We start from the raw sequence: 57465 nt of genomic DNA on the forward strand, positions 1-57465 counted from the left end.
CAGAGCGGATCGCGCAGCACGAACAGACCTGCGCCGGCCGCCATCAGCGCCAGCAGTTTCACCCACGCTGGCAGCCGATGCAGCGGCGTGTTGCCCGCAACGTACAGGGGCTCCATCATCCGCAGTGTTCCCGGTACCAGCGCAACGCCGCGGCGGGCGTGTCGTCGGCCGCGATCGCGCCGTCGCGCACGACCAGCACGCGGTCGAAGTCTTCGAGCAATTCCAGGTCATGGCTGACGACGATGGCGTCGTGGGGCAGCCCATCGATGGCGGCGCGCACCCGGTTGCGGTTGCGCAGGTCGAGCTGGGTGGTGGGTTCGTCAAAGACGATGAGGGCTGGCTCCATGACCAGCACGGCGGCCAGCGCCACCAGCTGGCGCTCACCGCCGGACAGCGTGTGGCTGCTGCGGTCGGCCAGGTGGCCCACGCCCAGGCGGGCCAGTTGGCTGTCGATGCACGCCTCGCGCTGCTGGCGGTCGGGCGCCAGGCGCTTCAGGCCAAACGCCAAGTCTTCGCGCACGATGGGAAAGACGATCTGGTTTTCGGGGTTCTGAAACACGAAGCCGACGCGCGCACGCACGGCTTTCAGATCCTGGCGAGTATCCAGCCCGCCCACGCGGACGCTGCCGGAAGTCGGCATCACCAGGCCGTTGACCAGGCGCGCCAGCGTGCTCTTGCCGGCGCCGTTGGGGCCCACGATACCGATGCGGCGTTCGGCCAGGGTGACGCTCACCCCGCGCAACACTTCCGCCTGGGGCGTCGACACTACCGCCTGGTCAAACTCGATTAACATGGGGCGGGATTATGCCCGAACCATTTCGGGCATCGCGACTCCAAGAGCTCATATGGAAAAAGTACGCAAAACCGACGCCGAATGGCGCGCCCAGCTTTCCCCCGAAGAATACGTGGTCACCCGTGAAAAAGGTACCGAACGCGCATTCACCGGGCGCTACTGGGATACGTTCACCCCTGGCATCTACCGTTGCGTCGGCTGTGGCACGGCGCTGTTCGCATCCGACACCAAATTCGACGCCGGCTGCGGCTGGCCCAGCTACTTCCAGGCGCTGGACCCCGAACTCGTCCGCGAAGAACGCGACACCACGCACGGCATGGTGCGCACCGAAGTCCTGTGCAACGTCTGCGACGCGCACCTGGGCCACGTCTTTCCCGACGGCCCCGAGCCTACCGGCCTGCGCTACTGCATCAATTCCCTGTCGATGACGTTTGAGCCCCTAGAAGACTGATGAAGAAGTTCCTGTTCGACCTCTTTCCGCTGCTCCTGTTCTTCATCGCCTACAGGTACACGGACATCTTCACGGCCACTGGCGTCGCCATGGCGGCTGCCGTGGCGCAGATCGTCTGGCTCAAGGCCACCGGCCGCCCCACCGAAGCCATGCACTGGATCAACCTGACGGTCATCCTGGTGTTCGGCGGCGCGACCATCTGGCTGCACAGCGACGTCTTCATCAAATGGAAGCCCACGGTGCTGTACTGGATGTTCGGCGGCGCGCTGGTCTTTGCCCGCCTGTTGTTCAAGCGCAACCTGATCCGCCGCCTGATGGAAAAGCAGATCCAGCTGCCGGATGCGGCGTGGGACAAACTCAACCTGATCTGGGCCGCCTTCTTCCTGATCGCCGGCGCGCTCAATCTGTATGTCGCGTTCTCGGGCCACTTCACCGAGTCGCAGTGGGTCAGTTTCAAGGCCTTCGGCCTGATGGGACTGATGATCGTCTTCGTCATTGGCCAGTCGCTGTGGCTGGGCAAGCACATCCAGACCGAAGAAAACACGCCGGCCAATCCGGGCGCCACGCCGCCCGGCAAACCCTGAACTCATGTCAGAAAACACCGACCGCATCACCCTGATCCGGGAACGTCTTGCCGCCCTGGAACCCGTCAGTCTGGACATCCTGGACGACTCCCATTTGCATGCCGGCCACGAAGGCAGTAAAAACGGCGCCGGCCACTATCGCGTAATCATCGTAGCGCCTTGCTTTGCGGGGCTCTCCGCCGTTGCGCGACACCGGCTGGTGTATCATCATTTGCAAGATTTGATCCCCTATCCGATTCATGCGCTTGCGCTTGACGCCCAGGCTCCCAAATAGAAAGTCAAAGGATATTCATGAAACGCATCGTCATGCTGGCTGCGGCCTGCGTCATCGCCGTGCCTGCTTTTGCGCAGAACGTGGCTACCGTCAACGGTAAAGCCATCCCGCAAAAGAGCCTGGATCAATTCGTCAAGCTCCTGGTCGGCCAGGGCGCCACCGATTCGCCGCAACTGCGCGAACAGGTCAAGCAGGAAATGATCAACCGTCAGATCTTCGTGCAGGCCGCCGAATCCAGCGGCATCGCCAAGCAGGCTGACGTCCAGACCGAAATCGAGCTGGCCCGCCAAGGCATCCTGGTTCGCGCGCTGATGGCCGACTACCTGGCCAAGCACCCGGTCACCGACGCCCAGGTCACCGCCGAATACGAAAAGATCAAGAAGGAACAGGCCGGCAAGATGGAATACAAGGTCCGCCACATCCTCGTCGAAGACGAGAAGAAGGCGAACGACCTGCTGGCACAGTTGCAGAAAAACAAGGGCAAGTTCGACGAACTGGCCAAGAAGAACTCCAAGGACCCCGGCAGCGCCGAAAAGGGTGGCGATCTGGGTTGGGCTCCCCCGACCAACTACGTGCAGCCGTTCGCGCAAGCCGTGACGCAACTGAAGAAGGGCCAACTGGTCGACAAGCCGGTCCAGACCCAATTCGGCTGGCACATCATCATGGTCGACGACACCCGTCCGGTCGAATTCCCGCCGATGGATCAAGTGCGTCCGCAACTGGAAGAAATGCTGCGCCAGCAAACCCTGGCCGACTACCAGAAGCAACTGCGCGAAAAGGCCAAGATTCAATAAGGCCCGCTCTGCTCAGAAAACTGCCCGCCGATCGCGGGCAGATTTTTTTGCGGGCTCGGCAAGGTGCTCAGGTGTCTGACACCCCATAAGATGCCATCTCAAGCTGGCGACAATCTCCTCGGGGTGTCAAACCACCATCCCACGCGCGATCCAGGTGTCAGACACCCTATGAGACGCCGCCGCATGTTGACGACCATCTTCCGCGGGTGTCTGACACCGCCCCAAGCAAGCAACAAAAAAGGGCTGCGCGCCGATGGCGTGCAGCCCTTCATTCAACCGCGGCAGCGTCCAGGCTAGGACACGCCCAACAGCGCCTTCAGCCCGTCTTCATCCAGTACCGGCACGCCCAGTTCCTGCGCCTTGGTCAGCTTGCTGCCCGAATCCTCGCCCGCCACCAGATAGGCGGTCTTCTTGGACACCGAGCCGCTGACCTTGCCGCCGGCCGCCTGGATGTGCATCGAGGCCTCTTCGCGCGTCCAGTTCGGCAGCGTGCCCGTCAGCACGAACGTCTTGCCGGCCAGCGTGTCGGCTTGCGGCGCGGCTTCGGCCACCGGGTTCACGCCCTGCGCCTTGAGCTGCCCGATTACGTCGCGGTTGTGCTGTTCGGCAAAGAAATGGCGGATCGACGCGGCCACGACAGGTCCCACGTCGGGCACCGACGACAAGGCGTCTTCATCCGCATCCATGATGGCGTCGATGCTGCCGAAGTGCCGTGCAACGTCGCGGGCGGTGGTCTCGCCCACGTGCCGGATCCCTAGCGCGAACAGCAGGCGGGACAGATTCGGCGAGCGCGCCTTTTCAATGGCGGCCACCAGATTGTCGGCGGACTTCTGGCCCATGCGGTCCAGGCCCACGAGTTCCAGCGGACGCAGGCTGTACAGGTCGGCCAGCGTCTTGACGCGGCCGCTGTCCACCAGCTGGTCCACGAGCTTTTCGCCCAGGCCTTCGATATCCAGCGCCTTGCGGCTGGCGGCATGCCACAGCGTCTGCTTGCGCTGGGCGCCGCAGAAAAGGCCCCCGGTGCAGCGCGCGATGGTTTCGCCTTCCAGGCGTTCAATGGCCGATCCGCAGACCGGGCATTCCGTCGGCATGACGAATTCGCGTGCGTCCTCGGGCCGCTTTTCCGGGACCGGGCCCAGCACCTCGGGAATCACGTCGCCCGCACGCCGCACGATGACCGTGTCGCCGATGCGCACGTCCTTGCGGCGGATCTCGTCTTCGTTGTGCAACGTGGCGTTGGTGACGGTGACGCCGCCCACGAACACCGGCTTGAGCCGCGCGACCGGGGTGATGGCGCCCGTGCGGCCCACCTGCACTTCGATGTCCACCAGCGTCGTGGTGGCCTCTTCGGCGGCAAACTTGTGCGCCAATGCAAAGCGCGGCGCGCGCGCCACGAAACCCAGCACCTTCTGCGCCGGCAGCGAGTCCACCTTGTAGACCACGCCGTCTATGTCGTAGGGCAGGTTCGCGCGCAAGGCGCCGACCTTGGCGTAGAACGCCATCAGGCCTTCGGCGCCGCTTGCCCGGTGGTTGTGCACGACATTGACCGGCAGCCCTAACGAGGCCAGCCATTCCAGCATGGCGCCGTGGGATTTTTCGGGCAGTTGCGAGGCCTGGTCCGCGCCAGCCGAGGCTTCGTCGAACAGCCCGCTTTGCGAACCGGGCAGGCCCTGGACCTCGCCCCAACCGTAGGCAAAGAAACGCAGCGGCCGCTTGGCGGTAATGCGCGGATCGAGCTGGCGCAGGCTGCCCGCCGCCGCATTGCGGGGGTTCACGAAAATCTTCTCGTCGCGCTTGGCCTGCGCCGCGTTCAGTTTTTCGAAGTCGGCGCGATTCATCAGCACCTCGCCGCGCACCTCCAGCACCTTCGGGGCCGCGCCCTTCAGTTGCAGCGGAATCGCCTTGATCGTGCGGATGTTGGACGTGACGTCCTCGCCCGTCTGGCCGTCGCCCCGCGTGGCGGCCTGCACCAGGCGGCCGTCCTCGTAGCGAAGGCTGATCGCCAGGCCGTCGAGCTTGAGTTCACAGAAGTAGTCCGGCTGCTGCGCCGGACCCAGCAGGCCGGCACCGCGCAGCGTATCGGTGACACGGCGGTCGAAGGCGGCAACCTCTTCTTCGGAAAACGCGTTGTTCAGCGACAGCATCGGCACCACGTGGCGCACGCTGCCAAACGCGGACACCGGCGCCGCGCCCACGCGTTGCGTGGGGGACTCGGGTGTCACCAGTTCCGGGTGCTCGGCCTCCAGGGCCTGCAAATCCCGCATCAGCCCGTCGTACTCGGCATCCGAGACGGAGGGCTCGTCGTAGACGTAATAGCGGACGTTGTGCTGCTCGATCTCGGCGCGCAGCCGCGCGGCGGCTTGCGCCGGATTCTCGCCGGACCCGCTGGCCATCAGGCAAACACGCGCTGGGCGCGCTCGCTGCCGGCGGGCAGGCCCGCTTGTTCAAGCTGGCCGAACAGGACCTGCAGGCGCTCGTCGATGACGGTCTCGGAGCCGTCGGCCAAGGGCTTGCCCTGGTCGTCGACGAGTTCAGCGCGCAGGCGCGAGGCCAGGTCGCGGCCCACGTCGACCATGCGGCCAAACGCGCGGGTGTCGGCCGGGCTGCAAGGCACGTCCAGCAGCAGGTACAGGCGCTCGATGCCGCCCATGCCCGCATCGAAAGCAGCCCCGTCCGCACGGGCCAGCGTGAAGCGGGCCACGCCGTTCTCGTTAGGCCAAGCCAGTCGGTTGCCGTCGGCGACGAATCCCACGTCGCGCGCCACGGCCATGACTTCGGCCGCCGGCTGGGCCGAGCCCAGCAGCAGGGTCAGGCCGACCTGGGTGTCCAGTGCAGCGCAGGTGTCGTCCAGGCGGGCGCCCTGCTCCAGCACGGCCTGCTGGTCGGGACCTTCAATGGTGGCGTCGAAGCGTTCGGCCATGTCCTGGGCGCGGGCCCAGGCCTGCGACCATTCGATCGCGGTCAGCGGACCGCTGCGATTGGCCAGCAGCACGGCAAGCTGCATGGACGCATAGGACTCGCCGGCATGGACGCGCGCGCGGTGGCGGCGCTGGTCGGTTTCGGCGAACACACGCATGGGCTTGCGGCCCACGTTGCGCAGGCTTTGCATGTACGGCAACAGATCCGCGCCGCGCACGGGCTCGGCGAAGTTGACTTCGATGACCACTTCGCAGGCGGGATCGGGTTCTTCGGCGTCGTCGGCATCGCTGCCGGGATCCACCGGCGCGGGCTGGCCGGGCTGGACGCGCGCAGAATCGCCGCCCATGCCGGGTTCGCGCCGGGAAGCACCGGCGGTGGCGGCGCTGGCGCCCGCCACACCCGCGCCCAGCAGCGGATCCTGTTCGGAGGTGGGGAAGTGGCTCTGCATCTTGCGACGGACGCGACGGTCCTGCCACCAGTTGAATCCCAACACCAGCAGTATCAGCAAGACGCCCAGGGCAATCAGCCCGATCTGCAAATCACTCATGTGTAAATCCCGCGCCTGGAAGGCGGCGCCTTTCTCAATATTGGGTTTATGCCGCTTCGGAGGCCATCATCTGGACGGCCGAATCTATGTCTACCGCAACGATACGCGAAACCCCTTGCTCTTGCATGGTTACGCCGATCAATTGCTTTGCCATCTGCATCGCGATCTTGTTGTGCGAGATGAAGAGGAACTGCGTCTGCTCGCTCATGTTGGCGACCAGGTTCGCGTAACGTTCGGTGTTGGCGTCGTCCAGCGGCGCGTCCACCTCGTCCAGCAGGCAGAACGGCGCAGGGTTCAGCTTGAACAGCGCGAACACCAGCGCAGTCGCGGTCAGCGCCTTTTCGCCGCCCGACAGCAGATGGATAGTGCTGTTGCGCTTGCCCGGCGGCTGCGCCATCACCTGCACGCCGGCATCGAGGATTTCCTCGCCCGTCATGCTGAGCTTGGCTTCGCCCCCGCCAAAAAGCTTGGGGAAGAGCTCGCCGAAGTGGCCGTTGACGATGTTGAACGTCTCTTGCAGCAGTTCGCGCGTCTCGCGGTCGATCTTGCGGATGGCGTCTTCGAGGGTCTCGATGGCGGTCATCAGGTCCGCGTGCTGCGAATCGAGGAAGCCCTTGCGTTCGCGCGAGGTGTTCAGTTCGTCGAGCGCGGCCAGGTTGACCGAACCCAGCGCTTCGATCTGGCGCGAGATGCGGCCGACTTCCTGTTGCAGCCAGCTTGCGCGGCGCCATTCGTCGGGCTGGTTGGCCAGGAACTGGGCGAGCTCCTCGCGGTCGACTTCGCGTGCATTGAGCTGTTCGGTGAACTGCTCTTCGGCCAGGCGCGCGGCCTGCTCCTGCAGTTGCAGTTCCATGATGCGCGCGCGGCGCGGCTCCAGGGTCTGCTCCTGTTGCTGGCGGTCTTCGTCGGCGCCGCGCAGCAGCGCGGCCAGGTTTTCGAGTTCCTGGCGGGCGCGCGACAGCGCTTCCTCGCGTTCGGCGCGCGCTTCCAGGGCATCCTGCAGGCCGGCCTGCGACGCGGATGCGTCCAGCTCGGTCAGGTCGCCCATCAGTTGTTCAAGTTCCACCGCGCCGCGCTGGCTCTGGTCGGCGGCCAGTTGCTGGTTGCGTTGCAGGTCGGTGATGCGCACCTGGATGCCGCGTTCGGCGAATTCGGCTTCCTGGGCAGCGCGTTCGAGTTCGCGCAGGCGGGTGCGGGCCGCCTCGGCTTGCGCCGCCAGCGTCTCGCCATCCATTTCAGCGTCGGCAAACTTGGATTGATGCTCGGCCAGCTCTTCGTCCAACGCCTCGAAGCGGGCCTCGGCCTCTTCGCGGGTGGCTCGCAGGTCTTCCTCGTGCGCCTTGATTTCTTCCAGGTCCTGGCGCAGGCGCGAGGCGCGCTCGCCGGACTGTTCGGCCTGTTGCTGCAGCCGCGAGTGTTCCAGCTGGATGTCGTGCACGCGGCGCGTGACCTCGGCCACGCGGGTGCGCGCCGGGGAGATGGCCTGCGACACCTGCTGCCACGCCGCTTCCGCGCGGGCGACTGCGGCGCGGGCCTGGTCGGCGATCAGTTGCTGAGCCTTGATTTCGCGTTGCAGGTTTTCGATTTCCTGCTGGCGGGCCAGCAGGCCGGCCTGTTCGGAATCGGGCGCGTAGAAACGCACACTGTGCGCGTCTATCAGGTGACCGGCCTTGACCACGCAGGCGGCGCCGGCGGGCAGGGTCGCGCGCAAGGCCAGGGCCTGGGTCAGGTCATTGGCCGTATAGACGCCGGCCAGCCATTCGTTGAGCAGCGTGCGCAGGTCGGGGTCGGTGATGCGCAGCAGGCTGGCCAGCGGCGTGAACCCGGCAGGCGCCGTCGGCGCGGGCGCCGCGACGGGCAATTGGTAGAACGCCAGGCGCGCGGGCGGTGCGTCGTCGGCAAAGGCGCGCGCCCAGTCCAGGTTGCGCACCTCCATCGACGCCATGCGTTCGCGCAGCGCCGATTCCAGGGCGGTTTCCCAGCCCGGCTCGACGTGCAGCTTTTGCCACAGGCGCGACAGCCCGGCCAGTTCGTGCTTGGCCAGCCACGGTTCCAGCGCGCCCTGCTTCTGCACGTCCTCCTGCAGCTTCACGAGCGCGGACAGGCGGGCTTCCAGGCGGGCCAGGTTCTGGGCTTCGGTCTGGGCGGCGCCCTGGGCGCGGCTGCGCTCGGCGTCGGCCTCGGGCACACGGCCTTCCAGGGTGGCCAGTTCTTCCTGGGCGGCTTCAAGCTGGTCTTCGCCCGCGGCGCGGTCGCCGGCCAACTGTTCCAGGCGCTCGGGATCGGGGCTGTGCAGTTCGCGCAGTTCCTGCTGGAGGCGCTCGCGGCGCTGGTCCAGGGTCTGCATCTGCCGGTCGGCGTCGCGTTGCGTCTGCGCGACCAGCGCCAGGTTCTGCTCGACGCGGGCGAGCGCCGCGCGCATCTCGTCGCGGCCGGCGGCGGCTTCGCGCACGCGCTGCTCGACCGACGGCAGGCCGGCCTGCGCGTCCTCAGCAGTGGCGCGCGCCTCTTCGGTGCGAGCGGCGGCGGCGGCCAGGTCGTCTTCGGCCTGGGCGATCTGTTCAGTGCAGTGTTCGCGCTGGCTGGTCCATTCCGCAATCTGCTGCTGGAGCTGGTCGCGGCGCGCCTGCAGGCGGTTGCGGGAATCGACCACGTGCCGGATCTCGGCTTCGAGGCGGCTGACCTGGGCATTGGCCTCGTACAGCGCGCCCTGGGCGGTGTGGACGGCGTCGCTGGCGGCGTAGTGGGCCTGGCGCCGGGATTCCAGCGCGGCCTCGCCTGCGCGCAGTCCGGCAATGGCGGCTTCCAGTTCGTTCTGGGCCTGCGCCATTTCCTGCGTCTTCTTGGCGCGTTCTTCGCGCGCCCCGGTTTCCTTCAGGAACCACAGCGAATGCTGCTTCTTTTCACCGTCGGCCTGAAGCTCGCGGTAGCGCGTGGCCACCTCGGCCTGGGCTTCCAGCTTTTCGAGCTGGCTGTTCAGTTCGCGCAGGATGTCTTCGACGCGGGTCAGGTTCTCGCGCGTGTCGGACAGGCGGTTCTCGGTCTCGCGGCGGCGTTCCTTGTAGCGCGACACGCCGGCCGCCTCTTCCAGGAAGACGCGCAGTTCTTCGGGGCGGGCTTCGATCAGGCGGTTGATCATGCCCTGCCCGATGATGGCGTAGCCACGGGCGCCCAGGCCGGTGCCCAGGAAGATGTCGTGGATGTCGCGGCGGCGGACCTGCTGGTTGTTGACGAAATAGCTGCTGGTGCCGTCCCGGGTCAGGACCCGGCGCACCGCGATTTCGGCGTAGGTGCTCCACTGGCCGGCGGCGCGCCCCTCGCTGTTGTCGAACACCATTTCGACCGACGCCCGGGCGGCAGGCTTGCGGTTGCCCGACCCGTTGAAAATGACGTCCTGCATGGACTCGCCGCGCAGTTCCGACGCCTTGGCCTCGCCCAGCACCCAGCGCACGGCGTCGATGATGTTCGACTTGCCGCAGCCATTGGGCCCCACCACGCCGACCAACTGGCTGGGCACGGGGATGACGGTGGGATCGACGAAGGACTTGAAGCCGGCGAGTTTGAGCTGAGTAAGGCGCACAGTACGATGACGACGGGGTGGGTTGAACGAAAGGCGTTAACGGACCTGCCGCACAGATTGCAAACCGGCCCAAGAAGGGCCGGCTCTCATATGGGTCGTATGATACCGCAGGCGGTCTTTACCCAGACGTTGGGGCCGGACAACCCGCGGGCAAACGCGCAATGGCTGGCCGCAACGCTCCGGCTATACTCCCTGACACTTTTTGGCACGACACATAATTTTCACGCGGACTGGCCAGGCTCTGGCCGAAGAACGGGGACATTCTTGAAACGTGGTTTCTATCTGGTCATGGCGGCGCAGGCCTTCTCGTCATTGGCGGACAACGCGTTGTTCATCGCAGCGATCGCCTTGATTCAGGAGTTGCACGGCCCTGACTGGCTGGCCCCCATGATGAAGTGGTCGTTCGCGTTGGCCTATGTCGTGCTGGCCGCATTCGTCGGCGCCATCGCGGACTCCTACCCCAAGGGCCGCGTGATGTTTTCCACCAATGCCCTGAAGGTGGCGGGCTGTCTGCTGATGTTCTCGTACGCCAGCATTGGCGTCGCCCCCGAATACCAGACCTGGCTGGTCTGCGCCGCCTACGGCGTGGTGGGCATCGGCGCCGCCGCCTACTCCCCCGCCAAGTACGGCATCGTGACGGAAATGCTGCCGCCGACCATGCTGGTCAAGGGCAATAGCTGGATCGAGGGCCTGACCGTCTTCTCCATCATCCTGGGCACGGTCCTGGGCGGCCTCCTGATTTCCTCGTCGGTGTCCACCGCTCTGCTCAGCCACTCCTTCATCGGCAGCCTGGTCCACACGCCGGCCGAAGCAGCCATCCTGGTCATCGCCTTTGTCTACCTGCTGGCCGCGCTGTGCAACCTGATGATTCCGCGCACGCACGTGCGCTATCCGCCGCAGCAGAAGAACCCCGTTCGCCTGATCCGCACGTTCTGGGGCTACGTCTGCGTGCTGTGGAAGGACAAGCTGGGCCAGATTTCCCTCGCTGTCACCACGCTCTTCTGGGGCGCCGGCGCCACGCTGCAGCTGATCGTCATCGAATGGGGCCGCAGCCATCTGGGTTACCAGCTCGACAAGGCGTCGATGCTGATGGGCGTGGCCGCGCTGGGCACGGTGGTGGGATCGATCCTGGCCGGGCGCATTCCGCTGCGCCGCGCGCTCGCCGTGCTGCCGGTCGGCGCCATGATGGGTCTCGTCGTGCTGCTGATGCCGCTGGTCTACCAGCCCTGGAGCGTCTATCTTCTCCTGCTGCTGACGGGCGGCCTGGCCGGTTTCTTCGTGGTGCCCATGAACGCCCTGCTCCAGCACCGCGGTCACGTGTTGCTGTCGGCCGGCCATTCGATCGCCGTGCAGAACTTCAACGAACAGCTCAACATCCTGCTCATGGTGGCGATGTACACGCTGCTGCTGTGGCTGGAACTGCCGATCAACGTGATCATCGTCATCTTCGGCACCGTGGTGGCCGTGCTGATGGTGGTGTTCATGCGCTGGAGCAAGCGCAACATGCAGGCCAACCCCGACTTGCATGACCAGATCGGCCAGGAAGGCCACGGCCGCGCGTTGGATTCGACGCACTAGGACAATCGCGCCAAGTGCTTGATGCAGCAACAAAAAACCGGGCAATTGCCCGGTTTTTCTTTGACCCCTGCGCCCTATAGCTCGCGGGCGGCCAGCTTCAGGTCCTGCCAGGCCCGCGCCTTCTCGGACGGGCTGCGCAGCAGGTAGGCGGGGTGGTAGCTCACGATGACCGGGATCTGCACGCCTTCGTCCGTCTTCAGATGATGGACGCGGCCACGCAGGTTGCCGATGGTGGCGTCGGTGCCCAGCAGCGTCTGCGCCGCGAACCGGCCCAGCACCAGGATGCGCTCGGGTTTCAGCAACGCAATCTGCCGCATCAGGTACGGGCTGCAGGCCGCGATTTCCTCGGGCTTGGGATTGCGGTTGCCCGGGGGACGGCACTTGATGACGTTGGTGATGAAAACGTCGCGCTCGCGGCTCATGCCGACCGCCGCCAACATCGCGTCCAGCAACTGCCCGGACCGTCCCACGAAAGGCTGGCCCTGGCGGTCTTCCTGTTCGCCCGGCGCTTCGCCCACGACGAGCCAGCGGGTGGGCTGGGCGCCCTGCCCGACCACCGCGTGACGGCGTCCCTTGCACAGGCCGCACGCGGCGCACGCCACGACCTGCGCCGCCAACTGCTCCAGATTGGCATCCTTGACGGCCTCGGCCACCGGAATGGGCGGCGGCGCCTCTTCCTGGACCTCGACCTTCGGCGCGGGACGCGGCGGGGGGCCGGTGCGGTTCAGGATCGAAGCCGGAATAGCCGATGCGCGGCCAGAAGCCGGCTCTGCCGGGGCAGTGCGCGCAACGGCGGGCGCGGCGACCGGCGCGGCGTCGGCCACCGGAGCAGCTGTCGGGGCATCGAGCCGCGCTTCGACGGGAGTCGGCGCAACAATGGGGGAATGTGGTGCGGTACTCGGACCGCCAGGAGACGCGGCAGCCGGCGTCTGGCCGGGAGTGGCTCCAGACGCCACGGAACCCGCCTTGGCCACCGGCACGGCAGGCGGCGTGCGCAGCCATAGCCGCTCCATGCCAAGCTCGCGCAACCAGATGCGCTGCAACGGGTTGATGCGGGGCGGCGCCGGGCGCGGCGCGGCGTCCATCGGGCTCATGCCGGTGCTCCGTCGGGTTCGCCGAAGCGTTTCTGCATGACGATGGCGTCCTCGCGACCGCCCTTCTCGGCTGGGTAGTAGGCCCGGCGCATGCCGATCTGCAGATAGCCGTGGCCCTTATAGAAACTGATGGCGGACGTGTTGGACGGCCGCACTTCCAGGAGCAGGCCTTCGAGGCCGCGTTCGCGCGCCTGCTGCTCGCACCAGTCGAGCATCACGCCGCCCAGTCCCTGCCGATGCAGGTCTTGGGCCACCGCGATCACCAGCAGATGCGCCACGTCCGGCGCAAACATCAGAATGCAGAATCCCGCCAGCTTGCCCTCCCGCCGCAACGTCCAGGCGCCATAGCCCGACGCCAGCGCGTCCGCGAAGTTTCCGCGGGTCCAGGGAAAGGCCTGCACTTGCGCCTCCAGCGCCACGACCTCGTCCAGATCGGCATCCGTCATGGGCTGCGGGACCGGCGCGGCAAGCGACGGCTGCGCCTTGGGATTGCCGCCCTCGCCGCGCAGGCGCTCGGCGGTGGTGAAGGCCACCTTGTCGCGCACATAGAGCGGCGCCGCCAGCTCGGGCGCCAGCGTTTCGCCGCGCAGCCAGCCCTGGCGGGCAAGCCGCGCCACGCTGGCGGCCTGGGGCCGCTGGGCTTCGGTGGCACGGCGCCATTCGGCGGGCGCGGCCATGTCGGCGGCATAGGCTTCCCAGGCATCGCCAGCCAGTAGCGGCGTCAGCGGCTGCCCGGCGCGGGCCGACCAGTTGGGCAGATGGTGCGCCGTCCAGGGCACGACCTCGGCGGCGGCAATCAGCATCGGAGCTTGAAGCGTTTCCCAGACAGATTCCTCGCCCGCGGCGTCGCCGCGGCGGTAGACTGCCAGATAGACCTCGTTCATGCGGGCGTCCAGGGCCACGACGACAGCGTCGGCGGGGGTGCCATCGACGTCGGCCGCCACGGCCTGGTGCGAAACAATAGGCAACACCGGGATGCCCAGCCCCAGGGCCATGCCCTGGGCGACGCCGCATGCCACGCGCAGCCCGGTGAAGCCGCCGGGCCCCTGCCCGAACGCCACGGCATGCAACCCGGACGGGGTGATGCCGGCCTCGGCGAGCAGCGCATCGGCCATAGGCAGTAGGCGCTCGGCGTGTTCCTGGGATCCTTCGTGTTCGCGGACGCTGATCTCCAGACGGCCGTCGACCGCCCGTAAAAGGGCCACGCCACAACGTGACGACGAAGTTTCCAGTGCCAGCAGGTTTAGTTCCATAGATGCAGATTGTACGAAATAAGCCGCTGTTACCCCCGTGTGTAAGGGGGATTTCAACCAGGGATCGCAATGTGTAATATCTTGTGAACGCCCTCTAGCCCCCGGTTCTTGTCACTGTTACATTTCCGGCCATGAATACGCAAAACACCACCCCCACCCGAAAAATCCTCGTCGTTGACGACGATCCGCGCTTGCGCGATCTGCTTCGCCGGTACTTGTCCGAACAGGGTTTCAACGTTTTCGTTGCCGAAGACGCGAAAGAGATGGGCAAACTCTGGCAACGAGAGCATTTTGACCTGCTCGTGCTGGACCTGATGCTGCCCGGCGAAGATGGCCTGTCCATCTGCCGCCGGCTGCGCGGTGGCCACGACAATACCCCCATCATCATGCTCACGGCCAAGGCGGAAGAGATCGACCGCATCGTCGGCCTTGAGATGGGCGCGGACGATTACCTGTCCAAGCCGTTCAATCCTCGCGAACTGCTGGCGCGCATCAATGCGATTCTGCGCCGCCGCGGCACCGAGGAACACCCCGGCGCGCCCAGCCAGGAAAACGAGTCCATCGCCTTCGGCCCCTACGTGCTGAATCTGTCCACCCGCACGCTCACGCGCAACGGCGAACAGGTGCCCATCACCACGGGTGAATTCTCGGTGCTCAAGGTCTTTGCGCGCCATCCGAAGATTCCCCTGTCGCGCGACAAGCTCATGGAACTGGCCCGCGGCCGCGAATACGAAGCCTTCGATCGCAGCCTCGACGTCCAGATCTCGCGTCTGCGCAAGCTGATCGAGCCGAACCCGTCCAAGCCCGTATTCATCCAGACCGTCTGGGGTCTGGGGTACGTGTTCGTTCCGGACGGTGGTAGCTGATCGGCTGGCCCGCCCGGTGCAGGAGCGCAGCGTCGTGCCGCGCTTGCGCAGAACATTCAGGAACCTGACATCCCGTTTGCGGCTCGGCTTGTTCGGCCGCACGTTCCTTTTGCTCGCCGCGCTGATGCTGGTCAGCCTGGGCGCGTGGCTTCAAGTATTTTTCAGCATGGAGCTGGGACCGCGCGCCAATCAAATGGCGCAGCGGGTGATCACGGCCGTCAATATCACGCGCACCGCGCTGATCTATTCGCATAACGGCGAACGCAGCAAGCTCCTCCTCGACCTGGCCACCAACGAAGGCATCCAGGTCTATCCGCGCGAGGTCACCGACTTCGCCGAAGCCCTCCCCGACGACGACTACTGGCAGCGTGTGGCGCAGCATATCCGCACGCGTTTTGGCCCGGAAACGCAGATTGCCTGGGGCGTGAACCAGGTACCTGGCTTCTGGGTCAGTTTCCAGATAGAAAAAGATCTGTATTGGCTGGTGTTCGAGCGTGAGCAGATCGGTCTTACAGGCGGAATCGAGTGGCTGGGCTGGGGCGCGACGGCGCTGCTGCTGTCATTGGTCGGCGCGGCGGTCAGCGTGGGCTTCGTCAACCGGCCGCTATCCAGGTTGGCGCGGGCCGCACAGGTGCTGTCGCGCGGCGAAACGCCCGCGGCCCTGCCCGAACAAGGCCCGCTCGAGATCCGCGACCTGAACGCGTCGTTCAACCGCATGGCCAAGGACTTGCGCCAGGCGGAGGCCGACCGCGAGCTCATGCTGGCGGGCATCTCACATGACCTGCGCACGCCACTTGCCCGGATGCGTCTGGAAATCGAGCTGAGCGGCGTATCGGAAGACGCGCGGCAGGCCATCGACGAAGACCTCGGCCAGATCGACCACAGCATCGGGCAGCTCATGGAGTACGCCCGTCCCGCCGGCACCCTGCCGCAGCTCGCCACCGACATTTCCGCCGTGCTGGCCGAACTGTACGAACGCGAACGCAGCCACACCGCCTCGCTGGGCGGCGAGCTGGACGCGGCGCTGGAACCTGGCCTGCGCGCCCGCATCACCGCGCTGGATCTGAAGCGTATCGTCAGCAACCTGATCGAGAACGCGCGCCGCTACGGCCGCTCGCCCGATGACGGCATGGCGCACCTGAACATGACACTGCAGGCCGAAGGCAGCATGATCGTCATCGAGGTCTCCGATCGCGGCCCCGGCATCGCGCCCGAAGACGTGGATCGCCTGCTTCGCCCGTTCTCCCGCGGCGAGGCGGCGCGCACCGGCGTCAGCGGCGCGGGACTGGGTCTGGCCATCGTCGAACGCCTGCTCAAACACGTTGGCGGGTCGCTCCGAATGCTGCCCCGAGAGGGCGGCGGATTGACCGCGAGGATAGAGCTGCCCAAAGCCAAGTTTAGGAATTATCAATTAGACAACGATAATCCATAGCGTAGAATTTATGGTTTTGAGGCCTAGCCTCATCTCCACCCAACAACTACGGGAGTAAACATGAAAACTGTTGGCGACAAACTCGAACCCTTCAAGGTCACCGGCGTCAAGCCCGGCTTCAATCAGCACGAAGAAAACGGCGTGTCGGCGTTCGAAGACATCACCGAAAGCTCGTTCCCCGGCAAGTGGAAGGTGATCTACTTCTACCCGAAAGACTTCACGTTTGTGTGCCCGACCGAAATCGTCGGCTTCAACAAGCTGGCCAAGGATTTCGAAGACCGCGACGCCGTCCTGCTGGGCGGTTCGACCGACAACGAATTCGTCAAGCTGGCCTGGCGCCGTGAGCACCCGGACCTGAACAAGCTGGGTCACTACCAATTCGGCGACACCACCGGCGCCCTGATCGACCAACTGGGCGTGCGTGAAAAGGGTGCTGGCGTTGCGCTGCGCGCCACCTTCATCGTTGACCCGGACAACACGATCCAGCACGTTTCGGTGAACAACCTGAACGTCGGCCGTAACCCGGAAGAAGTTCTGCGTCTGCTCGACGGTCTGCAAACCGACGAACTGTGCCCGTGCAACCGTACGGTTGGCGGCGCCACGCTGTAATTTCCAGCCCGGTCCGGACCCTGCCCTGCAGGGGCCCGCGCCGGGCTTTAACTGCGCTAGATTATAGGTAAAAACTATGGAATTTCTTACGACCATTAAGGAACAGCTGCCGGATTGGGCCAAGGACATCCGCCTGAATCTGGACGCCGTGATCGCCCGCTCGACGCTGGCTCCCGAAGACGCCGTGGGCGCCGCCCTGTCCGCCGCCTATGCCGCGCGCAGCCCGGTGCTGGTTGAAGCCTTCAAGAGCGGCCTGTCCGAAGGCGACGCGAATGCCGCCCTGACCGCTTCCGCCCTCATGGGCATGAACAACACCTGGTATCCCTACGTGGAGATGACCGGCGACGCCCAGCTCAAAAGCCTGCCGGCCCAGCTGCGCATGAATGCCTACGCCACCCATGGCGGCGTGGACAAGAAGCGCTTCGAGCTGTTCGCCCTGGTGGCCTCCATCATCGGCAAGTGCCACTTCTGCGTGGCCTCGCATTATGAAAACCTGAAGAACGACGGCCTGTCGACCGAACAGCTGCGCGATGCCGGCCGTATCGCCGCCGTCGTCAACGCCGCCGCGCTGGCGCTGGCCGCGCAAGGCAAGTAAGCGATTCGCCGACCGCAAAAAAGCCCGCCTGCATCATGCAGGCGGGCTTTTCTTTTGTGGGCGACGTTGCGTCGTTTCCGATGACGCGGTTCTGGCCGGCGCCGGGCCCGTTGCCGCAGCCCGGCGAGTCACCGCCGGATTACTTGCCCGCGGCGGGTTTCACCGGCGCAGTGGGCAGGCCGTTGGCGGTCCACGCCTCCATGCCGCCGCGATACCAGTAGGCGCGCCAGCCGAGCGATCCCGCGCGCAACGCGCCGTTGTAGGCCGAGCGGTCATTCATGCCCGCGCCCATGAACACGATGGGCGCGTTGCGCTGCCCGCCGGTCTTCTTCTTCAGCCAGTCGTCCAGCGCGCCTTGCAGATGGTCCGCGACGCTGCCGTCCGACCCGGCATCGGGCAGCGGATAGGCGATGGGCAGCGTGTCCCGCCCCGCGCTGGTGTCGATGATCAGGATGTTCTTCTCGTTATTGATCAGCTTGACCAGGTCGGCCGTGGTGATGACATCGGCGCGTGTGTGCTTGACAGGCGTCGGCCCCCGGTAGGGGGACGAGAACAGCAGGCTGGTCGGCGGCACGCCGAAGTCCTTCAGCTCGTCGAAAGCGCCGGCGGGCAGCGCGGGCATGCCCTGCCCCGCCGCAGGTGCTTGCCGCGGCGCCGTCTGCGACCCGCCACCCTTGTTGGCGACGACCTCGCCACCGACCGTGCCCATTTCGATGTCGGAAATCATCACCGCGATGTTCTCGATCAGCTCGTAGCACATCGTGATCGAGCCCTCGCGCGGGTTGTACCAGGCGTTCAACTGGCCGCAGTCCTTGAACGTCACATTGATCGGCCGCGGCAGGACGTAGGTGTTGCCCAGATCCTTGACGCTGTTGGTGACGGCGTTGGACATGGCCGTCGCGAACAGGTTGCCGATCTTACGCTTGGAGGGTTCCAGCACTACGTTGACCGGCGCGCCGGGCGCGTTGGCCGGTTGCTGGCCGTCCGGCGTCCAGGTGCCCACGCGCGTATGGGGCGCCAACAGGTGGCGCCAGGCCCGGTTCTGCTTGTTGAATTCGTCGGTGCAACGCGCCTTGGTCCGGTCCTCGAACCCGACGTGCTTGACCACGTTCTCGAAGACGGCGGGATTGCCGCCATACATGATGCAGAGCATGTTGCGGAAGCGCTTCAGGTCGCCGGTGTGCTCGTCCTGCCAGGCCGAGTTCGCCGACGCGCCCCGCTTTTCCGCCAGCATGCCGCTGTAGTACCACTGCAGGGCCGCATACGTGGCAGCCTCGCGGGCCATGAAGTTCACGTCCTCGTTGTCGGACGGGTAGATGGTGGGCTCGACGATCCGCAAGGCCGAATACATGTCGACCGCGTCTTCTTCCGCGCCCGTCGACGGCAGTTCCAGCTCGCCGATCAGGGCGTGCCCGAACTCGTGCAGGAAGATGCTGCGCATGATGCCGATGTAGACCGCGACGATGCGCAAGGTGTCCCCGCCGAAACGGGGATATGGGCCGGCGCCGGCCAGCGCCGGACTGTTGTCGGCGGGGGCTTGGGCGGGGGGCGACGCCGCCGACGGCACGCGCGGCGCGCCGGCACTACCCTGTCCGGCATTACCCTGTCCGGCACTACCCCGTCCGGCGCTGCCCTGTCCGGCGGTCCCTTGCGCTCCTACCCCGACCGGCTTGCCGGCCACGTCCGAGACGATCATGAAATCCGCAATGCCAAACGTGCCTTCGTCATAGGCCATGATGCCGATCTCGCTGCCCAGCGCGGCCTCGTCCTCGATATCGCCGATCTTCTGGCCATTGACCAGGAAACGCGCGGCGCCCGGCACCTCCACCACCCGGATGCGGTCGGTGCCGTCCAGCTTGGCGACGTTGGGCACGGACGCGATATCGCGGCGCTTCTGGCCTTCCAGACAGAACAGCAGAATGTTGCGGTCCGCCCGGATCTCCAGCAGGCACAGGCCCTTGCGCGCGTTGTTGTTCAGCGCAATGCCGATGGACGCCTTGGGACTCTTCGAGTTGACCATCACGTTGACGTCGGTGATGCGTCCGCTTTCCGGGGCGGGTCCCGGGTTGATGTAGAACGTCTGCTCGCCGCCCGGGACATCGCTGTTGCGCAGGGTGAACCAGCCGTCCTGCTCGCCGACATGCCAGCCTTGCAAAAGCTGCTGCTTGACCGTGCCGGCCAGTGGACCGAGCTGCTTCTCGTAGGCCGCGTGGGCGGAGGTAGCAAAAGCGGCCAGCACAAAAAGTAGCCCCGCGCCACGTAATCGCATCTGAGTGTCCCTGATTAGTCAGATTTCAAGTCGCGCAGCGTAAGTCAGAACAATGCGGTCCGCTTATTCATTTGTTAAAGATGTATGCCAACGTAAAAGCCGCCCGGCCTGGCGGCTCGGGCGGCTTCGGAATATTGGATAAGCGTGGCGCGAACGCCACGCAGCGCGGCCCGTGCGTCAGGGGTCCGCGCGCGCCAGCAAGGCGACCACGGTGGCCGCGATGCCTTCCTTGCGGCCCAGATAACCCAGGCCCTCGTTGGTCTTGGCCTTGATGTTGACCTCGGATTCGGCCAGGCCGGTGTCGTCGGCGATGTTCTTCACCATGGCAGGCGCGTGCGGGCCAATCTTGGGCGCTTGCGCGTGCAGCGTGGCGTCGATATTGACCGGTGTCCACCCCGCTTTGCGCACGCGCGCCATGGCCTCGCGCAGCAGCACACGGCTGTCGGCGCCCTTGAACGCCGGATCGGTATCCGGAAAGTGCCGGCCGATGTCGCCCAGGCCCGCCGCGCCCAGCAGCGCGTCGGTGATCGCGTGCAGCAGCACGTCCGCATCGGAATGGCCCAAGAGGCCGTGGGTATGGGGAATCGTGACCCCGCCGATGATCAGCGGCCGGCCTTCGACCAGCGCGTGCACGTCAAAGCCCTGCCCGACGCGAAAAGGAATGCTCATAGCCATTTTTCCATCAGTTCAAAATCGTCCGGCCACGTCACCTTGAAGTTGCGCATTGAACCGGTGACCAGCAGCGGCGCATAGCCGGCGGCCTCGATGGCCGAGGCCTCGTCGGTGACGGTGACGCCGTTCACGGACGCGGCGGTCAGCGCATCGCGCAGCACGCCCGCGCGAAACATCTGCGGCGTCTGCGCCAGCCAAAGGCCATTGCGGTCCAGCGTGCGTTCCACGCGATCGTGGCCGCCCTTGACCGTGTCGGCCACCGGCAGTGCAAGCAGCCCGCCGACCGGGTCGGCCAGGCACGCGTCGATCAGCCGCCCCAGCGCCGCGGCGGGCAAGCCCGGGCGGGCCGCGTCATGCACCAGCACCCAGGCATCGTCCGTGACCTCGCTGTCGGCCAGCGCGCCCGCGACCGTATCGGCGCGCGTGGCGCCGCCGCAGGCACGCCAGACGGTGCGCGGCAAGCCCGCCAGCGCGGCGTCGACCCAGCCGTCGCCCGGCGTGACCGCCACGCGCACCTGCGACACGCGTTCATCGGCCAGCAGCGCGCTTACCGCGTGGCGCAGCATGGGCTGTCCGGCCAATGGACGGTATTGCTTCGGAACGGCCTCGTGCCCGGGCCGGCTGGCGCGGGCGCCGACGCCCGCGGCGGGCACGATTGCGATGATTGAGTCAGACATGGTGCGGAGATTTTATAATCGTTCGCTTGATGTCCGCTTCCAGCCTGATGCCCGCCCCTTCCTCCTCCGCCACGGCCGCACCGCCCGTCCCCGCCACGGTCCCCACCCTGTCCGCGCTGAAGCCCGGCACGCGCTATGCGCAGCCCCGGCCGCCGGGCTCCGGCGACGCCTGGCTGCTGGCCGATCTGGCGCGCCAGGCCAGCGCGCCGCTGGTCATCCTGACCGCCGAGCCCCTTGAAGCGCAGCGGCTGGCCGAGGAAATCCAGCTGTTTGCGCCCAGCCTGCGCGTGCGGCAGCTGCCCGACTGGGAAACGCTGCCCTACGACGCATTCTCGCCGCACCAGGACCTGATCTCCGAGCGCCTGAACACGCTGCACTCGCTGATGATGAAGACGGTGGACGTGCTGACGGTGCCCATCACCACGGCGCTGTACCGCGTCGCACCGCCCTCGTTCCTGGCCGCCTACACGTTCTCGTTCAAGCAGAAGGACAGGCTGAACGAAGCGGCGCTGCGCGCCCAACTGACGCTGGCCAATTACAACCATGTCACCCAGGTGACCTCGCCGGGCGAATTCTGCCTGCGTGGTGGCCTGATCGATCTGTTCCCGATGGGCTCGGTGGTGCCGTACCGGCTGGACCTGTTCGACGACGAGATCGAAACCATCCGCAGTTTCGACGTCGACACCCAGCGCAGCCTGTACCCCGTGCGCGAGGTGCAGCTTCTGCCAGGCCGCGAATTCCCGATGGACGAAGACTCGCGCAACCGCTTCCGGGCGCGCTTTCGCGAAGTCTTCGAAGGCGATCCTTCCCGCGCCCTGCCCTATAAAGACATCGGCAACGGCATCCCGTTTGCCGGCGTCGAGTACTACCTGCCGCTCTTCTTTGAAGAAACCGCCACGCTGTTCGACTACGTGGCCGACGGCACGGTCATGGTCACCGTCGGCGACATCGACGACGCGATCCAGCGCTTCAACCGGGACACGACCAGCCGCTACGGCTTCCTGAAAAGCGACCGCGAACGCCCCGTGCTGCCGCCGTCCGCCCTGTTCCTGGACAGCGAATCGCTCTATGGCCGCCTCAAGGCATTCCGCCGCCTGTCGCTGACTGCGGGCCAGCCGCATCCTGACTTCCGGGCCGCGCCCGACGTCAGCGTGGCGCGGCGCGCCGAAGATCCCATCGCCAAGCTGCGCACGCTGGTAGAAAAGCGGCACACCCGCGTGCTGCTGTGCGCCGATTCGGCCGGCCGGCGCGAGACCCTGGTGCAGATGCTGAACGAATTCGGTGTCACGCCGGATGCGCAGCCTGACACCATCGAGAGCTTCCTGGCGTCGGACGCGCATTTCGGCATCGTCGCCTCGCCGCTGGGCATTGGGTTCGAACTGCCCGGCGCCAACCTTGCCTTCCTGACCGAAAACGATCTCTACCCCGGATTGGCGACCACCGGCCGCCGCGGCAAGCGCGACCAGGAACGCGCCAGCAACGTCGAAGCCATGGTGCGCGACCTGTCCGAGCTGCGCGAGGGCGACCCCGTCGTCCACGCCCAGCACGGCATCGGCCGCTATCACGGCCTGGTCAACATGGACATGGGCGAAGGCGAGATGGAGTTCCTCCATCTTGAATACGCCAACGGCAGCACGCTGTACGTGCCCGTGTCGCAACTGCACGTGATCGCGCGCTACAGCGGCGCCGACCCGGAAGCCGCACCGTTGCACCAGCTGGGTTCAGGCCAATGGGACAAGGCGCGCCGCAAGGCCGCCAAGCAGGTCCGCGACACCGCCGCCGAATTGCTGGCGCTGTATGCGCAGCGCGCCGCGCGCGAAGGCTTTGCGTTCAACCTGCCGCTGAACGATTACGAGGCGTTTGCCGAGGGCTTCGGCTTCGAAGAGACGGCCGACCAGGCCGCCGCCATCCAGGCCGTGATCAGCGACATGACCTCCGGCCGCCCCATGGACCGGCTCGTCTGCGGCGACGTCGGTTTCGGCAAGACCGAAGTCGCGCTGCGCGCCGCCTTCCTGGCCGTCGCCAACGGCAAACAGGTGGCGTTGCTGTGCCCCACCACCCTGCTCGCCGAACAGCACGCGCAGACCTTTACCGACCGCTTTGCCGACTGGCCCGTGCGCGTCGTGGAACTGTCGCGCTTCCGCTCGGCCAAGGAAGTCTCCAGCGCCATCGAAGGCATCAACGACGGCCGGGTCGACATCGTCATCGGCACGCACAAGATCCTGTCTAAGGACGTGAAATTCAAGCGCCTGGGCCTGGTCATCATCGACGAGGAACACCGTTTCGGCGTGCGCCAGAAAGAAGCGCTCAAATCGCTGCGCGCCGAAGTCGACGTGCTGACACTGACCGCGACGCCCATCCCGCGCACGCTCGGCATGTCGCTCGAAGGCATCCGCGACTTCTCCGTCATTGCCACGGCGCCGCAAAAGCGCCTGGCCATCAAGACCTTCGTGCGGCGCGAGGACGGCAGCACGTTGCGCGAAGCCCTGCTGCGCGAGCTCAAGCGTGGCGGCCAGTGCTACTTCCTGCACAACGAGGTCGAGACCATCCATAACCGCCGCGCGCGCCTGGAAGAGCTGGTGCCCGAGGCCCGGATCGCCGTCGCGCACGGCCAGATGCCCGAGCGCGAACTCGAACAGGTGATGAAGGGCTTTTACCAGCAGCGCTACAACGTGCTGCTGTGCACCACCATCATCGAAACCGGCATCGACGTGCCCAGCGCCAACACCATCGTGATCCACCGCGCCGACCGCTTCGGTCTGGCGCAGCTGCACCAGCTGCGCGGGCGCGTCGGGCGATCGCACCACCAGGCCTACGCCTACCTGCTGACCCCGGGCGAGGACGCGATCACCAGCAACGCCAAGAAGCGGCTGGAAGCCATCCAGGCCATGGAAGAGCTGGGCTCGGGCTTTTACCTGGCCATGCACGACCTCGAAATACGCGGCACCGGCGAAGTCCTGGGCGATTCGCAGTCGGGCAACATCCAGGAAGTCGGGTTCTCGATGTACAACGAGATGCTCAACGAGGCCGTGCGTGCGCTGCGCGCCGGCGAGGAACCCGACCTGGACGCGCCTTTCAACCTGGCGTGCGAAGTCAATCTGCACGCGCCGGCGCTGCTGCCGTCCGACTATTGCGCCGACGTGCACGCGCGCCTGGCCATCTACAAGCGGCTGGCGCACGCGGCCGACGAAGACGACCTGATCCACATCCAGGAAGAACTGATCGACCGTTTCGGCAAACTGCCCGAAGCGGCGCAGACGCTGCTGGCCACGCACCGCCTGCGCCTCGCCGCCCAACCGCTGGGCATCGTCAAGATCGATGCCAGCGAAGCGCAGGCGCTGATCCAGTTCGGCCCCAAGACCTCGGTCGATCCGGCCCGCATCATCGAGCTTGTCCAGCGGCAGCGGCACATCAAGCTGGCCGGGCAGGACAAGTTGCGCGTCGAGATCAAGGCGCCTCAGCTCCCGGCCCGTGCCGACGCCGTGCGCGCCGTTCTGCGCGCCCTGAAGTAATTCCCGACACCCTTACCCATCCGCCATGACTACCCACAATCTCGTCGTCCAATCCCCCGGCCTCGCCATCGAACATGCGGAGCAGCTTGCCGCGCTGGCCCAGGCCCAGGGCGTGGCGCGCATCAGCAACACCGCCGCCCGCCTGCTCGACGTGCAACACGACGACGAGACGCGCGCCGTGGTGGGCGCCTGGGCCGAAGCGCGCGGCGTCGACGCTGCCTTCGTGCCCGCCGGCCTGAAGCTGGCCCACTGCAAGATCCTGGCCATGGACATGGACTCGACCCTGATCAACATCGAGTGCATCGACGAGATCGCGGGCGTGGTGGGCGTGAAGGACAAGGTGTCGGAGATCACCGAAGCCGCCATGCGCGGCGAGATCAAGGATTTCGCGGAAAGCCTGCGCCGCCGGGTTGCGCTGCTCAAGGGCGCGCCCGCTGGCGCGCTGGACGAGGTCTACGAGGAAAAGCTGCGCCTGAATCCGGGCGCCGAGCGTCTGATCACCACGGCCCAGGCCGCCGGCATCAAGGTGCTGCTGGTGTCGGGCGGCTTCACCTTCTTCACCGAGCGCCTGCGCGCCCGCCTGAACCTGGACAGCGCTCATGCCAACACGCTCGAGATCGAAAATGGCGTGCTGACCGGCCGCGTGCTGGGCGACATCCTGGACGCCGACGCCAAGGCCACGCACCTGCGCGAATTCGCGCGCACGCACGGCGCCTCGACGGACCAGATCATCGCCATGGGCGACGGCGCCAACGACCTGAAGATGCTGGCCAACGCCGGCTTCCCTGTGGCCTACCACGCCAAGCCGCTGGTGCGTCAGCAGACGCGCTATGCGCTCAATGTCTCGGGATTGGACGGCGTGCTGAACTGGTTCGAAAGCTGATCCTGCGACAGGGTGTCAGACACCGGCCCCCTTCCCCAAAGCAAAAGCCACCTCAATAAATGAGGTGGCTTTTTTTATGCAAGTCGGCGCCGCGGACGCGGCGCCCCTTGATCAGTACCGCACGCGCAGCGACAGCAGCGCCGCCCGGCCCGTGCCCAGCGCCGCATAGTGCGCGGCATAGGCCTTGGTGTAGTACGTCTCATCGAAGATGTTCAGCACGTTCAACTGCGCCGAGAAGTGCTCGTTGAATTCGTAGCCGGCCATCGCGTCGAAGCGCCAGTACGAAGGCACCCAGCGCGCCTTGGGCGTACCGTCGGCGTTCTTCGTGGCGTCCGAGTTGCCGTACACCTTGTCGACGTAATACGCGCCGCCGCCCACCGTCAGCTTGGGCAGGACCTTGTAGGTCGTCCACAGGCTGAAGGCGTTGCGCGGCGTGTTGGGCAGGTCCTGGCCGACGGCGCCGCTGTTGTACGCGCCCTTGGTCATTTCGCTGTCCATGAACGTATAGCCGCCGAACACGTTCCACTTGGGCGTGATGGCGCCCGAGAATCCCAGTTCGATGCCGCGCACCTTGGCTTCGCCAACCTGCGCCACTTCGGTCGCGGACACGGCCACGCTGGTGTTCTTGCGGATGTCCTGGAACGCCGCGGCCGACAGCGTCAGCTTGTCGTCGAACACCTGCCACTTCGTGCCCAGCTCCACGGTGCGGCTCTTTTCAGGTTCCAGCGAAGACGTCGACAGTGACGTCGCATCGCTGATCGCGCCGCCGGCAATGGCGGACGGCGTGGACGAGGTGCCGTACGTGGCATAAATGGTGCCGTTGGGCACCGGTTTGTACGCCAGGCCGACCTGGTAGTTGAAGAGGTTGTCCTCGCGGCTCGTGCTGTAGAACGCGGGCGTGCTGGCCGGATCGCTGCGGCCGCGCGCGATGTTGCTGCCGCTGGTGCGGTAGTTGTCCCAGCGCGCGCCCAGGCTCGCCTGCCATTGCTCGTTGAACTTGATGGTGTCAAAGCCGTAGAGCGCCAGCGTGTCCGTGTTATAGACGGCGGGATTGTTGTTGCGCGTCAGCTTGCCGGTGTAGTCGTCGTGGGGATTCGGATCCCACAGCGACGTGCACAGCGCCGGGTTCGACAGGTCGGTTGCGCTGACCTTGCAGTCCATCGGGCCGCGGGCGATCGTCTGGGTGTAGCTGTCCTTGTCCTGCTTGATGTTGCTGTACTCAAATCCCAGGTCGAACGAGTGCTTCAGGCTGCCGGTCTCGAATTCACCCGTCAGGTCCGTCTGGTTGGCGAAGGTCTTGGTGACGTAGTAGCCGGACTTGAGCGCACGGTACACCAGGCCGTTCGGGATGTTGCCCTTGCTGTCGTCGGGATTGGTCGCTGCAAAGTCGGTCGTGCCGCGGCCATAGCGCGTCACGTTGCGCAGTTGCAGCTTGTCGGAAAAGTCGTGCTGGAAGTCCACCGTGGCGACGTCATCGCGCGTCTTCATGAAGTCGCGCCCGGTCAGGCCGTAGAACGACTTGCGGCTCACGCCCATCGTCTCCGTCACCGGCTGGCCCGACTTCGGGTCATACGGAATGGAGTAGTCGGGCATGCTGTCGTCTTGGTAGTGGTAGTAGCTCAGCGTGATGCGGGTCGGCGTGCCCACGCCCAGCATCAGCGACGGCGCAACGCCCCAGCGCTCGAAGTCCACGGCGTCATCGCGGCCCGGCGTGTCGCCCTTGTTGCCCATTACGTTCAGGCGGAATGCCGCCTTGTCCCCCAGGCGCCAGTTGCTGTCGATGGTCGCGCGGTAGTTGTTGTCCGTACCGATCTGCGCCGTGGCTTCGGTGAAGTCCGTGGTCTTGGGCGCTTTGCTGACCATGTTGATGCTGCCGCCCGCGCCGCCCCGGCCCGAATACACCGAGTCCGGCCCCTTGATGATTTCGACCTGCTCCAGATTGAACGTATCGCGCACCTGGGTGCTGCTGTCGCGGATGCCGTCCAGGAAAATGCTGCCGGCGGAATTCTGGCCGCGGATGATCGGCAGGTCGCCGCCCGGACGGCCGCCTTCGCCGGCGCCGAACGTGATGCCCGGCGAGTTGCGCAGCACGTCCTGCAAGGTCGACGCGGCCTGATCCTGGATCACCTGCTGCGGCACAACCTGCACCGTCCGCGGCGTGTCCAGCAAAGGCGCGGTCATCTTCGGCGACTGCGCGGTCGAGGTCTGATAGGACGAGCTTTCGCCCTCGACGCGGACAGGCGACAACTGCGTCACGCCGGTGTCGGCGGACTGGGCTGCGGCATAGGGGCTGACGAACAACGCGGGCGCGGCAATGGCGGCGGCCAGCGAGGTGGCGAGCGTATTCAGCGAATACGAATCTTGGGGCTTCAAGCGGACTTCTCCAGAACGTAAATAACAACGATTCTTGTTTTTTTGTTGTTTGCGATTCTGAACGGAGGCGCTGAATGAAACCTGAATGAAAGCCCCTTCCAAATCAAAAGGATAAAAAAACAACAGCTTTGATCTTGCTCAAAATTCTGAACGGATCGGGGATCAAAAAAGGGGCGGATTGCGGCCGGATTTTGCGCGAGGCAGAGTCGACGCGGAGGTTGCTGCACACATAAAAAAACGCCCCGATCGGGGCGTCTTGGTGCGTCCATGTGCAGGCAGGCTGCTGCGTCGTCAGGTCCGCAGACGCGGATGCCGCTTGAAGAGATACCGGTACACAAACCCGGGATACGCCAGCACCAGAAACAGGCTGAGCGTGATCGCGTAGAACTCCCAGGTCTGGGCGAAACGGTTGCCCAGCGTGGACTCGAAGGCAAATCCCAGCGCGCCGACGATGGCGTAGAACACCAGCACTTCGATCAGGCGCATCCAGAACGGCTTGACCGCCGCCGCCCCGCCCTGCTTCCAGGGCAGCACGGCAAAGACGCGCTCGGTCAGGAAGGGAAGATTCGCGCTGACAAGCGCCAGCGCGATCAACAGCCATACCGCCAGCGTCTGGTTCATGGCTGCACTCCGTCCGTTAGAGGGTCAGCGACGAGCGGATGGCTTGCACGCACAGCGCCATCAAGCCGCCGGGCAACAGGCCCAGCACCAGGATCAGGGCGCCGTTGATCGACAGCACGCCGCGTTGGCCGGCCGTGGCCACCATCGGGGCAGCGTCGGCCGCCGGCTCGTCAAAGTAGACGACCTTGACCACGCGCAAGTAGTAGAACGCGCCGATCAGCGAGAACAGCACCGCCACCACCGCCAGCGTGACGTGGCCCGCGGCAACCAGCGACTGCAGCACGGCCAGCTTGGCGTAGAAGCCCACCAGCGGCGGGATGCCGGCCAGCGAGAACATCAGCAGCAGCACGATGGCGGCATGCCACGGGCTGCGGCGGTTCAGGCCCTTCAGGTCGTCGATGTGCTCGCACTCGAAGCCCTGACGCGACAGCAGCAGCACGATGCCGAAGCTGGCAAGCGTGGTCAGCACGTAGGTCAGCATGTAGAACAGCGAGGCGCCGTAGGCGGCCGACGACAGTTCCGGCTTGCCGGCCACCGAACCCGACATCAGGCCCAGGAGCACGAAGCCCATGTGCGAGATGGTCGAGTAAGCCAGCATGCGCTTGAAGTTCGTCTGTGCGATGGCGGTCAGGTTGCCGATGGCCAGCGACAGCACTGCCAGAATCATCAGCATCGGCTGCCAGTCCGTGGCCAGGCCGTGCAGACCATCAACCAGCAGACGCAGCGTGATCGCAAAGGCGGCCAGCTTGGGCGCGCCGCCCAGGATCAGCGTGACGGCGGTCGGCGAGCCCTGGTAGACGTCCGGCACCCACATGTGGAACGGCACGGCGCCCAGCTTGAACGCCAGACCCGACACCAGGAACACGATGCCGAACACCAGCGCCATCTTCTCGGCCTTGCCGGCGGCGATGACGTTGGATACTTCGGTCAGGTCGAGGTGACCCGTGGCGCCGTAGATCATGGACATGCCGTACAGCAGGAAACCCGAGGCCAGCGCGCCCAGCACGAAGTACTTCATGGCGGCTTCGGTGGCCACGACGTTGTCACGGCGCAGGGCGATCAGCGCGTACAGCGCCAGCGACATCAGTTCCAGGCCCAGGTAGATCGAGATCAGATTCCCGGAGGAAATCATCACCATCTGACCCAGCAGCGCGAACAGCGTCAGCACGTAGAGTTCGCCGCCGCGCATCATGTCGCGGACCTGCGCATACACGCGGCCATAGATCAGCGTTACGCCGACGGCAAGATACGAGGCGATCTTGAGCAGGTGCGACAGCTCGTCCGTGACGTACAGGCCGTTGAACGTCGAGCCAGCCACGCCGTTCTTCCACTGCACGGCCGACACGACGGTCAGCACGCCCAGGGCAAGCATGGTCAGCAGGAACGTCGGCTTGCGCTCGGGGTGATTGCTGACCGCGTCGATGAGCAAAATAGCCAGGCCGAAAATCAGCAGAAGGATTTCCGGTGTCGCCAGGGCGAAATCGATTTGGGATTGCATCATTGTCTTGTCTTACAGTTTCGAGACGGCAACGTGTTGCAGCAGGGCCTCGACCGACACGTGCATCACGTCGGTGAAGGGCTTGGGATAGATCCCCATGTACAACACGGCGATCGCCATCACGCCAAGAATCACGAATTCGCGGCGATTGATATCGGTCAGCTCGCGCACGTGGTCGTTGGCGACGTCGCCCAGGACGACGCGCTTGACCATCCACAGCGAGTACGCCGCGCCCAGGATCAGGGCAGTGGCTGCAAGCAGGCCGATCCAGAAGTTGTGCTCGACCGCGCCCATGATCACCATGAATTCGCCGACGAAGCCGCTGGTGGCCGGCAGGCCGCTGTTGGCCATCGAGAACAGGATGAAGAACGTGGCAAAACGCGGCATCACGTTCACCACGCCGCCGTAGTCGGCGATGCGGCGCGAGTGCATGCGGTCATAGAGCACGCCAATACACATGAACATGGCGCCCGACACGAAGCCGTGCGAGATCATCTGCACGATGGCGCCTTCGACGCCGGCCGTGTTGAAGATGAAGAAGCCCAGCGTGACGAAGCCCATGTGGGCGACCGACGAATAGGCCACCAGCTTCTTCATGTCTTCCTGGACGATCGCGACCAGGCCGATGTAGATCACGGCGATCAGCGACAGCGTGATCATCAGGCCGGCCAGGCTGTGCGAGGCGTCAGGGGTAATCGGCAGCGAGAAGCGCAGGAAACCGTACGCGCCCAGCTTCAGCATGATCGCGGCCAGCACGATGGAGCCGCCCGTGGGTGCTTCCACGTGGGCGTCCGGCAACCAGGTGTGGACCGGCCACATCGGCACCTTGACCGCAAACGCAGCCAGCAGCGCCACGAAGATCAGGATCTGCGGCGTGTAGCCCAGCTTGGTCTGCTGCCACGTCAGGATGTCGAACGAACCGCCCGAGACGTTCCAGAGGTAGACGAACGCGATCAGCGTCAGCAGCGAACCCATCAGGGTGTACAGGAAGAACTTGAACGCCGCATACACGCGATTTCCGCCGCCCCAGACGCCGATGATGATGTACATCGGGATCAGCGTGGCTTCGAAGAACACGTAGAACAGCATGCCGTCCAGCGCGCAGAACACGCCAACCATCAGACCCGACAGGATCAGGAAGGCGGCCATGTATTGCGCGACGCGGCTCGTGATGACTTCCCAGCCGGCCAGCACCACGATGATGGTGATGAACGCGGTCAGGAGCACGAACCACATCGAGATGCCGTCGATGCCCAGGTGGTAATTGACGTTGAAGGCTTCGATCCAGGAGGCCTTCTCCACGAACTGCATGGCGGCCGTGGAGGAATCAAAACCGGTGTAGAGCGGAATCGTGACCAGGAAGCCGGCGATCGAGCCGACGAGCGACAGGCCGCGCGTCAGGCCGGGACGGTCGTCACGGCCCACCGCCAGCACCAGCAGGCCGAATACGATCGGGACAAAGATCGCAAGCGTGAGCCAGGGAAAAGTGTTGGATGCCATCTCGCTTGCCATCATTGGGGAATCAGCACAAAGAAAGTCACCAGCGCCATGACGCCGATGATCATTGCGAACGCGTAGTGATAGATGAAGCCGGACTGCAGGTGGCGGCTGATGGCTGCCACCCAGCCCACGACGCGGGCACTGCCGTTGATCAGGATGCCGTCGATGATGCCGCGGTCACCGGTCTGCCACAGGCCGCGGCCCAGGCAGCGCAGACCACGCGCAATGATCTGCTCGTTCACCCAATCCACGTAGTACTTGTTCTCGAGGATCTTGTTCACGCCCGACAGGTTGGCCTTGATGGCGGCCGGCACCTTCGGGTTGATCAGGTAGCAGTACCAGGAGATCACGAAACCAGCCACGACCAGCCAGAACGGCAGGGTCTGGAAGGCATGCAGGCCATAGGCGACCCAGCCGTGCCATTCCTCGCTCAGCACGTGCATCGCGGGATGCTGCTGCGGCAGGACCTTGATGACGCCGTCGAAGAACTTGCCGAACAGCATGGGATCGACCGCCCAGGCGCCGATGAACACCGACGGAATCGCCAGCAGGATCAGCGGCAGCGTAACCACCCAGGGCGACTCGTGCGGCTTGCCACCGTGATGGCCGTGACCGTGGTCGTCGTGACCATGGTCGTCATGGCCATGCGCGTCGTGACCGTGACCGTGATCGCTGGTGTCGAAGCGTTCTTTGCCGTGGAAGACCAGGAAGTACACGCGGAACGAGTACAGCGAGGTGACGAACACGCCGATCAGGACGGCATAGTAGGCAAAGCTCGCGCCCCAGACGTTGGCCTGGCCGGCGGCTTCGATGATGTTTTCCTTCGAGTAGAAACCCGAGAAGAACGGCGTGCCGACAAGCGCCAGCGTACCCAGCAGGAAGGTGATCCAGGTGATGGGCATGTACTTGCGCAGGCCGCCCATGTTGCGGATGTCCTGGTCGTGGTGCATGCCGATGATGACCGAACCCGCGCCCAGGAACAGCAGCGCCTTGAAGAACGCGTGGGTCATCAGGTGGAAGATCGCGACCGAGTAGGCCGACGCACCCAGTGCCACAGTCATGTAACCCAGCTGCGACAGCGTGGAGTACGCGACGACGCGCTTGATGTCGTTCTGGATGATGCCCAGGATGCCCAGGAACAGCGCGCCGATGGCGCCGATCACGATGATGAACGACAGCGCGGTGTCCGACAGTTCGAACAGCGGCGAGAAACGCGCGACCATGAAGATGCCGGCCGTCACCATGGTGGCGGCGTGGATCAGCGCGGAGATCGGGGTCGGGCCTTCCATCGAGTCGGGCAGCCAGGCGTGCAGCGGAACCTGGGCCGATTTACCCATGGCGCCGATGAACAGGCAGATACACGCGACGGTCAGCAGCATCCAGTCGGAACCGGGCAGCGTCATGGCGGCCAGCTTGTCGGCCTGCGCGAAGACTTCACCGTAGTGCATGGTGCCGGCGTAGGCGAACAGCAGGCCGATGCCGAGCACGAAGCCGAAGTCGCCGACGCGGTTGATCAGGAACGCCTTCATGTTGGCGAAGATCGCCGTCGGACGGGTGTACCAGAAACCGATCAGGAGGTAGGACACCAGACCCACCGCTTCCCAGCCGAAGAACAGCTGCACCATGTTGTTCGACATCACCAGCATCAGCATGGAGAACGTGAACAGCGAGATGTACGAGAAGAAGCGCTGGTAGCCGGGATCGTCAGCCATGTAGCCGATGGTGTAGATGTGCACCATCAGCGACACGGAAGTCACCACGACCATCATCATGGCCGACAGCGGATCGATCAGGAAGCCGATTTCCAGCTTGGTCTGGCCGATGAGGCTCCAGGTGTAGACGGCGCCGTCGAAACGCAGACCGTTCAGCACGTCGCCCAGCACCACCACCGAACCGATGGCGGAGATGAGCACGCCGAGGATGGTGATGACGTGCGAGGCGCGGCGGCCGATGGGCCGGCCGAGGAACCCGGTGCCGAAGAGGCCCGCGAGAATTGCTCCGGCCAGCGGCGCCAGCGCGATGAGCAGGTAGAGATTGGGTGAGCTAGACATTTTCTTCCAATACCCCGTCAGCCCTTCAGGCGATCGAGTTCGTCAACGTTGATCGTGTTCAGGTTGCGGAACAGCAGCACCAAAATGGCCAGGCCGATCGCCGCTTCAGCGGCGGCCACGGTCAGGATGAAGAACACGAACACCTGGCCGGCGGTGTCGCCGAACCAGCTGGAGAACGCCACGAAGTTCATGTTGACGGCCAGGAGCACCAGCTCGATGGACATCAGGAGAATGATCAGGTTGCGGCGGTTCAGGAAGATGCCGAAGATCCCGATCGCGAACAGGATCGCGCCAAGGATCAGATAGTGGGCCAGCGTCAGCGTCATTGTTTTTCTCCTTGGGGCGCGGCAGCGTTCGAGGCGTCACGCTTGGCCTGGGCGCGCTCGCTCTGGGCGGGCATGCTCACCATGCGGAAGCGGTCCTTCGAACGCACGCGGACAGCGGCGACCGGGTCGTTGTACTTGACGTCGCGGCGGCGGCGCAGGGTCAGCGCAATCGCGGCAACCATGCCGACCAGCAGCAACGCAGCGCCGACTTCAATGGCGTAGATGTATTGCGTGTACATCGCTTCGCCGAGCGCGCGGGCGTTGTTGTAGTCAGCGGGCAGTTGCGCCTGGGGACCGGAACCGTACCAGATGGTGCCCAGCACGAAGGACACTTCCAGCACGAGCACGACGCCGATGACCAGGCCGAGCGGCAGGTAGGTCTTCATGCCCTGGCGCAAGGTGTCCATGCGGATGTCGAGCATCATCACGACAAAGAGGAAGAGCACCATCACGGCGCCCACGTACACCAGCACCAGCAGCAGCGCCAGGAACTCGGCGCCCAGCAGCATCCACAGCATGGCCGCGTTGGCGAACGCCAGGATCAGATGCAGAACGGCGGTGACCGCGCTGCGCGCGGTGATCACGCGGAACGCCGCGATCACCAGCACGGCGGCCAGTATGTAGAAAAGGACAGTGGTAAAAGTCATGGATCAGACCCTGGGCTTCAGCGGTAAGGCGCGTCTTCGGCCCGGCGGCGGGCGATGTCGGCTTCGTAGCGGTCGCCCACGGCGAGCAGCATGTCTTTGGTGAAATACAGGTCGCCGCGCTTTTCGCCGTGGTATTCGTGGATGTGCGTTTCCACGATGGAGTCCACGGGGCAGCTTTCCTCACAGAAGCCGCAGAAAATGCATTTGGTCAGATCGATGTCGTAGCGCGTCGTGCGGCGGGTGCCGTCGTCGCGCTGGTCGGACTCGATCGTGATCGCCAGCGCCGGGCACACGGCTTCGCACAGCTTGCACGCGATGCAGCGCTCTTCCCCGTTGGGGTAACGGCGCAGCGCGTGCAGGCCGCGGAAACGCGGCGACGCAGGGGTCTTTTCCTGGGGGTAGCGCAAGGTGACCTTGCGCTTGAAAAAATACTTGCCCGTGAGGCGCATGCCCTTGAGCAACTCGGTCAGCATCAGGCTGCCGAAGAAATCCTTGATCGCTTCCATATCCTGCCTCTGCTTGGCGCTTAGCGCCAAATGTTCCAGGGCGTCTGCATCCAGATCGCCACCACGACCAGCCAGACGCCGGTCAGCGGGATGAAGATTTTCCAACCCAAGCGCATGATCTGGTCATAGCGGTAGCGCGGGAACGAGGCCCGGAACCACACGAACAACGAGACCACGAAGAACGTCTTGAGACCCAGCCAGATCCAACCCGGAATCCAGGTCAGCGGCGCGATATCGATCGGGGAAGCCCAGCCGCCCAGGAACATGATCGATGCCATGCACGACAGCAGGATCATGTTGGCGTATTCGCCCAGGAAGAACAGCGCGAATGCCATGCCTGAGTATTCGACCATGTGGCCGGCCACGATTTCGGATTCGCCTTCCACGACGTCGAACGGGTGACGGTTGGTTTCGGCAACGGCCGAGATCACGTAGATGACGAACAGCGGCAGCAGCGGCAGCCAGTTCCAGGACATGAACGTCAGGCCCTTTTCGGCAAACCAGCCGCGGTTCTGCACGTGCACGATCTCGGACATGTTCAGGCTGCCCGACACCAGCAGCACCGTCACCAGCACGAAGCCGATGGCCAGTTCATACGACAGCATCTGGGCCGAGGCGCGCAGCGCGCCCAGGAACGCGTACTTGGAGTTGGATGCCCAGCCGGCGACGATCACGCCGTACACGCCGATGGACGTGATGGCCATGATGTACAGCAGGCCGGCGTTGACGTTGGCCAGCACGACGTCGGGGCCGAAGGGCACGACAGCCCAGGCCGCCAGCGCCGGCATCAGCGTGACCACGGGGGCCACGATGAACAGCACCTTGTTGGCCTGGCTGGGGACCACGACTTCCTTGGTCAGCAGCTTGAAGACGTCGGCAAACGGCTGCAGCAGCCCCTTGAAACCGACGCGGTTCGGGCCCATGCGCACGTGCATGGCGCCGATCATCTTGCGTTCCCAGTACGTCAGGTAGGCCACGCACAGGATGATGGGCACCGCAATGATGACGATCTTGACGATGGTCCAGAGGACCATCCAGACCGTCGGACCCAGCAATGCCTGACCGTGGCTTTCAAGAACATTGAGCCATTCCATCAGGCACGCTCCACGCTGATTTGACCAAATGCGCCACCCAGGGCAGCGGTAGTTTCGAAGGCGGCGGAAATGCGCACGGCGCGATCGGCCACGGCATCATCCTGCACGGTTTCCAGTTCGACGGCGCCCTGCCCGGCCGACACGCGCACCTTGACCCCGGCCGTCAGGCCCAGGCTGGTGAGAGTGCGGCCGTTCATGGCGGCGGCGGGCTTCTTCGAAGCCGGCGCGGCCTGCAGCGGTTCCGAACGGCGCACCATGGCGTCCGTGCGGTAGATCGGCACATCGGCGACGCGTTCCAGGCCGGTGAGCGCCTGGCCCAGACCCAGCGGGGCCTTGACGTCGTTGGACAGACGGCCTTCGACGCCGCTGGCCAGCACGGCGTCGCGCACGGACTCGGAGGTCTCGTCATCGAAGCCGGCCAGGTGCAGGACGTTGCCCAGCACGCGCAGGACCTTCCAGCCCGGACGGGTCTGGCCGAACGGCGTGACCGTGCCCTTGAAGCTCTGGGCCAGGCCTTGGGCGTTGACGAACGTGCCCGAGGTTTCCGTGAACGGCGACACCGGCAGCATCACGTCGGCCCATTCAGCGGCGGCCGAACGGTAAGGCGTGAGCGCGACGGCGAACTGCGCGCCACGCAGCGCGGCGATGGCTTGCTGGCCATTGTCGGCGTCGAGCAGCGGTTCGGCGTGCAGGACGATGTAGGCCTTGAGCGGTTCGGCGAGCATGGCCGCGGCGGTCTTGCCTCCCTTGCCCGGGATGGCGCCGGCGAGGTAACCGCCGACCGTGTTGCCGCCCGAGGTCAGGAAGCCGAACTTGCCGCCGGACAGGTCAGCCACGGCACGGCCATTGGCGGCCAGCGTGGTGGCCTGGGCGCTGGCGACAGCCAGGTTGCCCATCAGCACGGCGGTGTTGGCGCCGGACGCAAGGCTGGCGGCGATGAGCTTGGCGTTTTCGCCCGGCGTGACCGAGGCGAACTCGGCCGGCACGGCCTGTTCCTTGGCCTGGGCCAGCGCGACGGCCACTTCGGCCAGCGCGCGCGCCAGTTCCGACGGGGCCACGGTGATGCGCGCGGTGACGGGCATCAGGGGATCGTCGGCGGCGCTGTCGACCATCAGGATCTGCGTGCCACGCTTGGCGGCTTGGCGCAGACGCTGGGCCATCAGGGGATGATCCTTGCGCAGGAACGAGCCGACGACCAGGACGCGGTCCAGGTTGTCGAGTTCGGCGATGGGCATGCCCAGCCACGGCGCGCCGGTCAGCGCGGCGTCGAAGGCCGGGTCGGTCTGGCGCAGACGGAAGTCGATGTTCTCGGAACCCAGCGAGCGGACCAGGCGGCCCAGCAGCGCGTATTCCTCGGTGGTGGCGTATTCGGACGCCAGCGCGCCGATCTGGCCGGCGCCGAAGCTGTCACGTACGCGCGACAGGCCTTGGGCCACGGCTTGCAGGGCGTCGGCCCACGAGGCTTCCTGCCACTTGCCGTCGGTGCCCTTGATCATCGGGGCGGACAGGCGGTCGTCGCTGTTCAGGCCTTCGTACGAGAAACGGTCGCGGTCGCTGATCCAGCATTCGTTGACGGCTTCGTCTTCGAACGGGACCACGCGCATCACGCGGTCGCCCTTGACCTGGACGACCAGGTTGGCGCCGAGGCTGTCGTGCGGGCTGACCGAACGGCGGCGAGCCAGTTCCCAGGTACGGGCGCTGTAGCGGAAGGGCTTGGAGGTCAGCGCGCCCACCGGACAGATGTCGATCATGTTGCCCGACAGTTCGGACTCGATCGAACGGCCCACGAAGGTGGTGATTTCGGAGTGCTCGCCACGGCCCAGCATGCCCAGCTCCATGACGCCGGCGATTTCCTGGCCGAAGCGCACGCAACGGGTGCAGTGGATGCAGCGCGACATTTCCTCGGCGGAAACCAGCGGGCCCAGGTCCTTGTGGAACACGACGCGCTTTTCTTCCTGGTAACGCGAGGAAGAGCCGCCGTAGCCCACGGCCAGATCCTGCAGCTGGCATTCGCCGCCCTGATCGCAGATCGGGCAGTCGAGGGGGTGATTGATGAGCAAGAATTCCATCACCGACTTCTGAGCGGCGCGAGCCTTCTCAGAGCAGGTGTGGACGACCATGCCGTTGGTCACGGGCGTGGCGCAGGCGGGCAGCGCCTTGGGCGCTTTTTCCACTTCAACCAGGCACATCCGGCAGTTGGCCGCGATGGACAGTTTCTTGTGGTAGCAGAAATGCGGCACGTAAAGCCCGACTTTCTGGGCGGCATGCATGACCATGCTGCCTTCGGGCACTTCGACCTTGTTGCCGTCGACGGTTAGTTCAACCATTGCTGTTCCTGAGACCTACAGATATTGCGGGACCACACAAGACTTGTGCTCGATGTGGTGCGCGAATTCGTCGCGAAAATGCTTGAGGAAGCCACGGACGGGCATGGCGGCGGCGTCACCGAGAGCGCAGATGGTGCGGCCCATGATGTTGAGCGCCACGTTGTCCAGCAGCTCCAGATCTTCCGGACGGCCTTGACCGTTTTCGATGCGGTGCACCATGCGGTAGAGCCAGCCGGTGCCTTCGCGGCACGGCGTGCACTGGCCGCAGCTTTCCTCGAAATAGAAGTACGACAGACGCAGCAGCGACTTCACCATGCAGCGCGTCTCGTCCATGACGATCACAGCGCCAGAGCCGAGCATCGAGCCGGCCTTGGCGATGGAGTCATAGTCCATCGTGCATTCCATCATGATGTCGGCGGGCAGGACCGGGGCGCTCGAGCCGCCGGGGATGACCGCCTTCAGCTTCTTGCCGCCGCGCATGCCGCCAGCCAGTTCAAGTAGCGTCGAGAACGGGGTGCCCAGCGGGATCTCGTAGTTGCCGGGACGCTCGACGTCGCCGGTGATCGAGAACAGCTTGGTGCCGCCGTTGTTCGGCTTGCCGACTTCCAGGTAGGCCTGGCCGCCGTTGCGGATGATCCACGGCACCGCCGCGAACGTTTCCGTGTTGTTGATGGTGGTGGGCTTGCCGTACAGGCCGAAGCTGGCCGGGAACGGCGGCTTGAAGCGCGGCTGGCCCTTCTTGCCTTCCAGCGATTCCAGCAGCGCGGTTTCTTCGCCGCAGATGTAGGCGCCGTAACCGTGGAAAGCGTGGAGCTGGAAGCTGAAGTCGGAACCGAACAGGCGGTCACCCAGGAAGCCGGCGGCACGCGCCTCTTCCAGCGCTTCTTCGAAGCGCTCGTAGACTTCGAAGATTTCGCCGTGGATGTAGTTGTAGCCGACGCTGATGCCCATGGCGTAGGCCGCGATCGCCATGCCTTCAATCACGATGTGCGGATTGAAGCGCAGGATGTCGCGGTCCTTGAACGTGCCGGGCTCGCCTTCGTCGGAGTTGCAGACGAGGTACTTCTGGCCCGGGAAGGCGCGCGGCATGAAGCTCCACTTCAGGCCGGTCGGGAAGCCCGCGCCGCCACGGCCGCGCAGACCCGACGCCTTGACTTCGGCGATCACGTCTTCCGGCTTCATGCCGGTGGTCAGGATCTTTTTCAGGGCTTCGTAGCCGCCGCGCTTGACGTAGTCGGCCAGGCGCCAGTTGGCGCCGTCGACGTCGGCCATGATCTGCGGCTGCAGGTGGCGGCCGTGCAGGGCCATCGAGTTGGACAGGTCGTTCAGGGGGTTGGGATCCAGCCCCTGCGCGAACTGCTTGTACAGGTCAGGCGCGTTCATGCCGACTCTCCTTGCTGCTTGAGGGCCGCGACCAGCGCGTCCAGCTTCTCGTCGGTCATGCGCACGCACATATGCTTGTTGTTCACGATCAGCACGGGGGAGTCGCCGCAGGCGCCCATGCACTCGCCTTCGACCAGCGTGAACTGGCCGTCTTCGGTGGTCTGGCGATAGTCGACGCCCAGCTTGCGCTTGAGGTATTCGCCGGCGCGGTCGCCGTCGCGCAAGGCACAGGGCAGGTTCGTGCAGACGGCGATCTTGTTCTTGCCGACGGGCTTGACGTCGAACATGTTGTAGAACGTGGCGACTTCCTGGACCGCGATGGGCGGAACGCCAATGTAGTTGGCCACGTCTTCGATGACTTCGGTAGCCAACCAGCCCTTCTCTTCTTGCGCGATGGCAAGCGAGGCCATGATGGCGGACTGCCGCTGGTCGGCCGGGAACTTGGCCAGTTCACGGTCGATTTTCTGGTAGGCCTGTTCGGAAAGCAGCATAGTTTGAATCCGGGTTATGCGGGCGTGCTCGTGACTGTCTGGGCGGATCAGCGATCGATCTCGCCGAAAACGATGTCCTGCGTGCCAATGATGGTGACGGCGTCGGCGATCATGTGGCCACGCGACATTTCATCCAGCGCTTGCAGGTGGACAAAGCCAGGCGCCCGAATCTTCAGGCGGTAAGGCTTGTTGGCGCCGTCGGACACCAGATAGATGCCGAATTCGCCCTTCGGGTGCTCCACCGAGGCGAACGCCTCGCCCGGGGGCACGTGGAAACCTTCAGTGAAGAGCTTGAAGTGATGGATCAGCTCTTCCATGTTGGTCTTCATGGCGGTACGCGACGGCGGGGCGATCTTGTGGTTCTCGATCATGACCGGGCCGGGATTGTTGCGCAGCCATTCCACGCACTGGCGGATGATGCGATTGCTTTGGCGCATCTCGGCGATGCGGACCAGGTAGCGGTCGTAGCAGTCGCCGTTGACACCCACGGGGATGTCGAAATCAAGCAGGTCGTAGACTTCGTAGGGCTGCGTCTTGCGCAGGTCCCAGGCGACGCCCGAACCACGCAGCATCGGGCCGGTGAACCCCAGCGCCTTGGCGCGCTCGGGATCGACCACGCCGATGCCGACCAGACGCTGCTTCCAGATGCGGTTGTCGGTGAGCAGGGTTTCGTACTCGTCGACGCAGCCGGGGAAGCGGTTGGTGAAGTCTTCGATGAAGTCCAGCAACGAGCCCGAACGCGCTTCGTTCATGACGCGCATTTCCTTGTCGCCACGGAACTTGCTGGAGTCGCCGTACTGCGGCATCGAATCCGGCAGGTCGCGATAGACGCCACCCGGCCGGTAGTAGGCCGCGTGCATGCGCGCGCCCGAGACCGCTTCGTAGCAGTCCATCAGGTCTTCGCGTTCACGGAACGCGTACAGGAATACCGCCATCGCGCCCACGTCCAGGGCGTGCGAGCCCAGCGACATCAGGTGGTTCAGCAGACGCGTGATTTCATCGAACATCACGCGGATGTACTGCGCGCGCAGCGGGGCTTCGACGCCCAGCAGCTTTTCGATGGCCATGACGTAGGCGTGCTCGTTGCACATCATGGACACGTAGTCCAGGCGGTCCATGTAGGGCAGCGCCTGGATGTAGGTTTTGTGTTCGGCCAGCTTTTCGGTGGCGCGGTGCAGCAGGCCGATGTGCGGATCGGCGCGCTGGATGACTTCGCCGTCAAGCTCGAGCACCAGGCGCAGCACGCCGTGCGCGGCCGGGTGTTGAGGACCGAAGTTCAGGGTGTAGTTCTTGATGTCTGCCATGATTCAACGCCCCATGCCGTAGGTGTCTTCGCGGACCACGCGCGGGGTGATCTCGCGCGGATCGATCGTGACCGGCTGGTAAATGACGCGCCGCTGCTCGGGGTCGTAGCGCATTTCGACGGTGCCCGACAGCGGGAAGTCCTTGCGGAACGGATGGCCGATGAAGCCGTAGTCCGTGAGGATGCGGCGCAGGTCCGGATGGCCTTCGAAGACGATGCCGTACAGATCGAAGGCTTCGCGCTCGAACCAGCCGACCGTGGGCCAGCATTCCATCAGCGAGGCGACCATCGGGAACTCGTCGTCAGGCGCCCACGTGCGCACGCGCAGCCGCCAGTTGTTCTCGAGGGAGAGCAGGTGCGCCACCACGGCATAACGCGAGCGGTGGATGCGGACGTTGGTTTCCTCGGGCATCTGGCGCGTGCCGTTGCCCCAGGTCAGGTAGTCGACGCCGCAGAGGTCGATACAGGTTTCAAAGCGCAGGCCGGCTTCGGTGCGCAGCTTGTTGCAGACGGAGAACCACTGCTCCGCGGGCACTTCGAGCGTCAGCTCGCCCAGCGCCTCGGTCAGCGCAATGTCCGCGCCGAGGGTGGTCTGCAAATTGTTTTTCAGGGATTCGAGCCTGGTCATCATCTTGTACGCTTAGGTGAACCGATACGCTGGTTTCGCAGGTTCGAGGCGGCTGAGGCCTGCCGTCGAACCTGACGAAGCATCAGCGCGCAATCGTGTTGGTCAGGCGGATCTTGTTCTGCATTTGCAGCAAGCCGTAGACCAGCGCCTCGGCCGTGGGCGGGCAGCCCGGCACGTAGACGTCTACCGGTACGATGCGATCACAGCCACGCACCACCGAATACGAGTAGTGGTAGTAGCCGCCGCCATTGGCACAGGAGCCCATGGAAACCACCCAGCGCGGCTCGGGCATCTGGTCGTAGACCTTGCGCAGCGCGGGCGCCATCTTGTTGCACAGCGTGCCGGCAACGATCATAAGATCGGACTGGCGCGGGCTGGGCCGGAAGATGATGCCGAATTGGTCCAGGTCATAGCGGGCTGCGCCCGCGTGCATCATCTCAACCGCGCAACAGGCCAGACCGAAGGTCATGGGCCACATCGAACCGGTCTTCGCCCAGTTCAGGAACTTGTCGGCGCTGGTGGTGATGAACCCTTGCTTGAGAATGCCGTCTATAGCCATATTCGTCTCTGATAACGTGCTGTGAAATGAACCCGAAGGTCACTCCCAATCCAGCGCGCCCTTTTTCCATTCGTAGATGAAGCCGACGGTCAACACGGCGAGGAAAACCATGACCGTCCAGAAACCGACGAGTCCGACGGTGCCCTGGGCAATGGCCCACGGGAACAGGAACGCGATTTCCAGGTCGAAAAGAATGAACAGAATCGCCACGAGGTAGTAGCGCACGTCAAACTTCATGCGTGCATCTTCAAACGCTTCGAAGCCGCACTCGTAAGGCGAGAGCTTCTCAGCGTAAGGACGCCGCGGGCCAAGGAGGGAGCCGGCCGTTAGAAGCGCGAACCCGATAAGGGTGGCCACTACGATAAACAGCAGGACGGGAAAATACTGTTGCAGGTTCATTCAGGCGTCCGTCAAATGCGCAAACCTTAGGATTGTAGCATTCGCGCGGTTACTTCCGGCTGAACTCTGTAGCTTGAATAGCAGGCGAAAGACTGCATTCCTCAAATGGAACAATTGCAGCTTTCGTCGGTGCATGTCGAGCATGTGCGGCTCGAACGACACGAAGCCGTAGTATGCCTGAATTCAGTCCGCAGACGAAAAAAAACCACCCCCAAAAGGGTGGTTCATGCGAACGGGCCGAGGCCCGTTCGCTTTTGCTTTAAATCCACACAGGGCTTGCGCCCTGCATTGGATTAGAAGCGGTGACGCACACCGATGCCGACGGCGGTCGACTTGACGTCGTCCAGGAAGGCGTAGTTGGTGGCGTACGAACCGTAGGCGTACAGGTTGGTACGCTTGGACAGGTCGTAGGTGTAGCCCAGCGAGTAGATGTTCATGTTGGCATCGTCGCCCGTCAACTTGTCGTTCGACGGGTCAACACGCTGCCACGAACCGAAGACGTTCGAAGCGCCACCGATGGGGGCCGACAGGCCGACCAGGTAGGAGTTGGCCTTGAAGCCGTCAGCAAACACGTTGCTGATGCCGCTGGCGGTTGCCGACAGGATCGAGTTGCCGTTCACGCCGGGGCCAGCGAACCAGCCGTCGGTGGTGCGGCCGTAGACCAGGGCCAGCTTGACCACTTCGAAGTCATACGAACCACCGATCATGTACGAACGCGGGGTAGCGTCGGTAGCTTCGGTCGTCAGACGGTTCGAGGCGTTCAGTTGGTCGTACGACAGAGCGACGTTCAACGGGCCGTTGACGTAGCGCAGACCAGCGGTGATGGCGCGGGTGTTGTCGGCGGTCTTGAAGCCGGTTTCGGTCGTCTTCGTGTCGTCGGCGCTGAACGAGTAGCCGGCGCCGAATTGGAAGCCGCTGAACGACGGGGTTTGGTACATGACCATGTTGTCGTAGCGCTGCGTGTTAGCGGCGCTCAGACCGGTACCGATGTTAGCTTGACCGAAGCCAGCGCCGAACGGATCGATCGAACCGAAGTACTTCGAAGCGATGTTGGTTTGACGACCGAAGTCCAGTTGGCCCCAGCTGTCGCTGGCCAGACCGACGGTGGCTTGACGACCGAACAGACGGCCACCTTGAGCCGAACGGCCGTTGCCCGAATCAAAGCCCGATTCCAGTTGGAAAACAGCGCGCAGGCCGTCACCCAGATCTTCCGAACCACGCAGACCCCAGCGCGAACCGTTTTGGACGCCGTTGATCATGCCGAAGCGGCTGCCGTTGACGGCGTCGCTAACACCGCTGATACGGTTGTAGCCGAGGCCCGTGTCGATGATACCGTACAGGGTGACAGACGTTTCTGCCTGGGCGACACCGGCGAAACCGGCGAGCAGGGCGGCAGCGAGCAGAGTCTTTTTCATTTAAGAAATCTCCGTTGATTTGAGTGACAAGAGCAGCAATCCAGCAAACCAGCCTGCCGCCCCCCTAACTCCGCGAAGGGAAGTTGACGCTATTGCATCAAAAATCGGGGGGACTGGCTATGGTCGGCATCAGAAAAGTGCAGGTTTGCGACAGGCTTGTTGGGAAGTTGCAACATCCCGCTGATGCTTGCCGCGCAACGCTAGGGCTTTCCCTTACCGAACTGCCCGAGCGCGCAACCATGCGACTTTCGGCCCTGCCCCCAATTTTCCGGGCAATTCCAAAACCCATTCGTCACGCTACTTTCTTCGCGGCTCCGGCTGCCATGCAGCGCTAAACCGGAGCGGCCGGGATGATGCCGGCACTGAAGATCATCGTAATCACGTGCGGCGCTAATAACGTTGTTATTAATAAAAATCGTCGATATGATCGATGGCACCGTATAGCCGCTGAGCGCCATGTCCACCCCTTCCCCTCGAGCCGACCGCAACGAACGCCTGAGCGCCCTGCGCAGGCAGATCATCCTGGACGCCGCGCAGCGCGTGTTTGAACGGGATGGTCTGGAAAAGACGACGATCCGGGCCATCGCCAAAGAAGCTGGTTGCACGACGGGCGCCATTTATCCCTGGTTCGCGGGCAAGGAGGCGCTTTACGGGGAACTGCTGGACGGATCGCTGCAACGGCTGCACGCGCATCTGGCGCAGGCGGGCGATGCCGAGACGCCGCAGTCGGCCGCGCGCGGCGTGATAGGGGCGTTTTTTGCCTACTACGCGCAGCGGCGCACGGATTTTTCGCTGGGGATGTATCTGTTCCAGGGACTGGGCCCGCGGGGGCTCGGCCGGGACATGGACGAAAAGCTCAATGGCCGGTTGCGGCAATGCATCGATCTGATCGGCCAGGCGCTGTCGCGCACAAAAGGCTGGCGGGACGAGACCGTTCAGGCCGAGCAGATGAACGTGTTCACCTATTTGATGGGACTGTTGCTGCTGGTGCACACCCGCCGCCTCAAGTCGCTGGGCCAGCAGGCCGATGCGCTGCTGGACAACTATTGCCACGCCCTGGAACAACGATGACCGCAACCGCCCTCGCCGCCGATGCGCGCGCGCCGCAGATCAGCCTTGCCGACTTTCACGTGTTGCTTGCCGACCAGCATCCGTTCTCGATGCTGCTGGGGATCGATGTGCTGCACATCGGCCACGGCACGGCGCACGCCGTGTTGCCCGCCCGCGACGCGCACCAGCGGCTGGGCGGCATTGTTGCCGGACCGATGCTGATGGGACTGGCCGACCTGGCCATGTATGCGGCAGTCGTGGGCGCCACCGGGCAGGCCCACGCGGTCACGGCCAGCCTGACCATCAATTTCCTGCGCAAAAGTCCGGCAGGCGCCATCCATGCGCATGCCCGGCTGCTCAAGGTGGGCCGGCTTTCCGCGGGCGAAGTCGTGCTGACCGGCGAAGGCTCGGACGAGCCGGTCGCGCATATCGTGAGCACGTGGTCGGTGCCCAAGCCATGAGTCCGCGCGTCAGCATCGTCGGCATGGGCAGGATCGGCACGATGGCCGCGCGGCGGCTGCTGGCCGCCGAGCCGGACATTGCGCTGACCCTCTATGACATCGAGGCGGAGCGGTGCGAAGATTTCCGTGGCAACGCGACGCTGGCAACCTCGGCGCGCGAAGCCCTGGCGGAGTCAGACACCATCGTGCTGGCCCTGCCCCGGGAGCGCGAGATCGATCGCACGCTCGAACGCTTCAGCGACGGACAGGTCACTGCGCCCATTGCCGGCAAGCTGATCATCGATCTGGACCCGCCACCCGCCGACCGGATGCGGCAGCTTAACCGCGCCATCGCCTGCGCGGGCGGGCGCTACACCTGCGCGCCCATGCAGGCGCCCGCCGCGGACGGCATCGAGGCGCGCCTACTGGACGCGCTGAACCGTCCTGCCTGACACGTGCAGCCGTTCGACGGCCGCCACGCACAGGACCAGCCATCCCAGGCTGACCGCGAACCCGGCTACGACATCGCTCGCAAAATGAACCTGCAGCAGGATGCGGCTGAGACCGATGGCCATGATGAGCGCGGCCATGAACGCCACGCAGGGCAGACGCCACGCGGGTGGTGCGAATCGCCACATCAGGTAGCAGGCCGTGCCGTACACAGCCATTGCCGCCGACGAGTGGCCGCTGGGAAAGCTCCAGCCGGTCGCCATGGCGTAGCCGTGATCGTGGTCGGGCCGCACGCGCTCGAACGTGTGCTTGAACAGCCAGTTCAGCGCGCCGTTCAGGCCGGTCGCGACCGCGCAGAAGAGCGCGAGCTGCCACGACCCGCGCCATAGCAGCGCAATCGTCATCAACACGGCGACGACCGTGAGCAAGTTGCGGTCACCTAGATACGTGATCCAGGACAGCAACCAAAGCATGGACGTCGACATGGACATGCTGAGCGCATTGGCGAGCGCGCTGTCGAACGCCACGATCGTCCCGCGGCTCTCGACTGCCAAGGCCAGCGCCAGAAACAACGCAAAGGAAATGCCCACCGTCGCGCCGAAGAGCGCGGCACGGCCGTTGCCGGACAGGCGGCCATGGCAGCGCATGAAGAGCAGCGCCACGCCGCCCGCGACCAGCGGCAGCGCGACAAACAAAGAGAGGGCATGGGCTGCGGCCCATGCCGCGTAGACATCGGTCATGTATGCGCCATCAAAAGAAAGGTGCGTGGGGGCCGCGCCCCCTGCTACAACGAGACCAGCGTCTTGTCGACCGGCGCGAAGGCATGCGCGCCCGCCGCGTAATCCCACCGCTCGACGTGGCAGACCTGCTGGCCGTCTTCTTCAGAGCGGGTGATCACGCCCAGCGAGTTGGGCACGGTGCCCCGCACCCGGTGCGAGCAGGTCGTCCCGGCCTGGACGATCCAGCCGGCCGGTCCGGTGGGCGCGGTCAGCGGCAGCACGTAGGGCAAGTGTATGTGACCGCCCAGCACCAGGTCGACACCCGCCTGGGCCCAGGCCGACAGCGCACGCTCCCGGCCGATCAGCAGATTGGACAGGTCCGATTCGACCTTGGCGCGCACCGGGTGGTGCGCCACGACGAGGCGCAACTGGCCCGGCCGGGCCTGCCGCAGCCGCTGGGCGACGCGAGCGATCTGGGCATCGGAGATCTCGCCATCCTTGTGGCGTTTTGGCCGCGTGGTGTTCACCCCGATGGCGAGCACGCCGTCGTTTTCGAACACGGGCTCGAGGATCGGCCCCAGCGCGCGCTTGTAGTTGCCATAGGGATTGAGGGCGCGTGCGAATACGTTGTACAGCGGGATGTCGTGATTGCCGGGCACCGCCAGCACGGGCAGGGCCAGACGCTCGATGAACCGGCGCGCGGCGGCGAACTGGCTGCGGCGCGCGCGCTGGGTGATGTCGCCGCTGAGCACCACCAGATCGGGCGACAACTGCCGCGCCAGGTCCAGCACGGCTTCGACGACCGCCTTGCGCTCCGTGCCGAAATGGGTGTCCGACAAATGCAGGATCCGCGTCATGAGCGGTCCAGGAGCTCGGGGTCCGCCGGCACCACCAGGGGCAGGCGATCGCTCGCCACCTTGAATTCAAGCGGCGTGTCCATCCAGGATATCTCGCCGTCCATCGCCACCTTGACCCGGCGGCGCCCGCGTACACCGACCGTCAGCTTGTCGAAGGCGAAGCTGATGACGTTCTCGGCGTCGCCCATCCGGCTGAGCAAACCGCGCACCAGCAGGCCGTACAGGGCCAGCGTGCCCACCGGCCGCGCCGCCATGGCGATCAGCCGGTTGCGGTCGAGCTCGTCGTGCTCGATGCCGATGTGTTCCAGTTGCAGCTTGTTGTTGCCCACGACGAGCGTCGGCGACCGCAGACTGCGCGACTTGCCCTCGAATTCGAGCTGCAACCCGAGCTGGCGCGGTTGGCGCCAGAGCGTGACCAGGCCTGACCACAGCGCAACCCAGCGCCTGCGCCCGTAGCGTTGCTTGTAGGCCTCGCGGTCTTCGAGCAGTTGCGGATACAGGCCGAGGCTGGCGTTGACGAGAAACAGTCGGCCGTTTAGCAGGCCGACCTGAACGGGCCGGATGGTGCCTTGCAGGAAGCCGCGCAGCGCCACCTCGGTTTCCTGCGAAATGCCGTAGGTGCGGCCGAAGTAGTTGAAGGTGCCTTGCGGCAGGATGCCGAACGGCACGCCCTGTCCCAGCACCGTGGACGCAACGGCATTGAGCGTGCCGTCGCCGCCCGCGGCGATGACGACGCCCTGCTCGTCCTGGGCGCGCTTGACCGCCTGACGCGCCACGTCCGTCAGCCGCGACGGATCGCCGACCGGCATGAGTTCGTAGCGCCGCCCGGCCTCGTCGAGGATTGTCCGGATGGTGTCCTGCAAGACCTGCGCGTCGCCGCGCCCCGATCCTTTATTGAGGACGATGAATAAGGGTTCTTTTCCCGTGAGGGGTCGAGCCGCTGTTGCCGGGCTCTGCTCGGATGGCGTCATGCGACAAACATACCCTAAGCGGGTAAACCGCCGCAAGACGCCGCACGGCGCACGCTTTGTAAGAAAGCGTGCGCCGTCCGTTCAACGGCCGACGGCGTACGCTTGCATCAGGCGCGGCGTGGCGGCCGCATGCAGCAGTCCGTCCGCGTCACGCGAAGCGGCGGTCAGCCGGCCGACCGACCACTCGGGCAGTTCTTCGATCTGGTGGCCGCGCTGGCGCAGCGCCGCAATGACCTCGGCGCCGAAGCTGGCCTCCAGCGCCAGATGACCGGGTTTGCGGTCGCGCGGGTAGAAGGACGTGGGAAAGTGCATGGTGTGCGACATGGGCAGGTCGATGGCTTCCTGCAGATTCAGGCCGTGGTGCACGTGTCGCAGGAAGAACAGCAGTTGCCATTGTTCCTGCTGGTCGCCGCCCGGCGTGCCGAAGGCCAGGTACGGCTTGCCATCGCGCAGCGCGAGCGACGGGGTCAGCGTGGTGCGCGGGCGCTTGCCCGGCGCCAGCGTGCCGGGCAGGCCTTCTTCCAGCCAGAACATCTGGGCGCGGGTGTTCAGGCCGAAGCCCAATTCCGGAATGACCGGCGAGGACTGGAACCAGCCGCCGGACGGCGTGGCCGAGATCATGTTGCCCCAGCGGTCGATCACGTCCACGTGCGTGGTGTCGCCGCGCTTGGCCGACGCGCGCATATCGGCAAGGGTCGGTTCGTTCGTGGCGCTGCCGGGAGCGGTGACGGGCGACAGGCGCTCGAGCGTGTCCATGACGCGCGCGACCTGCGCCTCGAAGCCGGGCACCTGGCCGGGCAGCAGGTCGTGCGACGCGCCCTCCCCGATCAGTTGGCGGCGTTCGGCGTTGTACGCGTCGGAAAGCAGATGGGCGAGCGGCACGTCGATGAAGGCCGGGTCGCCGTAATAGGCTTCGCGGTCGGCAAAGGCGAGCTTCATGGCCTCGGTCACCCGGTGGATGAATTCGGCGCTGGTGGGACTGACGCCCGCCAGGTCCATGTCTTTCAGGATGGCGAGCGTCTGCAGGAAGACCGGCCCCTGGCTCCAGGCGCCGGCCTTGGCGACCGTGTAGCCGTGATAGTCGTAGGTCAGCGGTTCGTCGTAGCTGGCGGACCAGCCGGCCAGGTCGTCGGCCGTGATGACGCCGCGGTGGGTGGCGCCGCTTTCGTCCATGACGTCGGTGTTGCGGGCGAAGCGGTCGATTTCGTCGGCGATGAAACCTCGGTAGAACGCGTCGCGCGCGGCCTCGATCTGGCGCTCGCGGTCGGCGCCGGCGCCCTCGGCGGCTTGCAGCACGCGGGTCCAGGTGCGGGCCAGTGCCGGATTGCGGAACAGCTTGCGGGCCTGCGGCACCTGCCCGCCCGGCACGTAGACCTGAGCGGTCGTCGGCCAGTGGGTTTCGAAGAAGTCCTTCAGGCCGGCAATGGTGTTGGAGATGCGCGGCATCAGCGCATGGCCGTGTTCCGCGTAATAGATGGCGGGTTCGAGCACGTCCCGCACGCGCATCGTGCCGTGGTCGCGCAGCAGCAGCATCCAGGCATCGAACGCGCCGGGGATCACGGTAGCGAGCAGGCCGTTGCCGGGAATGAGCTTCAGGCCTTCGGCGCGGTAGCGTTCCAGCGTGGCCGCGGCGGGCGTGGTGCCCTGCCCGCACAAGACCTCGACCTTGCCGGTGCGGGCCGAATAGAACACGGCCGGCACTTCGCCGGCCGGGCCGACCAGATGGGGTTCGACCACCTGCAACACGAACGCCGAGGCGACGCAGGCATCGAACGCATTGCCGCCGCGCTCCAGCAGCGACATGCCGGCCGAACTGGCCAGCCAATGGGTAGACGTCACGACACCGAAGGTGCCGAGGATTTCCGGGCGAGTCGTAAACATGGTGGGTCCTGATGTTGGGATGTAAGACCGATTCGGGTGTCTGGCACCTAGACACCCCACAGCAGCAAGTGTCGCCATCCGGAACACCGCGGATCCGGCTCCGCCGGTCCGCTGGTGTTGCCCCCTTGAGGGGGCCCGCGTCAGCGGGTACGGGGTGGGCTTATTTCTTTACGCCCTTTAGACGGATCAGACCGTCGGGGTACGGGACGAAGCCGTCCACCTTGGCCTGCACCCCGAACGTCCACGGCAGGTAGAACAGGTAGATGATCGGACGCTGATCCTGCATCGCGGCCAGCACCTGGTCGTACATGGCGCGACGCTTGGTCGTGTCGGACTCGGCGCGGGCGTCGTTGAGCAGTTTGTCGACGGCGGGGTCGCAGAATTTGCCGTCGTTCAGGTTGCCCTTGCAGCTCAGGTACTGGTGGATATTGCCGCTGGGATCGACCCGGCCCGACCAGCCGCTCTGCCCGATCTGGAAGTCGCCGCGGGCCAGCGAGGATTGCAGCGAGGCGAATTCGACCGGACGCAGGGAAATGTCGAAGCCCGCTTCCGCACCCATGGCCTGCACCAGTTCGAAGACCTGCTGCATGGTGGTGTTGTTGCCGAAGGTGATTTCGACCTTCACGCGGTCGTAGCCGGCTTCCTTCAGCAAGGCCTGCGCCTTCTTGGGGTCGCGGCCCGGGCGGTCGAAGGACTTGTTGTACGCAAAGCTGGCGGGCGGGAACGGCTGGTGGGCGGGCTGGAACATGCCTTCGCCGATCACCTGGTTCAGGACGTCGCGATCGATGGCCAGATCCAGCGCCTGCCGCACGCGCTTGTCCTTGGCGAGCGGATGATCGGCGCGCGCGCCGTTGGCGAGGTTCACGGAGATGGACTGGAAGCCCAGGCCCGTGACCGGCGCCAGACGCAGGCTGGCGTCATCCTTGACGGCCTTGGCGTCGCTGGGCGCCACGCGTTCGATGATGTCCAGGTCGCCGGCGCGCAGGTTGTTCAGGCGCACGGTGTTGTCCGGAATCGGCGTGTAGACGAGGCGGTCGAAGTGGTAATTGGCCGCATCCCAGTACTTGGGGAATTTCTCGAGCACGATGCGATCGTTCTGCACGCGCTCCTTGAATTGGTACGGGCCCGAGCACACGGGCTTGCCGCCGGGGTCCTTGTCGAAGCTGGCGGGCGAAATCATCATGCCGGCGCGGTCGGACAGCTGCGACAGCAGCGAGGCATCCGGTTCCGACAGGTTCAGCACCACGGTGTGCTCGTCGGGCGCGTCCACGCTGGCAACGGTGGCCAGCTCGCTCTTGCGGTTGCTGTCGGGCAGCGTGCGGGCGCGGTCGAGGTTGGCCTTGACGGCGGCGGCGTTGATGGGGGTGCCATCGTGGAACACGGCATCCGTGCGCAGCTTGAAGGTCAGCGTCTTGTTGTCCGGGCCGACGGTCCAGGATTGCGCAAGCTGCGGCACGATCTTCAGATCGGGGGTGATGTCGACCAGCCTGTCGCACAACGAGGCGAACACGATGCGGCCGACAAAGGTGCGGGCGCGCGCCGGGTCCAGCACGTCCGGGTCGTCCTGCAGCCCGATACGCAGCGTGGACTGGGCGTTCGCCAATCCGGTGGCCAGCATTCCCGCCATGGCCATGGCGAGGCAAAATTTACGCATGAATGATCTCCGTCGATTCCGTCAGGATCTGTCGTCTCGTGCGCGGAGGCACCGCCTGGCTGGGAGCAACAGACCCCGGGACGCGCCGCATCGCCGGGCCCATCCCCCTCGTGCGCACGCCGTTTGTTGTTGGATTCTGCGCCAGGCGCGCGGCGATTGTATAGACCGGCGGGTGACGCGCCGCCCACTATACGCCCGTGGCGGCCGCCTTGCGGACGAATGGCTCAGGGCAGGCGGCAAGGGGCCGAGAAATCGGCCGACGCGGCGACCGTGTCGCGCAGCATGGCGACCAGCGGCCGGGCGTCGTCGCGCCGGTACTGGAAGGCATAGGGCAAGGCGGCCAGTTCGGGCTCGCCGTGCAGGACGCGCAGGCTGCCTTCGGCCTGGAGCTTTTCGGCCCAATGGCTGGGCAGCAACCCCACGCCCGTGCCCTCGATCAGCAGCCCGACGATGGCGCCCCAGTTGTTGCAGCACAGGCGCTCGCCCGCGGATTCGCGTCCGCCGAGCCAGTCGTCGATGATGCGCGTGGTGCCCGCGCCTTCGGGCAGCGTGACGAGCGGCAGCCGGGCCAGCAAGGCCATCGTCATGCCGGTGTCGGCCGGTTGCAGCACCGAGGGCGCGGCGACCCAGGAGAAGTGCGCCTCGCCGATGGGCGATGACGCAATGCCGGCGCGGGAAGACCGGCCAGCGATCACGGCAAAATCCAGCTCGCCGTCCGCGACGCGCTGTTCCAGCACCTGGCCGATGTCCACGTACGGCTCCAGCACCAGCTCCGGGTAGGCTGCGCGCACGGCGCGTATCAACCCCGGCAGCCAGGTCAGCGCCGTCAGCTCGCCGACGCCGAAGCGGCAACGGCCGCGCAGACCCGGCATTTCGGTCATGGAGGCGCGGATCTGGTCGGCCGTGGCAAGCAGCCCGCGCGCTTGCGGCAGCAGGCGCTGGCCCGCGTCGGTCAGCACGGCCTTGTGGCCGCTGCGGTCAAAGAGCGGCTGGCCCAGCCCCTCTTCCAGTTCCGTGATGCGCTTGGACAGCGAAGACACCGACAGATGCAGCCGCTCGGCCGCCACGGCAAAACTGGCGCAGGTGGCGGCCCAGTAGAAGGCCTCGAGCTGCTTGAGCGTCATGGCCGCTGGCTGACGCGGTAGGCGCAGCGCCGCGCCCCGGCCAGGATGTGTTCTTCGCGGTCGACCTGCACGCCCTCGCCCAGCACCTTGCGGAAGAGTTCCAGCTCGCTGCGGCAGAAGCCCATACAGGCCTTGGCCGCGAAGCAGATGGGGCAATGGTTCTCGATGAAGACGAAATCCGCGCCGTCTTCACGCAGTTCCGCCATGTAGCCCTCGGCGCTGCGCACGTCGACCAGGCGCGCGAGCCGCGTCTTCAAGTCCGCCGCGTCCTGCATGGCCTGCTGGTAGACATTGAGCATGGCGCCTTCGCGCACCTGCACCAGCTTGTCGATGCCGTCATCGCCGAACACCTGGCGCACGGCCGCGATCATCTGCACCGTCATCTCGGCGTGCGTGTCCGGGAAGCGCCCATGACCGGCCTGGGTCAGGAACCAGATCTGGGTGGGCCGGCCGCGGCCCGCGCTTTGGCTTTCGAAGTCGACCAGCCCGTCGGCATGCAGGCGCGTCATCTGCTGGCGCACCGCCTCGGCCGTCACGTCCATGGCGCGCGCGATGACCGCGATGGATTGCGGTCCGCGCGTCTTCAGGGTCATGAGCACGCGGTCCGCAGGCTGGTGCGGTGTCGCGGCGGCCGGGTGGGACAAGCTGTCAGACATGAGAGGTATCGATGCTCCGGGAGAAGGTTCCTATGGTGCCACGGACGGCTCGCGGTGGTCAGCCGGCGCCGGGCTGGCTTGCCGCCACGGCGTCGGCGGGCTGGGCCTGCCATCCGCCCCCCAGCGCCTTATACAGCGCAATGAGGCGCGTGTAGGACTCGGCTTCGGCGACGGCCACGGCGTCCTGGGCGCGCAAAAGCGTACGCTGCGCGTCCAGCACGGTCAAATAAGGCGTGCTGCCTTCGCGGTAGCGCAGCCGGGCCAGTTCCGCGGCCCGTCCGCTGTGCGCGGCGGCCTGCGCCAGGCTGCCCAGGCGCTGCTGCGTCTGCCCGTATTCGGCCAGGGCCTCCTCCACCTCCTGCACCGCCCGCAGCACCGCCTGCTCGTAGCGCGCCGCCTCGCCGTCCAGGCGCGCCTGGGCGCCGCGCTTGCGGGCCAGCGCCGTAGGCAGATGGAAGGCGGGCCAGCCCGCGTCGGCCGCCACGCTGAACCCGCGGCTGGCCGCCGAGCCGAAGTCCGCGCCGCGTAGCGCGACGAATCCCAGGAATCCGCCCAGGTCGATGCGCGGGTAGAGCTCGGCCGTGGCCACGCCCACGTCGGCATTGGCGGCGGCCAGGTTGCGTTCGGCGGCCAGCACGTCCGGACGCCGCGACAGCAAGGCGCCCACATCGCCGATGGGCAGCCGCGCCGTCAACGGCGCAAGCGGCGTCGCGGCATCCAGCGCACCCAGTTCCACCGGGCGCAGGGCCGCCAGCACCGCGATCCGGTACAGCGCCAGCCGGCGCGCGGTCTCCTGCACAGGGATGCTGGCCTGCACGGTCTCCAGCTCCGCCCGCGCGCTGGCCAGGTCGCCCTCGTCGCCGCGGCCAGCCGTCACCATCGCCTGCGTCACGCGCAGGCTGTCCTGCTGGCTAGCGAGGTTGGCGCGCGCCACGGCCAGCCGCTGCTCGGCGCCGCGCAGCTCGAAATAGTTGCGCGCGACCTCGGCCGCCACCACGATGCGCGCCTGCGCCAGGTCGGCCGCCTGCGCCTCGCTGCGGGCAGCCGCGCCCTCGGCCGCGCGGCGCAGCCGGCCAAACAGATCCAGCTCCCAGGTCGCGTCGAAGCCCGCGCGATAGCTTTCGGCCAGATTGCGCTGGCCGGCGACGCCGGGGTTCGCCTGCGACAGGCTGCGCGCGTAACCGCCGCCCAGGGTCACGGCGGGCAATTTGTCCAGTTCCTTTTCGTCCAGTACCGCGCGCGATTCGGCAAGGCGCGCCTGGGCGATGCGGATATCCAGGTTGCGGGCGAGCGCCATGTCGATCAGCCGATCGAGCTGCGGGTCCTGCAATTGCTTCCACCAGTCGCGCTGGACCTGGTCGGTGGAAAAGAGCGCCTGCTCGGGGCTGGCCAGGACGACGGGCGCCGGGTTCGGCTGTTGGTAATCCGGCCCAACGGCGCAGCCGGCCAAGGCCAGGGCAGCCAGCAGCACGACGGCACTGCGGCTCAGCCGGGGATAGCGGTGCAGCTTATTCATGTTCGATTCCTCAATGCGAGGCCGCGGCGCGCGCGTCCTCAGCGTCAGCCTGCGCCAGTTCACGGGCACGCGGCGTGTCGTTGGCGGCCCGGTGATCGCGGGCAAACACGGTGTAGACGGTGGGCAGCACGAACAGCGTGAACAGCGTGCCGACCAGCAGGCCCACCACGATGACCAGCCCCAGGCTGTAGCGGCTGTGCGCGCCGGCGCCGGTGGCGAACAGCAGCGGGATCAGCCCCATGACCATGGCGGCCGTGGTCATCAGGATGGGACGCAGGCGAATGCGGGCGGCCTGCTCCATCGCGGCCCGCCGGTCCAGCCCGTGGCTGACCTGCATTTCGTTGGCAAACTCCACCATCAGGATGCCGTGTTTGCTGATCAGCCCGATCAGCGTCACCAGCCCGATCTGCGTGTAGATGTTGACGGTGGCCATGCCCAGCGCCAGCGGAATCAGCGCGCCGCAGATCGACATGGGCACGCTCACCAGGATGATGAACGGATCGCGCAGGCTTTCGTACTGCGCGGCCAGCACCAGGTAGATGACGATGATGGCAAAGATGAAGGTGATCATCAGCGCCGAGCCTTCCTGCGTGAACTGGCGCGCGTCGGACTGCCAGTCGTAGCTGAAGCCTGCCGGCAGCGATTGCGCCTCACGCGTCAGGAACCGCACCGCATCGCCCATGGTGACGCCGGGCATGGGAATGGCCTGGAACGTGGCGGCGTTCAACTGGTTGAACTGCGTGAGCTTATTGGGCTCCACGCCCATCGACACCGACACCAGATTGGACAGCGGCACCTGCGCGCCCGAGGCGCTCTTCACGTGGTATTGCGCCAGCGCCTGCGGCGAGATGCGCTGTTCGCGCAAGCTTTGCGGAATGACGTCATACGAACGCCCGTCCATGCCGAAGCGGTTGACGTAGTTTTCGCCCACCAGCACCGCCAGCGTGTCGCCGATGGCCTTCATGGTGACGCCCAGGCTGTTCGCCTTGCTGCGGTCCACCTTCAACTGCACAACCGGATTGTTGTAGTCCAGGTCGCTGTCCACCACCATGAAAAGGCCGCTTTCGCGCGCGGCCTTCTTCAGGCTCTCCATGGCGTCATAGACCACGGCATAGTCCGACGCGCTCATCAGCACCATCTGCACGGGCAGCCCGCCGGTGGAGCCGGGCAAGGACGGCAGCTGGAACGCGAAGATGTTGCTGCCTTCCACGCCATTCGCCATCGCCTGCATGTCGGCCTGGATCTCGTCGGCCGAGCGCTTGCGGTCCTGCCAGTCAACAAAGTTCACGCCGCCGATGCTGTTGGACACGCCGTCGGAACCATTGATCAGCCAGCGTCCGTTCTGCTCGGGCAGCGTCTTCATGACGTCGTCCCACTTCTTGCCGAACTTCTCGACGTAGTCGATGTTGGCCTGCTGCGGCGACTTGATGGCGGTGAGCACCGTGGACTGGTCCTCGACCGGCGCCAGTTCCTGCTGCGCGGCGTTGTACAGGAACGGCAGGCTGGCCAATACGGCCACGGCCAGCACGCCGGTGACCCAGCGATGACGCAGCGACACGTCCAGCACGCGGCCGTAGGCATTGCCCAAGCGGCCGAAGAAGTGTTCCGCCTTGCGGGCCATCCAGCCGTCGGCCACCCGGCCGT

General features: G+C 65.5%; 50 protein-coding genes (2 of these 50 only partly in view). 14 read left to right on the top strand and 36 right to left on the bottom strand.

Annotated elements, in window-relative coordinates:
• Together MHZ91_RS07040 and MHZ91_RS07045 are read right to left on the bottom strand one after the other, a co-directional pair.
• Positions 1–119 carry the start of an energy-coupling factor transporter transmembrane protein EcfT gene (locus tag MHZ91_RS07040; protein WP_175122991.1) on the bottom strand. Its footprint begins 478 nt before the window's first position, so the window shows 119 of its 597 coding nt (coding positions 1–119); the start codon lies at positions 117–119; the stop codon falls past the left edge of the window.
• Complete coding sequence (locus tag MHZ91_RS07045) at positions 116–793, bottom strand: energy-coupling factor ABC transporter ATP-binding protein (RefSeq protein WP_218345248.1); 678 nt, start codon at positions 791–793, stop codon at positions 116–118. The genes MHZ91_RS07040 and MHZ91_RS07045 overlap by 4 nt, the downstream gene beginning before the upstream one ends.
• Before the next feature lie 52 nt (positions 794–845).
• Between MHZ91_RS07045 and msrB the strand changes: the two genes are divergently transcribed.
• The 4 genes from msrB to MHZ91_RS07065 are packed head-to-tail and all read left to right on the top strand — an operon-like array spanning position 846 to position 2896.
• Positions 846–1244 (top strand): peptide-methionine (R)-S-oxide reductase MsrB, encoded by a 399-nt coding sequence (gene msrB / locus MHZ91_RS07050; RefSeq protein WP_218345249.1) that lies wholly within the window; start codon positions 846–848, stop codon positions 1242–1244.
• Complete coding sequence (locus MHZ91_RS07055) at positions 1244–1828, top strand: septation protein A (RefSeq protein ID WP_175122993.1); 585 nt, start codon at positions 1244–1246, stop codon at positions 1826–1828. The genes msrB and MHZ91_RS07055 overlap by 1 nt, the downstream gene beginning before the upstream one ends.
• Before the next feature lie 4 nt (positions 1829–1832).
• Positions 1833–2102, top strand: a complete 270-nt coding sequence (locus tag MHZ91_RS07060; RefSeq protein ID WP_218345250.1) for a BolA family transcriptional regulator — start codon at positions 1833–1835, stop codon at positions 2100–2102.
• Between the two features lie 17 nt (positions 2103–2119).
• Entirely contained in the window at positions 2120–2896 is a 777-nt protein-coding gene (locus MHZ91_RS07065; RefSeq protein ID WP_175122995.1) for a peptidylprolyl isomerase, read from the top strand.
• Positions 2897–3189: 293 nt separating this feature from the next.
• On the opposite strand, the gene ligA is transcribed toward MHZ91_RS07065, so the two are convergent.
• Genes ligA through smc form a run of 3 tightly spaced genes read right to left on the bottom strand, consistent with a single transcriptional unit; the run spans position 3190 to position 9942 of the window.
• A complete protein-coding gene (gene ligA, locus MHZ91_RS07070) occupies positions 3190–5289 on the bottom strand; it encodes an NAD-dependent DNA ligase LigA (RefSeq protein ID WP_175122996.1) in 2100 nt (699 codons plus the stop codon).
• Positions 5289–6362, bottom strand: coding sequence for a cell division protein ZipA C-terminal FtsZ-binding domain-containing protein (locus tag MHZ91_RS07075; RefSeq protein ID WP_175122997.1), 1074 nt, complete (start codon positions 6360–6362; stop codon positions 5289–5291). The genes ligA and MHZ91_RS07075 overlap by 1 nt, the downstream gene beginning before the upstream one ends.
• A 46-nt stretch (positions 6363–6408) precedes the next feature.
• On the bottom strand, positions 6409–9942 hold the full coding sequence (gene smc / locus MHZ91_RS07080; RefSeq protein WP_175137319.1) for a chromosome segregation protein SMC: 3534 nt from the start codon (positions 9940–9942) through the stop codon (positions 6409–6411).
• Between the two features lie 264 nt (positions 9943–10206).
• Here smc and lplT point away from each other — a divergent pair, with 264 nt between their 5' ends.
• Complete coding sequence (gene lplT / locus MHZ91_RS07085) at positions 10207–11520, top strand: lysophospholipid transporter LplT (protein WP_175137318.1); 1314 nt, start codon at positions 10207–10209, stop codon at positions 11518–11520.
• Positions 11521–11594: 74 nt separating this feature from the next.
• Here the strand turns inward: lplT and MHZ91_RS07090 are convergent, their stop codons facing one another.
• On the bottom strand, positions 11595–12614 hold the full coding sequence (locus MHZ91_RS07090) for a uracil-DNA glycosylase (protein ID WP_175123000.1): 1020 nt from the start codon (positions 12612–12614) through the stop codon (positions 11595–11597).
• Positions 12611–13867 carry a tRNA (adenosine(37)-N6)-threonylcarbamoyltransferase complex dimerization subunit type 1 TsaB gene (gene tsaB / locus MHZ91_RS07095; RefSeq protein WP_175123001.1) on the bottom strand — a complete coding sequence of 419 codons (1257 nt, stop codon included), beginning with the start codon at positions 13865–13867 and terminating at the stop codon, positions 12611–12613. Before tsaB ends, MHZ91_RS07090 begins: the two co-directional genes overlap by 4 nt.
• A gap of 131 nt (positions 13868–13998) precedes the next feature.
• On the opposite strand from tsaB, the gene ompR reads away from it, so the two are divergent.
• The 4 genes from ompR to MHZ91_RS07115 all read left to right on the top strand — a co-directional run bounded on the left by ompR (position 13999) and on the right by MHZ91_RS07115 (position 17369).
• Positions 13999–14733, top strand: a complete 735-nt coding sequence (gene ompR / locus MHZ91_RS07100) for a two-component system response regulator OmpR (RefSeq protein ID WP_003813882.1) — start codon at positions 13999–14001, stop codon at positions 14731–14733.
• 4 nt (positions 14734–14737) lie between these two features.
• Positions 14738–16165: an ATP-binding protein gene (locus tag MHZ91_RS07105; protein ID WP_175123348.1), complete on the top strand. Its 1428-nt coding sequence runs from the start codon at positions 14738–14740 to the stop codon at positions 16163–16165.
• A 60-nt stretch (positions 16166–16225) separates the two neighbouring features.
• Positions 16226–16774 carry a peroxiredoxin gene (locus MHZ91_RS07110; RefSeq protein WP_006217982.1) on the top strand — a complete coding sequence of 183 codons (549 nt, stop codon included), beginning with the start codon at positions 16226–16228 and terminating at the stop codon, positions 16772–16774.
• A gap of 76 nt (positions 16775–16850) precedes the next feature.
• On the top strand, positions 16851–17369 hold the full coding sequence (locus MHZ91_RS07115; RefSeq protein WP_013392160.1) for a carboxymuconolactone decarboxylase family protein: 519 nt from the start codon (positions 16851–16853) through the stop codon (positions 17367–17369).
• 139 nt (positions 17370–17508) lie between these two features.
• Here MHZ91_RS07115 and MHZ91_RS07120 read toward each other — a convergent pair whose 3' ends face one another.
• The 3 genes from MHZ91_RS07120 to ispD form a co-directional block, all read right to left on the bottom strand.
• Positions 17509–19608 carry a DUF4344 domain-containing metallopeptidase gene (locus MHZ91_RS07120; RefSeq protein WP_239213057.1) on the bottom strand — a complete coding sequence of 700 codons (2100 nt, stop codon included), beginning with the start codon at positions 19606–19608 and terminating at the stop codon, positions 17509–17511.
• A gap of 207 nt (positions 19609–19815) precedes the next feature.
• Positions 19816–20307, bottom strand: a complete 492-nt coding sequence (gene ispF, locus MHZ91_RS07125; protein WP_175137314.1) for a 2-C-methyl-D-erythritol 2,4-cyclodiphosphate synthase — start codon at positions 20305–20307, stop codon at positions 19816–19818.
• Entirely contained in the window at positions 20304–20987 is a 684-nt protein-coding gene (gene ispD, locus MHZ91_RS07130) for a 2-C-methyl-D-erythritol 4-phosphate cytidylyltransferase (RefSeq protein WP_175137313.1), read from the bottom strand. The genes ispF and ispD overlap by 4 nt, the downstream gene beginning before the upstream one ends.
• 29 nt (positions 20988–21016) lie before the next feature.
• Here ispD and mfd point away from each other — a divergent pair, with 29 nt between their 5' ends.
• Both mfd and serB read left to right on the top strand, forming a co-directional pair.
• Entirely contained in the window at positions 21017–24499 is a 3483-nt protein-coding gene (gene mfd / locus MHZ91_RS07135) for a transcription-repair coupling factor (RefSeq protein ID WP_239213059.1), read from the top strand.
• A 25-nt stretch (positions 24500–24524) separates the two neighbouring features.
• Complete coding sequence (gene serB, locus MHZ91_RS07140) at positions 24525–25382, top strand: phosphoserine phosphatase SerB (protein ID WP_175137311.1); 858 nt, start codon at positions 24525–24527, stop codon at positions 25380–25382.
• Between the two features lie 111 nt (positions 25383–25493).
• On the opposite strand, the gene MHZ91_RS07145 is transcribed toward serB, so the two are convergent.
• The 17 genes from MHZ91_RS07145 to MHZ91_RS07225 all read right to left on the bottom strand — a co-directional run bounded on the left by MHZ91_RS07145 (position 25494) and on the right by MHZ91_RS07225 (position 44503).
• Positions 25494–27755, bottom strand: coding sequence for a TonB-dependent siderophore receptor (locus MHZ91_RS07145; RefSeq protein ID WP_175123007.1), 2262 nt, complete (start codon positions 27753–27755; stop codon positions 25494–25496).
• A gap of 291 nt (positions 27756–28046) precedes the next feature.
• Complete coding sequence (locus MHZ91_RS07150; protein ID WP_105237731.1) at positions 28047–28376, bottom strand: DUF2818 family protein; 330 nt, start codon at positions 28374–28376, stop codon at positions 28047–28049.
• Between the two features lie 16 nt (positions 28377–28392).
• Complete coding sequence (nuoN, locus tag MHZ91_RS07155; RefSeq protein ID WP_175123008.1) at positions 28393–29877, bottom strand: NADH-quinone oxidoreductase subunit NuoN; 1485 nt, start codon at positions 29875–29877, stop codon at positions 28393–28395.
• 9 nt (positions 29878–29886) lie between these two features.
• Positions 29887–31389 (bottom strand): NADH-quinone oxidoreductase subunit M, encoded by a 1503-nt coding sequence (locus MHZ91_RS07160; RefSeq protein ID WP_239213061.1) that lies wholly within the window; start codon positions 31387–31389, stop codon positions 29887–29889.
• Positions 31386–33425, bottom strand: a complete 2040-nt coding sequence (gene nuoL / locus MHZ91_RS07165; protein ID WP_175184218.1) for an NADH-quinone oxidoreductase subunit L — start codon at positions 33423–33425, stop codon at positions 31386–31388. The genes MHZ91_RS07160 and nuoL overlap by 4 nt, the downstream gene beginning before the upstream one ends.
• Before the next feature lie 17 nt (positions 33426–33442).
• A complete protein-coding gene (nuoK, locus tag MHZ91_RS07170) occupies positions 33443–33751 on the bottom strand; it encodes an NADH-quinone oxidoreductase subunit NuoK (RefSeq protein WP_006217969.1) in 309 nt (102 codons plus the stop codon).
• A complete protein-coding gene (locus MHZ91_RS07175; protein WP_239213063.1) occupies positions 33748–34398 on the bottom strand; it encodes an NADH-quinone oxidoreductase subunit J in 651 nt (216 codons plus the stop codon). Before MHZ91_RS07175 ends, nuoK begins: the two co-directional genes overlap by 4 nt.
• Before the next feature lie 17 nt (positions 34399–34415).
• Entirely contained in the window at positions 34416–34904 is a 489-nt protein-coding gene (nuoI, locus tag MHZ91_RS07180; protein WP_008161196.1) for an NADH-quinone oxidoreductase subunit NuoI, read from the bottom strand.
• 20 nt (positions 34905–34924) lie between these two features.
• The gene (nuoH, locus tag MHZ91_RS07185) at positions 34925–35998 is read right to left on the bottom strand and encodes an NADH-quinone oxidoreductase subunit NuoH (protein ID WP_175137308.1); all 1074 of its coding nucleotides are present in this window, start codon (positions 35996–35998) and stop codon (positions 34925–34927) included.
• Positions 35998–38325 carry an NADH-quinone oxidoreductase subunit NuoG gene (nuoG, locus tag MHZ91_RS07190; RefSeq protein WP_175137307.1) on the bottom strand — a complete coding sequence of 776 codons (2328 nt, stop codon included), beginning with the start codon at positions 38323–38325 and terminating at the stop codon, positions 35998–36000. Before nuoG ends, nuoH begins: the two co-directional genes overlap by 1 nt.
• 15 nt (positions 38326–38340) lie before the next feature.
• Positions 38341–39708, bottom strand: a complete 1368-nt coding sequence (nuoF, locus tag MHZ91_RS07195; protein WP_175123014.1) for an NADH-quinone oxidoreductase subunit NuoF — start codon at positions 39706–39708, stop codon at positions 38341–38343.
• Complete coding sequence (gene nuoE / locus MHZ91_RS07200; protein ID WP_056321718.1) at positions 39705–40199, bottom strand: NADH-quinone oxidoreductase subunit NuoE; 495 nt, start codon at positions 40197–40199, stop codon at positions 39705–39707. Before nuoE ends, nuoF begins: the two co-directional genes overlap by 4 nt.
• Before the next feature lie 47 nt (positions 40200–40246).
• Positions 40247–41503: an NADH-quinone oxidoreductase subunit D gene (locus MHZ91_RS07205; RefSeq protein ID WP_175123015.1), complete on the bottom strand. Its 1257-nt coding sequence runs from the start codon at positions 41501–41503 to the stop codon at positions 40247–40249.
• A gap of 3 nt (positions 41504–41506) precedes the next feature.
• The gene (locus MHZ91_RS07210; RefSeq protein ID WP_175123016.1) at positions 41507–42133 is read right to left on the bottom strand and encodes an NADH-quinone oxidoreductase subunit C; all 627 of its coding nucleotides are present in this window, start codon (positions 42131–42133) and stop codon (positions 41507–41509) included.
• A 79-nt stretch (positions 42134–42212) separates the two neighbouring features.
• Entirely contained in the window at positions 42213–42689 is a 477-nt protein-coding gene (locus MHZ91_RS07215; protein ID WP_006217960.1) for an NADH-quinone oxidoreductase subunit B family protein, read from the bottom strand.
• A gap of 39 nt (positions 42690–42728) precedes the next feature.
• A complete protein-coding gene (locus MHZ91_RS07220; protein ID WP_006217959.1) occupies positions 42729–43088 on the bottom strand; it encodes an NADH-quinone oxidoreductase subunit A in 360 nt (119 codons plus the stop codon).
• 293 nt (positions 43089–43381) lie between these two features.
• Entirely contained in the window at positions 43382–44503 is a 1122-nt protein-coding gene (locus MHZ91_RS07225; RefSeq protein WP_175184214.1) for a porin, read from the bottom strand.
• 456 nt (positions 44504–44959) lie between these two features.
• Here MHZ91_RS07225 and MHZ91_RS07230 point away from each other — a divergent pair, with 456 nt between their 5' ends.
• The 3 genes from MHZ91_RS07230 to MHZ91_RS07240 are packed head-to-tail and all read left to right on the top strand — an operon-like array spanning position 44960 to position 46445.
• On the top strand, positions 44960–45574 hold the full coding sequence (locus MHZ91_RS07230) for a TetR/AcrR family transcriptional regulator (RefSeq protein WP_175137305.1): 615 nt from the start codon (positions 44960–44962) through the stop codon (positions 45572–45574).
• A complete protein-coding gene (locus tag MHZ91_RS07235) occupies positions 45571–46014 on the top strand; it encodes a PaaI family thioesterase (protein WP_218344812.1) in 444 nt (147 codons plus the stop codon). The genes MHZ91_RS07230 and MHZ91_RS07235 overlap by 4 nt, the downstream gene beginning before the upstream one ends.
• Positions 46011–46445, top strand: coding sequence for an NAD(P)-binding domain-containing protein (locus MHZ91_RS07240; RefSeq protein ID WP_239213065.1), 435 nt, complete (start codon positions 46011–46013; stop codon positions 46443–46445). The genes MHZ91_RS07235 and MHZ91_RS07240 overlap by 4 nt, the downstream gene beginning before the upstream one ends.
• On the opposite strand, the gene MHZ91_RS07245 is transcribed toward MHZ91_RS07240, so the two are convergent.
• The 9 genes from MHZ91_RS07245 to MHZ91_RS07285 form a co-directional block, all read right to left on the bottom strand.
• On the bottom strand, positions 46416–47183 hold the full coding sequence (locus MHZ91_RS07245; protein WP_239213067.1) for a phosphatase PAP2 family protein: 768 nt from the start codon (positions 47181–47183) through the stop codon (positions 46416–46418). The two genes, MHZ91_RS07240 and MHZ91_RS07245, sit on opposite strands and share 30 nt — an antisense overlap.
• 44 nt (positions 47184–47227) lie before the next feature.
• A complete protein-coding gene (locus MHZ91_RS07250) occupies positions 47228–48019 on the bottom strand; it encodes a metallophosphoesterase (RefSeq protein WP_175137302.1) in 792 nt (263 codons plus the stop codon).
• The gene (locus MHZ91_RS07255; protein WP_239213069.1) at positions 48016–48990 is read right to left on the bottom strand and encodes a diacylglycerol kinase family protein; all 975 of its coding nucleotides are present in this window, start codon (positions 48988–48990) and stop codon (positions 48016–48018) included. The genes MHZ91_RS07250 and MHZ91_RS07255 overlap by 4 nt, the downstream gene beginning before the upstream one ends.
• 81 nt (positions 48991–49071) lie before the next feature.
• Entirely contained in the window at positions 49072–50871 is a 1800-nt protein-coding gene (locus MHZ91_RS07260; protein ID WP_239213070.1) for a gamma-glutamyltransferase family protein, read from the bottom strand.
• A 160-nt stretch (positions 50872–51031) separates the two neighbouring features.
• On the bottom strand, positions 51032–52525 hold the full coding sequence (locus tag MHZ91_RS07265; protein ID WP_239213072.1) for an ABC transporter substrate-binding protein: 1494 nt from the start codon (positions 52523–52525) through the stop codon (positions 51032–51034).
• A 224-nt stretch (positions 52526–52749) separates the two neighbouring features.
• Positions 52750–53649, bottom strand: a complete 900-nt coding sequence (locus tag MHZ91_RS07270) for a LysR family transcriptional regulator (protein ID WP_175123026.1) — start codon at positions 53647–53649, stop codon at positions 52750–52752.
• Positions 53646–54305 carry a metalloregulator ArsR/SmtB family transcription factor gene (locus tag MHZ91_RS07275; protein ID WP_239213074.1) on the bottom strand — a complete coding sequence of 220 codons (660 nt, stop codon included), beginning with the start codon at positions 54303–54305 and terminating at the stop codon, positions 53646–53648. The genes MHZ91_RS07270 and MHZ91_RS07275 overlap by 4 nt, the downstream gene beginning before the upstream one ends.
• 58 nt (positions 54306–54363) lie before the next feature.
• A complete protein-coding gene (locus MHZ91_RS07280; protein ID WP_239213076.1) occupies positions 54364–55821 on the bottom strand; it encodes an efflux transporter outer membrane subunit in 1458 nt (485 codons plus the stop codon).
• A 10-nt stretch (positions 55822–55831) separates the two neighbouring features.
• A protein-coding gene (locus MHZ91_RS07285; protein ID WP_239213078.1) for a MexW/MexI family multidrug efflux RND transporter permease subunit crosses the window boundary here: on the bottom strand, positions 55832–57465 show its 3' portion. The gene runs 1468 nt beyond the window's last position; 1634 of the gene's 3102 nt are visible here — the last part of the coding sequence; its start codon lies beyond the right edge, outside the window — the gene reads right to left on this strand; the stop codon is at positions 55832–55834.

This window comes from Achromobacter sp. ACRQX, from assembly GCF_022346505.1.
Classification (GTDB): Bacteria; Pseudomonadota; Gammaproteobacteria; order Burkholderiales; family Burkholderiaceae_B; genus Achromobacter; species Achromobacter animicus.

Coding starts and splice junctions, on each gene's coding strand:
- nuoK (WP_006217969.1), bottom strand. CDS start 33,751: ATGACGCTGACGCTGGCCCACTATCTGATCCTTGGCGCGATCCTGTTC.
- ompR (WP_003813882.1), top strand. CDS start 13,999: ATGAATACGCAAAACACCACCCCCACCCGAAAAATCCTCGTCGTTGAC.
- nuoE (WP_056321718.1), bottom strand. CDS start 40,199: ATGCTGCTTTCCGAACAGGCCTACCAGAAAATCGACCGTGAACTGGCC.
- ispF (WP_175137314.1), bottom strand. CDS start 20,307: ATGAGCATTCCTTTTCGCGTCGGGCAGGGCTTTGACGTGCACGCGCTG.
- nuoG (WP_175137307.1), bottom strand. CDS start 38,325: ATGGTTGAACTAACCGTCGACGGCAACAAGGTCGAAGTGCCCGAAGGC.
- tsaB (WP_175123001.1), bottom strand. CDS start 13,867: ATGGAACTAAACCTGCTGGCACTGGAAACTTCGTCGTCACGTTGTGGC.
- ligA (WP_175122996.1), bottom strand. CDS start 5,289: ATGGCCAGCGGGTCCGGCGAGAATCCGGCGCAAGCCGCCGCGCGGCTG.
- MHZ91_RS07090 (WP_175123000.1), bottom strand. CDS start 12,614: ATGAGCCCGATGGACGCCGCGCCGCGCCCGGCGCCGCCCCGCATCAAC.
- nuoH (WP_175137308.1), bottom strand. CDS start 35,998: ATGGAATGGCTCAATGTTCTTGAAAGCCACGGTCAGGCATTGCTGGGT.
- nuoF (WP_175123014.1), bottom strand. CDS start 39,708: ATGAACGCGCCTGACCTGTACAAGCAGTTCGCGCAGGGGCTGGATCCC.
- MHZ91_RS07065 (WP_175122995.1), top strand. CDS start 2,120: ATGAAACGCATCGTCATGCTGGCTGCGGCCTGCGTCATCGCCGTGCCT.
- MHZ91_RS07270 (WP_175123026.1), bottom strand. CDS start 53,649: ATGACGCTCAAGCAGCTCGAGGCCTTCTACTGGGCCGCCACCTGCGCC.
- MHZ91_RS07280 (WP_239213076.1), bottom strand. CDS start 55,821: ATGAATAAGCTGCACCGCTATCCCCGGCTGAGCCGCAGTGCCGTCGTG.
- MHZ91_RS07265 (WP_239213072.1), bottom strand. CDS start 52,525: ATGCGTAAATTTTGCCTCGCCATGGCCATGGCGGGAATGCTGGCCACC.
- MHZ91_RS07045 (WP_218345248.1), bottom strand. CDS start 793: ATGTTAATCGAGTTTGACCAGGCGGTAGTGTCGACGCCCCAGGCGGAA.
- MHZ91_RS07230 (WP_175137305.1), top strand. CDS start 44,960: ATGTCCACCCCTTCCCCTCGAGCCGACCGCAACGAACGCCTGAGCGCC.
- MHZ91_RS07060 (WP_218345250.1), top strand. CDS start 1,833: ATGTCAGAAAACACCGACCGCATCACCCTGATCCGGGAACGTCTTGCC.
- MHZ91_RS07215 (WP_006217960.1), bottom strand. CDS start 42,689: ATGGCTATAGACGGCATTCTCAAGCAAGGGTTCATCACCACCAGCGCC.
- MHZ91_RS07075 (WP_175122997.1), bottom strand. CDS start 6,362: ATGAGTGATTTGCAGATCGGGCTGATTGCCCTGGGCGTCTTGCTGATA.
- MHZ91_RS07240 (WP_239213065.1), top strand. CDS start 46,011: ATGAGTCCGCGCGTCAGCATCGTCGGCATGGGCAGGATCGGCACGATG.
- serB (WP_175137311.1), top strand. CDS start 24,525: ATGACTACCCACAATCTCGTCGTCCAATCCCCCGGCCTCGCCATCGAA.
- MHZ91_RS07255 (WP_239213069.1), bottom strand. CDS start 48,990: ATGACGCCATCCGAGCAGAGCCCGGCAACAGCGGCTCGACCCCTCACG.
- nuoL (WP_175184218.1), bottom strand. CDS start 33,425: ATGTCTAGCTCACCCAATCTCTACCTGCTCATCGCGCTGGCGCCGCTG.
- MHZ91_RS07210 (WP_175123016.1), bottom strand. CDS start 42,133: ATGATGACCAGGCTCGAATCCCTGAAAAACAATTTGCAGACCACCCTC.
- msrB (WP_218345249.1), top strand. CDS start 846: ATGGAAAAAGTACGCAAAACCGACGCCGAATGGCGCGCCCAGCTTTCC.
- MHZ91_RS07250 (WP_175137302.1), bottom strand. CDS start 48,019: ATGACGCGGATCCTGCATTTGTCGGACACCCATTTCGGCACGGAGCGC.
- MHZ91_RS07225 (WP_175184214.1), bottom strand. CDS start 44,503: ATGAAAAAGACTCTGCTCGCTGCCGCCCTGCTCGCCGGTTTCGCCGGT.
- MHZ91_RS07175 (WP_239213063.1), bottom strand. CDS start 34,398: ATGACTTTTACCACTGTCCTTTTCTACATACTGGCCGCCGTGCTGGTG.
- MHZ91_RS07115 (WP_013392160.1), top strand. CDS start 16,851: ATGGAATTTCTTACGACCATTAAGGAACAGCTGCCGGATTGGGCCAAG.
- MHZ91_RS07055 (WP_175122993.1), top strand. CDS start 1,244: ATGAAGAAGTTCCTGTTCGACCTCTTTCCGCTGCTCCTGTTCTTCATC.
- MHZ91_RS07160 (WP_239213061.1), bottom strand. CDS start 31,389: ATGATGGCAAGCGAGATGGCATCCAACACTTTTCCCTGGCTCACGCTT.
- MHZ91_RS07150 (WP_105237731.1), bottom strand. CDS start 28,376: ATGAACCAGACGCTGGCGGTATGGCTGTTGATCGCGCTGGCGCTTGTC.
- MHZ91_RS07260 (WP_239213070.1), bottom strand. CDS start 50,871: ATGTTTACGACTCGCCCGGAAATCCTCGGCACCTTCGGTGTCGTGACG.
- nuoI (WP_008161196.1), bottom strand. CDS start 34,904: ATGGAAGCGATCAAGGATTTCTTCGGCAGCCTGATGCTGACCGAGTTG.
- MHZ91_RS07275 (WP_239213074.1), bottom strand. CDS start 54,305: ATGTCTGACAGCTTGTCCCACCCGGCCGCCGCGACACCGCACCAGCCT.
- mfd (WP_239213059.1), top strand. CDS start 21,017: ATGTCCGCTTCCAGCCTGATGCCCGCCCCTTCCTCCTCCGCCACGGCC.
- MHZ91_RS07205 (WP_175123015.1), bottom strand. CDS start 41,503: ATGGCAGACATCAAGAACTACACCCTGAACTTCGGTCCTCAACACCCG.
- MHZ91_RS07220 (WP_006217959.1), bottom strand. CDS start 43,088: ATGAACCTGCAACAGTATTTTCCCGTCCTGCTGTTTATCGTAGTGGCC.
- MHZ91_RS07245 (WP_239213067.1), bottom strand. CDS start 47,183: ATGACCGATGTCTACGCGGCATGGGCCGCAGCCCATGCCCTCTCTTTG.
- MHZ91_RS07235 (WP_218344812.1), top strand. CDS start 45,571: ATGACCGCAACCGCCCTCGCCGCCGATGCGCGCGCGCCGCAGATCAGC.
- ispD (WP_175137313.1), bottom strand. CDS start 20,987: ATGTCTGACTCAATCATCGCAATCGTGCCCGCCGCGGGCGTCGGCGCC.
- nuoN (WP_175123008.1), bottom strand. CDS start 29,877: ATGATGCAATCCCAAATCGATTTCGCCCTGGCGACACCGGAAATCCTT.
- MHZ91_RS07110 (WP_006217982.1), top strand. CDS start 16,226: ATGAAAACTGTTGGCGACAAACTCGAACCCTTCAAGGTCACCGGCGTC.